This window comes from Saccharopolyspora spinosa NRRL 18395, from assembly GCF_000194155.1.
Taxonomy (GTDB): domain Bacteria; phylum Actinomycetota; class Actinomycetes; order Mycobacteriales; family Pseudonocardiaceae; genus Saccharopolyspora; species Saccharopolyspora spinosa.
Genome location: NZ_GL877883.1, coordinates 1 through 53,628, shown reverse-complemented (window position 1 = coordinate 53,628; position 53,628 = coordinate 1). Strand labels below are relative to the sequence as shown.

53 protein-coding genes are annotated in these 53,628 nt (G+C 68.0%); 46 read left to right on the top strand and 7 right to left on the bottom strand.

The features are described from left to right. Window positions 1–700: 700 nt before the first annotated feature. The 34 genes from SSPN_RS0138250 to map all read left to right on the top strand — a co-directional run bounded on the left by SSPN_RS0138250 (window position 701) and on the right by map (window position 32,428). Window positions 701–3,865, top strand: a complete 3,165-nt coding sequence (locus tag SSPN_RS0138250) for a GNAT family N-acetyltransferase (RefSeq protein ID WP_010315446.1) — start codon at window positions 701–703, stop codon at window positions 3,863–3,865. After that, window positions 3,862–5,250, top strand: coding sequence for an ADP-ribosylglycohydrolase family protein (locus SSPN_RS0138245; RefSeq protein ID WP_044577137.1), 1,389 nt, complete (start codon window positions 3,862–3,864; stop codon window positions 5,248–5,250). The genes SSPN_RS0138250 and SSPN_RS0138245 overlap by 4 nt, the downstream gene beginning before the upstream one ends. A 306-nt stretch (window positions 5,251–5,556) precedes the next feature. Then, window positions 5,557–7,659 carry an ADP-ribosylglycohydrolase family protein gene (locus SSPN_RS53190; RefSeq protein WP_010315442.1) on the top strand — a complete coding sequence of 701 codons (2,103 nt, stop codon included), beginning with the start codon at window positions 5,557–5,559 and terminating at the stop codon, window positions 7,657–7,659. Window positions 7,660–7,678: 19 nt separating this feature from the next. Further along, window positions 7,679–9,367 carry an ADP-ribosylglycohydrolase family protein gene (locus SSPN_RS61150; protein WP_029536139.1) on the top strand — a complete coding sequence of 563 codons (1,689 nt, stop codon included), beginning with the start codon at window positions 7,679–7,681 and terminating at the stop codon, window positions 9,365–9,367. Continuing rightward, on the top strand, window positions 9,303–11,765 hold the full coding sequence (locus SSPN_RS61145; protein WP_010315438.1) for an ADP-ribosylglycohydrolase family protein: 2,463 nt from the start codon (window positions 9,303–9,305) through the stop codon (window positions 11,763–11,765). Before SSPN_RS61150 ends, SSPN_RS61145 begins: the two co-directional genes overlap by 65 nt. Next, window positions 11,762–13,405, top strand: coding sequence for a TNT domain-containing protein (locus SSPN_RS0138225; RefSeq protein WP_010315436.1), 1,644 nt, complete (start codon window positions 11,762–11,764; stop codon window positions 13,403–13,405). The genes SSPN_RS61145 and SSPN_RS0138225 overlap by 4 nt, the downstream gene beginning before the upstream one ends. A gap of 690 nt (window positions 13,406–14,095) precedes the next feature. Then, the gene (gene rpsL / locus SSPN_RS0138220; protein ID WP_009948619.1) at window positions 14,096–14,470 is read left to right on the top strand and encodes a 30S ribosomal protein S12; all 375 of its coding nucleotides are present in this window, start codon (window positions 14,096–14,098) and stop codon (window positions 14,468–14,470) included. Beyond that, on the top strand, window positions 14,470–14,940 hold the full coding sequence (gene rpsG / locus SSPN_RS0138215; RefSeq protein WP_010315434.1) for a 30S ribosomal protein S7: 471 nt from the start codon (window positions 14,470–14,472) through the stop codon (window positions 14,938–14,940). The genes rpsL and rpsG overlap by 1 nt, the downstream gene beginning before the upstream one ends. A 77-nt stretch (window positions 14,941–15,017) precedes the next feature. Continuing rightward, entirely contained in the window at window positions 15,018–17,120 is a 2,103-nt protein-coding gene (gene fusA, locus SSPN_RS0138210; protein WP_010315432.1) for an elongation factor G, read from the top strand. A 220-nt stretch (window positions 17,121–17,340) separates the two neighbouring features. Beyond that, window positions 17,341–18,534 carry an elongation factor Tu gene (tuf, locus tag SSPN_RS0138205; RefSeq protein WP_010315430.1) on the top strand — a complete coding sequence of 398 codons (1,194 nt, stop codon included), beginning with the start codon at window positions 17,341–17,343 and terminating at the stop codon, window positions 18,532–18,534. Between the two features lie 592 nt (window positions 18,535–19,126). After that, window positions 19,127–19,432 (top strand): 30S ribosomal protein S10, encoded by a 306-nt coding sequence (rpsJ, locus tag SSPN_RS0138200; RefSeq protein ID WP_009948626.1) that lies wholly within the window; start codon window positions 19,127–19,129, stop codon window positions 19,430–19,432. A 35-nt stretch (window positions 19,433–19,467) separates the two neighbouring features. Beyond that, window positions 19,468–20,118, top strand: a complete 651-nt coding sequence (gene rplC, locus SSPN_RS0138195; protein WP_010315426.1) for a 50S ribosomal protein L3 — start codon at window positions 19,468–19,470, stop codon at window positions 20,116–20,118. Beyond that, window positions 20,118–20,801 (top strand): 50S ribosomal protein L4, encoded by a 684-nt coding sequence (gene rplD / locus SSPN_RS0138190; protein WP_010315424.1) that lies wholly within the window; start codon window positions 20,118–20,120, stop codon window positions 20,799–20,801. The genes rplC and rplD overlap by 1 nt, the downstream gene beginning before the upstream one ends. Beyond that, the gene (gene rplW, locus SSPN_RS0138185) at window positions 20,798–21,097 is read left to right on the top strand and encodes a 50S ribosomal protein L23 (RefSeq protein WP_010315423.1); all 300 of its coding nucleotides are present in this window, start codon (window positions 20,798–20,800) and stop codon (window positions 21,095–21,097) included. The genes rplD and rplW overlap by 4 nt, the downstream gene beginning before the upstream one ends. 32 nt (window positions 21,098–21,129) lie before the next feature. Further along, entirely contained in the window at window positions 21,130–21,963 is an 834-nt protein-coding gene (rplB, locus tag SSPN_RS0138180) for a 50S ribosomal protein L2 (protein ID WP_010315421.1), read from the top strand. An 18-nt stretch (window positions 21,964–21,981) separates the two neighbouring features. After that, window positions 21,982–22,263: a 30S ribosomal protein S19 gene (rpsS, locus tag SSPN_RS0138175; protein ID WP_010315419.1), complete on the top strand. Its 282-nt coding sequence runs from the start codon at window positions 21,982–21,984 to the stop codon at window positions 22,261–22,263. A gap of 43 nt (window positions 22,264–22,306) precedes the next feature. Beyond that, on the top strand, window positions 22,307–22,726 hold the full coding sequence (gene rplV, locus SSPN_RS0138170) for a 50S ribosomal protein L22 (protein ID WP_029536138.1): 420 nt from the start codon (window positions 22,307–22,309) through the stop codon (window positions 22,724–22,726). Beyond that, window positions 22,726–23,574, top strand: coding sequence for a 30S ribosomal protein S3 (gene rpsC, locus SSPN_RS0138165; RefSeq protein ID WP_010315413.1), 849 nt, complete (start codon window positions 22,726–22,728; stop codon window positions 23,572–23,574). The genes rplV and rpsC overlap by 1 nt, the downstream gene beginning before the upstream one ends. Window positions 23,575–23,577: 3 nt before the next feature. After that, complete coding sequence (rplP, locus tag SSPN_RS0138160; protein ID WP_010315411.1) at window positions 23,578–23,997, top strand: 50S ribosomal protein L16; 420 nt, start codon at window positions 23,578–23,580, stop codon at window positions 23,995–23,997. Further along, window positions 23,997–24,239 (top strand): 50S ribosomal protein L29, encoded by a 243-nt coding sequence (rpmC, locus tag SSPN_RS0138155; protein ID WP_010315409.1) that lies wholly within the window; start codon window positions 23,997–23,999, stop codon window positions 24,237–24,239. Before rplP ends, rpmC begins: the two co-directional genes overlap by 1 nt. Further along, entirely contained in the window at window positions 24,236–24,511 is a 276-nt protein-coding gene (gene rpsQ, locus SSPN_RS0138150) for a 30S ribosomal protein S17 (RefSeq protein ID WP_029536137.1), read from the top strand. The genes rpmC and rpsQ overlap by 4 nt, the downstream gene beginning before the upstream one ends. 179 nt (window positions 24,512–24,690) lie before the next feature. Further along, window positions 24,691–25,059, top strand: a complete 369-nt coding sequence (gene rplN / locus SSPN_RS0138145; RefSeq protein ID WP_010315405.1) for a 50S ribosomal protein L14 — start codon at window positions 24,691–24,693, stop codon at window positions 25,057–25,059. 76 nt (window positions 25,060–25,135) lie between these two features. Continuing rightward, complete coding sequence (rplX, locus tag SSPN_RS0138140) at window positions 25,136–25,450, top strand: 50S ribosomal protein L24 (RefSeq protein ID WP_010315402.1); 315 nt, start codon at window positions 25,136–25,138, stop codon at window positions 25,448–25,450. Between the two features lie 2 nt (window positions 25,451–25,452). Next, on the top strand, window positions 25,453–26,016 hold the full coding sequence (gene rplE, locus SSPN_RS0138135; RefSeq protein ID WP_010315400.1) for a 50S ribosomal protein L5: 564 nt from the start codon (window positions 25,453–25,455) through the stop codon (window positions 26,014–26,016). A 3-nt stretch (window positions 26,017–26,019) separates the two neighbouring features. Next, window positions 26,020–26,205 (top strand): type Z 30S ribosomal protein S14, encoded by a 186-nt coding sequence (locus SSPN_RS0138130; protein WP_010315398.1) that lies wholly within the window; start codon window positions 26,020–26,022, stop codon window positions 26,203–26,205. 232 nt (window positions 26,206–26,437) lie between these two features. Beyond that, a complete protein-coding gene (gene rpsH / locus SSPN_RS0138125) occupies window positions 26,438–26,836 on the top strand; it encodes a 30S ribosomal protein S8 (protein WP_010315396.1) in 399 nt (132 codons plus the stop codon). Window positions 26,837–26,852: 16 nt separating this feature from the next. Beyond that, a complete protein-coding gene (gene rplF / locus SSPN_RS0138120; protein WP_010315394.1) occupies window positions 26,853–27,392 on the top strand; it encodes a 50S ribosomal protein L6 in 540 nt (179 codons plus the stop codon). 2 nt (window positions 27,393–27,394) lie between these two features. Next, window positions 27,395–27,796 carry a 50S ribosomal protein L18 gene (rplR, locus tag SSPN_RS0138115; RefSeq protein WP_044577133.1) on the top strand — a complete coding sequence of 134 codons (402 nt, stop codon included), beginning with the start codon at window positions 27,395–27,397 and terminating at the stop codon, window positions 27,794–27,796. A 35-nt stretch (window positions 27,797–27,831) separates the two neighbouring features. Beyond that, window positions 27,832–28,443, top strand: a complete 612-nt coding sequence (rpsE, locus tag SSPN_RS0138110; protein WP_010315389.1) for a 30S ribosomal protein S5 — start codon at window positions 27,832–27,834, stop codon at window positions 28,441–28,443. Window positions 28,444–28,448: 5 nt separating this feature from the next. Continuing rightward, a complete protein-coding gene (rpmD, locus tag SSPN_RS0138105; protein WP_010315387.1) occupies window positions 28,449–28,631 on the top strand; it encodes a 50S ribosomal protein L30 in 183 nt (60 codons plus the stop codon). Window position 28,632: 1 nt separating this feature from the next. Continuing rightward, window positions 28,633–29,082, top strand: coding sequence for a 50S ribosomal protein L15 (gene rplO, locus SSPN_RS0138100; protein WP_010315384.1), 450 nt, complete (start codon window positions 28,633–28,635; stop codon window positions 29,080–29,082). 437 nt (window positions 29,083–29,519) lie between these two features. Next, complete coding sequence (gene secY, locus SSPN_RS0138095) at window positions 29,520–30,833, top strand: preprotein translocase subunit SecY (protein ID WP_010315381.1); 1,314 nt, start codon at window positions 29,520–29,522, stop codon at window positions 30,831–30,833. A gap of 178 nt (window positions 30,834–31,011) precedes the next feature. After that, window positions 31,012–31,566 carry an adenylate kinase gene (locus SSPN_RS0138090; protein ID WP_029536136.1) on the top strand — a complete coding sequence of 185 codons (555 nt, stop codon included), beginning with the start codon at window positions 31,012–31,014 and terminating at the stop codon, window positions 31,564–31,566. 70 nt (window positions 31,567–31,636) lie between these two features. After that, window positions 31,637–32,428 (top strand): type I methionyl aminopeptidase, encoded by a 792-nt coding sequence (gene map, locus SSPN_RS0138085; protein WP_029536135.1) that lies wholly within the window; start codon window positions 31,637–31,639, stop codon window positions 32,426–32,428. A 67-nt stretch (window positions 32,429–32,495) separates the two neighbouring features. On the opposite strand, the gene SSPN_RS0138080 is transcribed toward map, so the two are convergent. Continuing rightward, window positions 32,496–33,098 carry a class I SAM-dependent methyltransferase gene (locus tag SSPN_RS0138080; protein WP_010315377.1) on the bottom strand — a complete coding sequence of 201 codons (603 nt, stop codon included), beginning with the start codon at window positions 33,096–33,098 and terminating at the stop codon, window positions 32,496–32,498. A gap of 234 nt (window positions 33,099–33,332) precedes the next feature. After that, the gene (locus tag SSPN_RS0138075; protein WP_010315375.1) at window positions 33,333–34,004 is read right to left on the bottom strand and encodes a class I SAM-dependent methyltransferase; all 672 of its coding nucleotides are present in this window, start codon (window positions 34,002–34,004) and stop codon (window positions 33,333–33,335) included. A gap of 388 nt (window positions 34,005–34,392) precedes the next feature. Here SSPN_RS0138075 and infA point away from each other — a divergent pair, with 388 nt between their 5' ends. From infA to truA, 8 genes are all read left to right on the top strand, one after another. Further along, window positions 34,393–34,614: a translation initiation factor IF-1 gene (gene infA / locus SSPN_RS0138070; RefSeq protein ID WP_009948665.1), complete on the top strand. Its 222-nt coding sequence runs from the start codon at window positions 34,393–34,395 to the stop codon at window positions 34,612–34,614. A gap of 52 nt (window positions 34,615–34,666) precedes the next feature. Then, a complete protein-coding gene (gene rpmJ / locus SSPN_RS0138065; protein ID WP_010315372.1) occupies window positions 34,667–34,780 on the top strand; it encodes a 50S ribosomal protein L36 in 114 nt (37 codons plus the stop codon). Window positions 34,781–34,932: 152 nt separating this feature from the next. Continuing rightward, window positions 34,933–35,313 carry a 30S ribosomal protein S13 gene (gene rpsM / locus SSPN_RS0138060; protein WP_010315370.1) on the top strand — a complete coding sequence of 127 codons (381 nt, stop codon included), beginning with the start codon at window positions 34,933–34,935 and terminating at the stop codon, window positions 35,311–35,313. Between the two features lie 25 nt (window positions 35,314–35,338). Next, a complete protein-coding gene (gene rpsK / locus SSPN_RS0138055) occupies window positions 35,339–35,743 on the top strand; it encodes a 30S ribosomal protein S11 (protein ID WP_009948668.1) in 405 nt (134 codons plus the stop codon). A 23-nt stretch (window positions 35,744–35,766) separates the two neighbouring features. After that, entirely contained in the window at window positions 35,767–36,372 is a 606-nt protein-coding gene (gene rpsD, locus SSPN_RS0138050; RefSeq protein ID WP_010315357.1) for a 30S ribosomal protein S4, read from the top strand. Between the two features lie 151 nt (window positions 36,373–36,523). Further along, window positions 36,524–37,603, top strand: a complete 1,080-nt coding sequence (locus SSPN_RS0138045) for a DNA-directed RNA polymerase subunit alpha (RefSeq protein WP_010315355.1) — start codon at window positions 36,524–36,526, stop codon at window positions 37,601–37,603. A gap of 49 nt (window positions 37,604–37,652) precedes the next feature. Continuing rightward, on the top strand, window positions 37,653–38,201 hold the full coding sequence (gene rplQ, locus SSPN_RS0138040; RefSeq protein ID WP_010315353.1) for a 50S ribosomal protein L17: 549 nt from the start codon (window positions 37,653–37,655) through the stop codon (window positions 38,199–38,201). 20 nt (window positions 38,202–38,221) lie between these two features. Beyond that, window positions 38,222–39,103: a tRNA pseudouridine(38-40) synthase TruA gene (truA, locus tag SSPN_RS0138035; RefSeq protein ID WP_029536133.1), complete on the top strand. Its 882-nt coding sequence runs from the start codon at window positions 38,222–38,224 to the stop codon at window positions 39,101–39,103. A 175-nt stretch (window positions 39,104–39,278) separates the two neighbouring features. On the opposite strand, the gene SSPN_RS0138030 is transcribed toward truA, so the two are convergent. Both SSPN_RS0138030 and eccE read right to left on the bottom strand, forming a co-directional pair. After that, window positions 39,279–40,010, bottom strand: coding sequence for a hypothetical protein (locus SSPN_RS0138030; protein ID WP_010315349.1), 732 nt, complete (start codon window positions 40,008–40,010; stop codon window positions 39,279–39,281). Next, a complete protein-coding gene (eccE, locus tag SSPN_RS0138025; protein WP_083822356.1) occupies window positions 40,007–41,308 on the bottom strand; it encodes a type VII secretion protein EccE in 1,302 nt (433 codons plus the stop codon). The genes SSPN_RS0138030 and eccE overlap by 4 nt, the downstream gene beginning before the upstream one ends. A gap of 173 nt (window positions 41,309–41,481) precedes the next feature. Here eccE and eccB point away from each other — a divergent pair, with 173 nt between their 5' ends. The 3 genes from eccB (at window position 41,482) to SSPN_RS47990 (ending at window position 44,944) form a co-directional block, all read left to right on the top strand. Continuing rightward, entirely contained in the window at window positions 41,482–43,077 is a 1,596-nt protein-coding gene (gene eccB, locus SSPN_RS0138020; protein WP_083822355.1) for a type VII secretion protein EccB, read from the top strand. 152 nt (window positions 43,078–43,229) lie between these two features. After that, window positions 43,230–43,541, top strand: coding sequence for a hypothetical protein (locus tag SSPN_RS0138015; RefSeq protein ID WP_010315343.1), 312 nt, complete (start codon window positions 43,230–43,232; stop codon window positions 43,539–43,541). After that, window positions 43,538–44,944, top strand: coding sequence for a WXG100 family type VII secretion target (locus SSPN_RS47990; protein ID WP_010315341.1), 1,407 nt, complete (start codon window positions 43,538–43,540; stop codon window positions 44,942–44,944). Before SSPN_RS0138015 ends, SSPN_RS47990 begins: the two co-directional genes overlap by 4 nt. A gap of 500 nt (window positions 44,945–45,444) precedes the next feature. Here SSPN_RS47990 and mycP read toward each other — a convergent pair whose 3' ends face one another. Together mycP and eccD are read right to left on the bottom strand one after the other, a co-directional pair. Beyond that, window positions 45,445–46,857 (bottom strand): type VII secretion-associated serine protease mycosin, encoded by a 1,413-nt coding sequence (gene mycP, locus SSPN_RS0138005; RefSeq protein WP_010315339.1) that lies wholly within the window; start codon window positions 46,855–46,857, stop codon window positions 45,445–45,447. 11 nt (window positions 46,858–46,868) lie between these two features. Beyond that, the gene (gene eccD, locus SSPN_RS0138000; RefSeq protein WP_010315337.1) at window positions 46,869–48,308 is read right to left on the bottom strand and encodes a type VII secretion integral membrane protein EccD; all 1,440 of its coding nucleotides are present in this window, start codon (window positions 48,306–48,308) and stop codon (window positions 46,869–46,871) included. A 290-nt stretch (window positions 48,309–48,598) separates the two neighbouring features. On the opposite strand from eccD, the gene SSPN_RS0137995 reads away from it, so the two are divergent. Next, complete coding sequence (locus SSPN_RS0137995) at window positions 48,599–52,702, top strand: type VII secretion protein EccC (protein ID WP_029536131.1); 4,104 nt, start codon at window positions 48,599–48,601, stop codon at window positions 52,700–52,702. A gap of 266 nt (window positions 52,703–52,968) precedes the next feature. Here the strand turns inward: SSPN_RS0137995 and SSPN_RS56080 are convergent, their stop codons facing one another. Further along, a complete protein-coding gene (locus tag SSPN_RS56080; RefSeq protein WP_148272118.1) occupies window positions 52,969–53,274 on the bottom strand; it encodes a hypothetical protein in 306 nt (101 codons plus the stop codon). Window positions 53,275–53,628 lie beyond the last annotated feature (354 nt).

Below are 53,628 nucleotides of genomic sequence, written 5' to 3'. Positions count from 1 at the left end.
ACGCGGCCCGGAGGGCACCCCGGCGAGCCGCGGACCGGCGAAGCCGGACGCGCCGAGCCGCCCAGGCGGAGCACGGCCCGAAGGGCCGGCGAGGGCCGACGGCCCGGCAGGGCCGCAGGGGCCGGGACGTCCCGACGTCCCGGCGGGCCCGAACGGTCCCGCACGTCCCGACGCCCCGATGCGGCCGAACCCTCCGGCACACCCGAACGGCCCGAACGGGTCGATGAAGCCGGACTTCCCTAGCGCCTCGGTGCGTCCGGATGCCCCGGCACGGCCGAACGGTCCTGCTGGTCCCCACGGTTCTGCGCGCCCAGACGCTCCTGGGCCGGTGGGCCCAGACGCGCCGGCTCGCCCCAACAGCCCCGCTCACGCGGGCAGTTCCACTGGTTCGGCTCGTCCCGGCGGCCCGAACGGTTCGGCTCGACCCGGCGGGCCGGTGCGGCCGGACGTCCCGGCTCGCCCCAACGGCCCCGCACACCCGGATGGCCCCGGGCACCCAGGCGCTCCATCGCGCCCGACCAGCCCCCATGCTGCGGCACGCCCTGACGCCCCGTCCCGACCGAATGGTCCCGCGCGCCCCGATTCCCCGGCGCGGGCGGACGGCTCGATGCGTCCGGAAGCTCCGGCCCGGCCGAACGGTCCGGATCGCCCGGCCGGCCCCGACCGCCCTGTCCGAAATGGACGGACCGATGGGCCGGAGATGCCACGCCAGCGGCAGCCGGAAACGCCGTCCCGCCTCAACGATCCGGCCAATCCCCGCCAGCACACAACACCGCAAGTCCCCGATGCGCCCCGCGCCGACGCGCCGCACGGCCCGGACGCACCGCACGTGGCAGCGCCGCGCGTGAACCACCAGCAGGCGGCGGTCCGGCATCCCGACGCCGGCCGCTACAGGTGGGCCGGCGTCAAGCACGAGGACTTCGCGCACGTCAAGGGCGAAGGCTTCCGCCACTGGGGTCCGGGCTGGCAGCAGCGGGTTGCCGAGGACGCCAGGATTCGCGCGGAGTCGCTCGGCTACCACCAGCCGGACCGACCACGCACCCCGGAACCGGTCCCGGAAGCCCCGCCGCGCTCCACGCCGGAGTCGATGGCCGCCGAAAGGCCGCCGGAAAACCCGTTCGCGCACCGCTGGAACAACGGCGTCGGGGAGCACAAGAAGCTGGACATCTCCGACGAGCTGCGCACGAAGCTCGGCGGAACGGGCCTCGGGATCCGCAACTCGGACTCCGGCCTCTCGATGATCCGGCATTCGCGGCAGGGCTACTACGGCAGCGCGGACTTCGCCCAGCGCATGCCGCGGCCATCGGTGGACCCGAAGAGGTTCACCGTCGAAGTGCACGGCAGCCCGGACGGCGTGACGTTCAACGGCCAGCACCTCTCGGCCAAGGAACTCGCCGAGATCATCAAGGGCGCGCCGGGCTACAAGGAAGGCGCACCGGTGCGCCTGCTGTCCTGCCGAACGGGCGCCGACCTGCCGGACGGTTCCCCGAACTTCGCCCAACAGCTGTCGAAGGAACTGGGCGTAGAGGTCCTCGCGCCCAACAAGGACGCCTGGGTCGACAACTTCGGCAACATGTACGCGAGCGGCAGCCGAGCGGAGTTCCACCCGGACGCCTCCGGCACGCCGCAACCGCGTTTCGACGAGCCGGGCGAGTGGGTCAGCTTCAGTCCGGACGGCGCGAAGGCGGTCCACGAAAGCCCGTTCCCCCCGGGCCACGAACCGGAGTGGACCCGCTTCGGTCACCAAGCCGACGCAGCCCACCAACGCGGCTTCTTCAGCGACCTCTTCGGCCGAAAGCGCGAGGATTCGTTCGAGTTCGATCCGGTGACGGGCGAGAACCTGGAAGCGCGAAGGTTCGATCAAGCATTCCCACAGCCCGAGCAGGCACCGCACCCCGACTCGTACCAGCAGCCGCAAGCACCTCAACACCAGCAGCCGCAGCAGGGCTGGCAGCAACCGGCGCAGTCGCAGGGCGGACAGCAGCACTTCCAGGGCGGGCAACAGCAAACCCACTTGCCCCAGGGCTGGCAGCAGCCGCAGGCGCCGTCGCCTGCCGCGCCCCGGTCGGACTGGTCGCAGCCGCTCGGCCAGCAGGCCCCCGGTCACCACCCGCAACCACCGCAGAACCAACGACCCGGCTACCAGCCCGGTCACCCCCAACAGCCGGCAACCGCGCACCAGCAACCTGCGCCCCCGGCCCATCAGCATCCGGCGCAAGGCCAATGGGGCAGCCCGCACCAGGCCGCGCCGCAACAACCTGGCCGAGCGCACTCGCAACCGCATGCCGGGAGCGCGCCGCACGGTGCGCAGCAGCCGCACCCCGCGGATGCACCGCATCGTCCGCAACAACCACAAGCGATGCCCCAACAGCCCGGGTATCGCCCGGCGTCGCCAACCCCGCCTGCGCAGCACTTCCCCGGCCAGCACCACCAGCCAACGGCAGCGCCCCAACCGCCAGCTGGCCGGCAACCTCCCCATCAGCCGACGCCACCAGCACGGCAAGCGGGACATCCACCGGTGGATGTCCGGGGCCTACGCCAAAACCCGCCTGGCCCAAGCCGATCGGCGCCGCCGCCGGACGTCACCGGCCCGCGCATGCCCACCACAAGCGGCCAGCAGCCGCCGACGTTCGGTGCCCGAACCGACGGCGGTTTCGGTCCGATGGGTTCCCAAGCCGTCGACGACGGGTTCATCCCCCGGTCCGACGGCGGTTTCGGTCCGATGGGCACCCGGGCCGTCGACGAACCGGCATCGCCGCGTACGCCGGAAGCTCCGGAGCCCACGCCGACGCCACTCTCGCGAGGCCGCAACAGGTTTTTCGACGACGAGCCTTCCTACTTGGAAGATCCGGACTACTACGACGCGGTCGATGCTGACGACGATCCGTTCCAGGCACGCTCCAGGACCGCGCCGGAAACGGATTCGCTGAAGCCGTCGAGCAGCGGGGCGAAGGAAGATCTGCCATTCGCTGGTAATGGCGATGAGCGCTTTGGGCGGCAGGAGGTCGAGCATGGGGCGGACTCTCCGGAATTGGACGGACAGGACCCTGGCGGGATCGATGACCACCGCCGGATCTATGTCGACGACTCGAAACCGAGGCTTGACGAGCTAATCCCGGCAGAAGGCGACGTTATTGATGAGGCTGCGGTCCTAGCCGGGTTCCGGGAAGCCATGAATGGCGACTACGGGGGCCTGACTTTCGAGGTGACTTCGGTTGGTCCGGCACATGGATCGGTTAGTGTGCGCGGCGACATCAAGGATGCTTCTGGTAAAAAAGTTGGATACGCGACGAGGGATTACGGCCACACCTCGCAAGGAAAGCTCGTTGTGAATCACGCGATGCTGCATCTGGACAAGGACGTGCGTGGGCAAGGTTTCGGTCGTGAGTTCAGCAACCGCATAGAGGAATGGTATAAAAACTCGGGCGTTGATTCGGTCACCCTCCGGGCCAACAGTGATGTTGGTGGGTATACCTGGGCGAGGCAGGGTTACGAGTTCGCGAATCTAGATCATCCTCAGCAAAGGGTGCTTCCTCGTTTGGAGCGAGAGATCAGGAACACCGCCCGAGATGTCGAGGGTATGCGGGCGGAGTGTGCTGCGATGCAGCCAGGCGATGCGAAGTGGGCGCTGGAAAAGCGGATTTCCAGGCTGGATTTGGAGCTGCGCGAAGCCAGGAATATCGCTGACGATATCAGGTCAGCCACGGACGTGAGGCAGCTTCCCAAACCAATAAAGATCGCGGACCTCGGACGGCCACCAGAATTGCACGACCAGCCCTCGCCCGACGAGCTCTGGCTGGGCAAGCGGGCTCTGCTGGACCCGACCGGAAATTTCAGCTGGCAAGGTGTTAAGAGGTTTGGATGAGGGACGAACAAATTCGGCTCAAGGGCTGGCCAAAGCGCTTGCGTGATCGGCAGAGCAACAAGCTTGGTAACTGGCACAGCGACTGGTCCAAGCGGTATGAGGATCGTGCGGAGTTCCGGGAGGAAGAACGAGTTTCTCCGTCCGACTACAACCTGCACTACCTCGACGTGAACCCGCCGATGGACGCCGCGTTGAATTTTGACAGGCGCGCCAGGGAAATTGATGGGTGTGATCCGGACACCAAGCGTCAGTTGCCGGACCCAGATCCGCATGAGCGATTTCGAGGGGCGGTCTTGGCCGCCGCAGTCGGCGATGCTTTCGGCGCGGCTGTGGACGCAGGCGCTGTGCGAAAATTGCCTTGGAAGCCAAGCGTCATGCTGGGAAAGGAGAGCTTGGTCGAATACGTGGTTCAAGAGGCAAGTGCAAGTCCTACTGCGGTTACCCAGCTCCTTGCATTTACCATCGAAGGGTTGGTTCGTGCGCACACTGCCCGCCGGTTGAACCCTGTTGATCAGGACCCGGCTCCAGAGGTGCAGCATGCTTACCAGCGTTGGCTTTACACGCAGCGAATTCCGTGGGGGAGTCGTGGGCACTGGAGTTCCTGTGGTGGGACTTATGCCGCCCAGGGCGCTGATCCGGATGGATGGTTGATCCAGACCCAGGCTCTTTTCGCGGATCGCGTGCCTAATCCTGGAGTTGTGGCGTCTCTTGCTGGATTTGCGCGGACGGGTGCCCAGTCGACGCTCAAGAGTCCTCTTGGCCCGGCGCGAGGTGGAGACGTCGTGCCGCGAGCTGCTATGGCGTCTATCTGGTCGAATGAGTTGTCGGAAGCATTCGCGGCGGCGGTTGATATCGCGGTGCTGACCCACAGCCATCCCGATGACTACCTAGCCGCCGGAACTCTTGCCGCGATTCTCCACCAACAGCTCCGCGGGTTCCCGTTCTCGGAATGCCTGCTCCATGCGCGCCGTGAATTGGACCGCTGGCCAGGACGCGAGAAGACCTCCCGATTGCTCGACAAGGCGATGGACGTCATCCAGAACGTGTGGACGCCTGCCCCGCAGCCAAGTGCGCAACGAGCCTTCGGAGTCGGCGGTGACGGAGCCGAAGCGCTGGGGATAGCGGTCTACATCGGAATGGCCAGTGACTACGTGCGTGAAGCGCTTCTGCTGGCCATGAACTACACGGAGCACCGATCCGTGGTCGGGGCGATCAGCGGGATACTCATCGGTGCCGAGTTCGGTGTGCAGGCGATTCCATCGGACCTGCGTGCTCCATTGGTACTCAGCGATGCGATCGAGACGCTGGCCAAGGATGCGCTCGTGGAGTTCAGCCCGGGCCCGCCGGCCGACGAGGCCTGGTTGCGCCGGTATCCGGCGTGGTGAGGTACGGCAGAGCCGACGGGCGGAGGGGAGACGACAGCAGATCCGTGAAGTGCCGATCTTCGACTGCCGCTGCTGCGCCGTGGCGGAGTTGCGGAAAGGCCCGCCCGCGAGAAAACCATCCGCCTGGTGACCGCGCGGAATGCATTGCGGTGACTGAAGAAACAGGCTGGGGCTGACATGGCGGACGGCGCTGCGGAGCGCAGCGCCGCGTCCTGCGGTGACTCTCGGCGTGGGAGTTCAGGAGAGGGCGGCGAACTGACAGACTCGGGTGGACGTGGTGAGTCGGGCTCTGCTGGGGAGGGGAAGATGGGGCGACCGGAGTTGTCCGCGCTGGAGCAAGCGATCGAGCGGTATGCGGGGCAGCAGGCGCCGATCGAGGACGTCTACCGGGAGTTCCTGGTCGCGCGGCTGTTGCTGATCAGCTCGCCGGATTCGCCGGATCCCGTGATGTTCAACATCAAGGACCAGCCCAAGCAGCAGATCTGGGTTTGCACCGGCAAGGACGCCGTGCCGGACTTCGCGCCCGGCACTGCGCCCGTCAACGGGTATCAGATCTTGCCGTTGCTCGAGGAGCGGAACGTGCACATCGTCACCAGCGGTGACGTGCACGACCTGATGTTGATCGGCGAGCGCGCCATTCAGCATTCCGCGCCCGGGATCACCGATGCGTTGCGGACCGAGGGGACGCAGCAGCCAAGCACCTGGCTGGCCGTCCCCGATCGCATGTACCGCGAGCAATCCCGGGAGAAAACCCCCGAGTACGGCTTTGTCGGCGAGTACTGGGTGGACGAGAGCGGCACGGTCACCAGCAAGTACCGGCCGAATCCGGGGTATCGGCCGTCGCCGGTGACCTTGGGCTTCCCACAGCCCGAGAGCAGGCTTGAGAAGTTCCTGCACCTGCATGCGACTGGCCAGGTCGCGGACGAGCTTCTGGTGTCGGTGGTCAATCAGTCCGAGTTCGCCCTGGTAGTGGAGGAAGGCGGTGCCGCGCCGCTGTTCCCGCTCGGCGAGAAGCGGGTGATCGTCGCGGCCTCCGGCGTCAAGTACTTGCCGGACTTCGCGAAGGGCGCCGCCAAGGCCAACACCGCAGCGATCAAGCTGTTGCTCGCCGAAGCGGACCTCGTCATCGACCTGGGCGCGCGCCACCAAGCGCACATCTCCGGGACACGCCTGCTGGCCGCGCTCGAATCGCAGGCGGAGCAGCCAGGCGCGGAGCAGGTGCAGCCCGAAGCACAGCCGCAAGCAGCTCCGGCCCCGCCGCGGCAGCCCGCGCCGGTGAAACCACCCGACCCGCACGAGCGGTTCATCGGGTCGAAACCACCCGACCCGCACGAGCGGTTCATCGGGTCGATGCTCGCTGGCGCGATGGGGGATGCGCTCGGGTATGCCGTCGAGTTCCACGACATCGGGATGATTCGGCAGAACCACGGGGATGCTGGGCTCACCGCTCCGGTGCTTCGGGATGGCGTTGCGCAGATCTCCGATGACACGCAGATGATGCTCTTCACCCTGGAAGGGCTCATCCGGGCTCACGTCGCTCGGCGGATCAATCCGACCGACAACGATCCCGTTCCCGAGGTTCAGCACGCTTATCAACGCTGGTTCCACACCCAGAACCAGCCGTGGGCGCAGGCAGGTGGCCCCTATGCGCGGCATCTGCAGCAGCCCGACGGGTGGTTGATCACGCACCCCGAGCTGTTCAGCCTGAGGGCTCCGGGGAACACCTGCATGTCCGCCCTCGCCAAGTTCGCGCAGACGCATCAGCACGCCAACCCGCAGTTCAAGATCAACGACTCCAAGGGCTGCGGCGGTGTCATGCGCGCCGCCCCGGCCGCAGTGTGGTCCAACGATCCTGCCGAGGTCTTCTACGCCGCGGTCGGCACCGCTGCACTGACGCACAGCCACCCCAGCGGCTACCTCTCCGCCGGAGTGCTCGCGGTGATCGTTCACCAGCTCATCCGAGACGTGCCGGTGCGGGAAAGCGTTCGGATGGCGCGGGATCTGCTGCTCCGGTGGCGGGGGCACGAGGAGCAGTTGCAGTTCCTCGACGCCGCCGTCGAGCTCGCCAAGCAGGGCGCCGTCACTCCAGAGGAGATCAAGGACACACTCGGTCAGGGCTGGGTCGGGGAAGAAGCTCTCGCGATCGGGCTCTACGCCGTGCTGGCCACGGATAACCTTCGGGACGCCTTGTTGCTGTCCGTGAACCACTCGGGGGACTCCGATTCCACGGGGATCGTGTGCGGCAACATTGCTGGGGCGCTGCACGGGGCACGGGCCGTTCCGCAGGAGTGGCTCGCGTCCCTGGAGTTGCGCGAGCTCGTCGAGACGCTGGCCAAGGATGCGCTGGTCGAGTTCAGCCCCGGGCCGCCGACCGATCCGGGGTGGACCCGGCGGTACCCCGCCTGGTGACCACGAGGGAGACATCGCGATGACCGACGCCCAACCGCCGCAGCTGTCGTGGGCGCAACGTTTCCGCGGCGCCATGCTCGGCGGGGCCGTCGGCGACGCGCTCGGGGCTGGCGTGCGGGGCACGAGCACCGCCGAGATCCAGCAGTGGTTCGGGCCGCAGGGCGTCGTCGACTACCTGCCCGTGTACGGGCGGCGCGGCGGGGTCACCGATCTGACCCAGCTCACCGTGTTCACCCTGGAAGCCCTGCTGCGCGCGAAGGCCGCCAACCCGGGCGGCAACGGGTGGTTGCCCACGGAGTTCGTCTTCACCAACTACCTGCGTTGGCTGCACACCCAGGGCGTTCCGTGGGACTACGCGATGTCGGCGTACCTGTCGGCGGAACCCGCGCCCACCAGCTGGTTGCTCGACCGGCCGGAGCTGTACTCGACCCGCAACCCGGACGGCGCGGCGATCGCCCTGCTCGGGCGGATGGCCCGGCGGTCCCCGCTGGGCGCCGACGGACTGCTCCGGCCCCCGACCGGTGCGGACGGTTTAGCAGACTGCGTGGCCTGGGCGGCGCCGGCGATGGTGTGGTCGAACGTGCCGGAGGCCGTGTACGCGACCGGCGCTTCGACCGCGAACCTGTTCACCTCCGCCCCGAACACGATCAGCGCGGCCGGCATGCACGGCGACGTGCTGGCGCAGCTGATCCGCGGGGTGCCGTTGTGGGACGCCGTGACCGCATCCGACCGCAACCGGCTCGGCAGCGCATACCAGGTCCGCGAGGTTCCCGCCGACGTCCGGCGGACCGTGCACGCGGCGATGTTCGTCGGGCAGCGGGGCATTCGTCCCTCCCCATCGGACATCGACATCGAATTCGACACCGAGGAAAAGCCCGGCGAACTCGGCATCGCGCTGGCCGCCGTGGGCAGCACCCGGAACTTCGCCGACGCGGTGCGGGTCGCCGTGAACCAGTCCAGCGACAGCGCCGTCACCGGTGCGCTGGCCGGGCAGCTCGCCGGAGCGATCTACGGGCCGAGCGGGATTCCCGCGCAGTGGGTGGGCGAACTCGAACTGCGCGAGATCATCGAGATCCTTTGCGCGGACGCCACCGAAGCCTTCGCGCCGCCACCGCCGCCGCAGTGGGCGCAGCGGTACTCCGGGGGGGTTCGCCGATCCCCGGGAACTCGCTGGCGGCTCGCCGAACACCGTCGAAGGCTCCGCCGAGCAGACCATGATCATGCCGGCGATCACGGCGTCGTCGGATGCCGCCGACACGCCCCCGCAGGGCATCCCGCCGCAGAGCACGCGCACGGCGAACATCGGGGCGCCGACTTTCCCGGCGGCCCGCGCCGAAACCCCGGCGAAGCCGGTGGAATTCGCGGCGACCGACCCGTCGAGCACCGGGCCGATCCCGGTGCCGCACCTGCGGTCGGCCGAAGCACCGGTCGAAACCACCGCGGTATTCACGGCGATCAACGCTCCTGCGGATGCGGTCGCCCCGGAGCAGTTCGAACGGGAGCCGCAGATCGGGGCCTTCCCACCGCGTGCCACCCCCCGCGCGGCGGCCGAGGTCGCGGCGCGGGCCGAGGGATTCACGGCGCCGGTCAAGCCCCGGGACGAAGCCCGGCCGACGCCGGTTCGGGACGAGGCCCGCTCGGCATTGGTCGAAGAGCGGGAGCAGTTGGTTTCCGAGGAGTGGCCGCAGGACGTTTCCGCAGCGGCTGAGCCGGATTTCACGCCGATCGTCGTACCGGAGGCCGACGACATCGCCGCCGCTACGGCATTCGCGTCGCGACCTGCCGACGACGAAGCCGAAACAGCGCATAGGGTGCCCGAGGACGCAGCCGCCGAACCGGAGTCCGCAGAGCGCGCCGCCGGCGAGGCCGGGCTCGCGGCGTCCGAGGAGTTCGCGGCGCGTGACGCAGCGATCGCAGAACCCGCGGAGTCGGTGGAGATCGCGGCCGGTGGCGCTGCGGCCGGAGCTGCTGAACCGGAGCGCGTCGTCGGCGAGACAGGAATCGCCGAGTCCGAGGAGTTCGCGGAGGTCGCTGGCATTGCGGTCGAAGCGGCGGTCGCCGGGCCGGAGATGTCCGCGCCGCCGGGACTTGTTGCGGAGGACGTCCTCCCGGCTCCCTCCGCCGAAGATCCGCTCGACGCCGAGCCGCCCGCCCCTCCGCAGCCGACGGCGGAGCGAGAGCCGGTCGACATGGAGCCGCCCGTGCGCGCACCGATCGACCTCGGACCAACCAAGTTCGAGACGGCCCCCGACGAGTTCGAAGCCGCGGTCGACCAGGTCGAATCCGATGCATCGGCAGGCATCACCGCCGAGGAGTACCGGCCGGAAGCTGCCGGATCGGTCCTGCCGGAAGCAGACGTGCTCGCCGCGTTGCCGAAGGTGAACGGAGCGGTCCTGCCGGTCGCGGAGACCACGCCGGAGGACATCGATGACGACGTCGTCGCGGACCGCGTCGCGCCGGGGAGTGCTGACGTCGACTCGTCAGAGTCGGCCACCGTCGAAGCCGAGCCGGGGCGGGCAACCCGGAGTGCAGAGCCGTCGAGCGTCGATCACATCGCTAGCCGCGTCGAGCCGACGCACGTCGATCCGGTGGAGGCAGCAGAGGCCGTCGAGTCCGAACCCACGGGCCCTGCTGACGTCGGTGACGACATCCCGTCGAGGGCTAATGCCTCGTCGAAGGCGGCCGAGCCGACTGGAGCCGGCGAGGTCGAGCCGGCCGAGGTCGCCGGATCCGTGCAGTCGGACGCCGAGTTCCAGCAGGAGGAATCCGCCGACGCAGAACCTAAGTTTCCGGAAGCGGTGCCGGCGGTGCCGCCGATAGTTCGCGGCGAGCACGCCAAGGCCGACCGCCCCGACGACAGCGCTCCGTCCCTCACCGAGCGGGTGCTGGGCTGCTTCCTAGGCGGAGCGCTCGGCGACGCACTCGGCTCCGACCTGGAGTTCCTCAGCGCCGAGGAGATCTCCAAGCGCTTCGGGCCCGACGGCCCGAGCGGGTTGCGCGAGGCGTACGGGGTGCACGGCGCGATCACCGACGACACCCAGATGACGCTGTTCACCGCCGAAGGCGTGATCCGCGGCAGCGTCGCCAACCGGATGCTCGGCTCCGAAGACCCGCTGCCCGAGGTGCAGCTCGCCTACCAGCGCTGGCTGCACACCCAGGGCGTCGACTGGGAAGCCGCCGCCGGGCGGTTCCTCGGCGACTACCCCGCGCCGGACGGCTGGCTGATCGAGGTGCCCGGCCTGTTCAAGACCCGCGCCCCCGGCAAGACGGTGTGGCGTGCGCTGGCCCGGTTCGGCGACGGCCACCCGGCTGGCTCGTTCACCGAGAAGATCAACGACTCCAAGGGCTGCGGCGGCGTGATGCGCGCCGCCCCGGTCGCGCTGTGCTCCACCGACCCGGCCGAGGTTTTCCGGCTGGCGGCCCGCACCGCCGCGCTGACCCACAGCCACCCCGCCGGCTACCAGTCCGCCGGCGCGCTCGCGGTGATCGTCCAGCAGGCGCTGCTCGGCCGCGGCCTCGACGACGGGGTTTGGCTGGCCCTGCAGGTCCTGGAGACCTGGGAGGACCACGAGGAGACCAGCGCGATGTTGAAGGCCGCCGTCGCCGTGGCCGAGGCGGGCGTGCCGACGCCGCAGCAGGTCGCCGAAACCCTCGGCGGCGGCTGGGTCGGCGAGGAGGCGCTGGCCATCGCCGTGTGCGCGGCGCTGGTCGGCGGCGAGGACGTCGAGCTCGCGCTGCGGATCGCCGTGCACCACGACGGGGACAGCGACTCCACCGGCGCGATCTGCGGGAACATCGTCGGCGCGCTGCTCGGTGTCAGTGCGCTCCCGGTCGACTGGCTGGCCGAGCTGGAACTGCGCGACGTCGTCGAGCAGATGGCGCTGGACTGCGTCGCCGAGTTCGGCCGGGGTGCGTTCCGGCCGGGCCCGGCCGCCATCGAGCCGCCGTCCGACGAGGACTGGAACGAGCGCTACCCGATCCGTCCGCAGTGGTCGGCCGTGCCGGAACCCGCGCTGCCCGTCGCCGAGTTCCCGGCGCCCAAGCCCGCGCCCCGGCGAATCAGCGGTCGCGTCCACACCGAAACGTTCGAAGGGGAGGACAAGTGATCCTCGGGACCCACCTCTGGGGCACGCACTGCGCGGTCGATGGCGAGCTGCGGTTGATGACCGAGTTACTGGACGGCGCGGTGCGGGTCGACGGCAGCCCGGATCCGATCCCGGTCGAGCAGGTGACCGCGGTGTTTTTCGACCAGGAGGACGACGCCCGTCCGGTGCGCCCGCAGTTCCCGACGCCCGCGGCCTTCGGCCAGGTGCCGGACCGGTCCGCGCTGCAGCGGGACCTGGTCGGTGCGCTGCGGGACGCGGTCGCCGCCGCGCTGCCGGAAGGCTGGCGAGAGGCCCAGGTGAACTGCACGGCCCTGGGCACCCGGATCGAGATCACCGCGTCGGTGACCACCGACGAAGAGCACCAGTGGATCCCCGCGCCGGAGGTCGTAGACGCCCTGCGCCGGTTGCGCAACGCCGAGTACGGCCCGGAGACCGGCGCGTGGACCTCCGCGCGCCTCGCCATCAGCGGCGACGGCTCCGACTACCGGACCGGGCACGACGCACCACAATGGACTCGCCGAGGCGAGGACCTCCGCGCGTACTACGACGAGCTGCGCTTCTTCCCTTGCACGACCGCACCGGACTGGCTGCTCGAAGCCGCGTGGCAGCACCACGCGAACAATCGCGGCAACTCCGATCAGCCCGGCCCGGTGCGAATGGTCCAGGTCTTCGACGGCCGCGACGCCTACGACCGCCCGGTGGCGCACCGGCCCGCGCTGCCGTGGGCGGAGAAGCAGATGGTCCTCGATTACCTCTTCGGCGGCGAGATCCTCCTGTCGGCCCCTGGCACCTCGCCGGACGAGGTGGACCCGCAGCGCCCGCCGGAGGTGCCGAAGCAGTTCCACACCGACGGCGCCTGGGTGTGGCCGCTGGCGATGGCCTACTACCTGGAGGCCCACGACATCGCGCCGCCACGCGACTTCCTCGAACACATCCGGCGCAACGGCCACCGGCCGCCGGAAGCCGTGGCCGAGCGCGCCGCGGCGGAGGCGAAGGCGCTGGTGCTGGGCGCCGACGCCGACACCCTGGAGAACGTCCCGCCGGCCGAGGCGATCGAGCTGGCCGGGGCGATCATCGGCGCGATGGGCATGAGCCGCCGGTTCTACAGCGTCGAGCAGCCCGTCGAGGGCGGCTGGGCCATGCTCCGGGAGCTCGACGGCTGGTGGTCGGTGTTCTGCGTCGAAAACGGCGCGGTCAAGAACAAGTCCCGGTTCCCGGAGCCGTTCGGGGCCGCCGCGTACCTGGTCGGCGCGATGGCGCTGACCCGCGACCTTTTCCTCCGCGCGCCCGACGAGCCGCTGGCCGACTTCGAGTGCCCGATCCGGCCGCTGCCCGGCGAGCCGCCGCTGGACGCTTACGACGACAAGTTCCTCGTCGACCTGCGCGCGGACGATGAGGTCGACCGGTTCGGTGACCCGGCGGGCAACACGGTCTTCGTAGCGGGCACGACGCTGCCGCAGCGGTCCGTCCCGCCGCAGCAACCGGCCGGGGAGTACCGCCGGTACCGGGTTGTCACCGCGCTCCGGGCGGTCTCCGGGGTGGCCAAGCCGGACTTCGGGCAGGTCGGCGGCGGTACCGCCTTCGTCCTCCCGGCCGACGTCCAGTCGCTGGTCGCGGAGGGCGTGCTCGCGGAGGTCTGAGCCAGCCAGCTCGCGGCCGGCTCAGACCTCGCGCGGAGGACGCCCGCGGAGGCGCTGGCGGTGGCCAGCGCCGCAGGGGTGGAAGTCGTCGTCGACGGGCCGGACGGTGGTCCGCGACCGCTGCGCCAGGACCACGGCCGCATCCGGTGGCGGCACCCGCCGCCCGGCCGGCCGGGCGCCGGGTCGTGGTGCGGCCCACCAGAGGCCACCCGATGTGATCCATCTCGCCGGGCGGGAAGGTCTTGTCGCCGTGGGTAGAGTGTCTGGACGAGGAAGACGTGAGCTCGCACCCAGGAGATGGGCGCCACCGCAGCGCCGGGTGATCGAGCAGGTCAAGGGGACCCCGTTTTGACCCTCTGAGAACGGGGCAGGTATCTTTGTTTATCGGACCCGACACCCATCGGGTCGATCCGCATGCCCGTGCATGACGTGGTCGCCAGCCGCTGGTTGAGACCGCGCCAGCGCTGAGGACGTGTGGAACTCCTCTCAACAACCCTCTGGGGTCGTTCCCATTGGGGCGCATCGGCGCCGAAAGGCCGAGGAGTGGGCGACACGCCCGACCTCGTGGTGCGGGAGGAGTCCGGAAACACAGTGCCTGACAGGTGCTCGACGCCAGGGCACGCCGAAGCTCGAACGAGCGGCCGCTTGGTCGAGTACCAGAAGACGCGAACGCTGACAGAAAGCCGGTCCATGCCCACCATCCAGCAGCTGGTCCGTAAGGGCCGCCAGGACAAGGTCGCGAAGACCAAGACCGCGGCGCTCAAGGGGAGCCCGCAGCGGCGTGGCGTGTGCACCCGCGTGTACACGACCACCCCGAAGAAGCCCAACTCGGCACTGCGCAAGGTCGCTCGTGTCAAGCTGACCAGCGGCATCGAGGTCACGGCCTACATCCCGGGCGAGGGCCACAACCTGCAGGAGCACTCGATCGTGCTCGTTCGTGGCGGCCGTGTGAAGGACCTCCCCGGCGTGCGCTACAAGATCATCCGCGGTTCCGCTGACACCCAGGGTGTGAAGAACCGCAAGCAGGCTCGCAGCCGGTACGGCGCGAAGAAGGAGAAGAGCTGATGCCCCGCAAGGGTCCGGCCCCGAAGCGGCCGCTGCACGCCGATCCCGTGTACGGTGCGCCGCTGGTCACGCAGCTGGTGAACAAGGTCCTCGTGGACGGCAAGCGCTCGCTGGCCGAGCGGATCGTTTACGCGGCGCTGGAAGGCTGCCGGGAGAAGACCGGCACCGACCCGGTCGTCACGCTCAAGCGTGCCCTCGACAACGTGAAGCCGACCCTGGAGGTCCGCAGCCGCCGCGTTGGTGGCGCGACCTACCAGGTCCCGATCGAGGTGCGCGCCGGCCGCTCCACGACCCTCGCGCTGCGCTGGCTCGTCGGTTACTCCCGGCAGCGCCGCGAGAAGACGATGGTCGAGCGCCTGATGAACGAGCTGCTGGACGCGAGCAACGGTCTCGGCGCGAGCGTCAAGAAGCGTGAAGACACGCACAAGATGGCGGAGTCCAACAAGGCCTTCGCGCACTACCGCTGGTGACGTCGGGTCGGCTCTTGCCCGCCTCGGCGCACCGATTCGACAGCTTGCACCTGCTGTAGGGAACGGGGAAGAAACTCGTGGCACGCGACGTGCTGACAGACCTGACCAAGGTCCGCAACATCGGCATCATGGCCCACATCGACGCGGGCAAGACCACCACGACCGAGCGGATCCTCTACTACACGGGGATCACGTACAAGATCGGCGAGGTGCACGACGGCGCCGCGACGATGGACTGGATGGAAGAGGAGCAGAAGCGGGGTATCACCATTACCTCGGCTGCTACCACGACCTTCTGGGGCGACACCCAGATCAACATCATCGACACCCCGGGCCACGTCGACTTCACGGTCGAGGTGGAGCGGTCGCTGCGCGTCCTGGACGGCGCGGTCGCGGTGTTCGACGGTAAGGAAGGTGTCGAACCGCAGTCCGAGCAGGTCTGGCGTCAGGCGGACAAGTACGACGTCCCGCGCATCTGCTTCGTCAACAAGATGGACAAGCTGGGCGCGGACTTCTACTTCACGGTTCGGACGATCGAGGAACGCCTCCACGCCCGGCCGCTGGTGCTGCAGCTGCCGATCGGTGCCGAGTCCGACTTCCAGGGCGTCGTCGACCTGGTCCGGATGAAGGCTCTGACCTGGCGCGGCGAGGTCAAGAAGGGTGAGGACTACGAGGTCGAGGACATCCCGGCCAACCTCGCCGAGAAGGCTGCGGAATACCGCGAGAAGCTGATCGAGGCCGTCGCGGAGTCCGACGAGGCTCTGATGGAGGCCTACTTCGGTGGCGAGGAGCTGACCGAAGAGCAGATCAAGAGCGGCATCCGCAATCTGACCAACAGCCGCGAGGCGTTCCCGGTGCTCTGCGGTACCGCGTTCAAGAACAAGGGTGTCCAGCCGATGCTGGACGCGGTGGTGGACTACCTGCCCGCGCCGCTGGACGTCCCGCCGGTGCAGGGCCTGCTGCCCGACGGTGTGACCCCGGCCGAGCGTAAGCCCAGCATCGACGAGCCGTTCGCCGCGCTGGTGTCCAAGATCGCCGTGCACCCGTTCTTCGGCAAGCTCACCTACGTCCGGGTCTACTCGGGCAAGGTCTCCGCGGGCACCCAGGTCATCAACTCGACCAAGGAGCGCAAGGAGCGCATCGGGAAGATGTTCCAGATGCACTCCAACAAGGAGAACCCGGTCGACGAGATCCAGGCGGGTCACATCTACGCGGTGATCGGCCTGAAGGACACCACCACCGGTGACACCCTCTGCGACCCGGCGAACCCGATCGTGCTGGAGTCGATGACCTTCCCGGCGCCGGTCATCGAGGTGGCCATCGAGCCCAAGACGAAGGCCGACCAGGAGAAGCTGTCCACGGCGATCCAGAAGCTCGCCGAGGAAGACCCCACGTTCCAGGTCAAGCTGGACGATGAAACCGGTCAGACCATCATCAAGGGCATGGGCGAGCTGCACCTCGAGGTGCTCGTCAACCGGATGAGGACCGACTTCAAGGTCGAGGCCAACATCGGCAAGCCGCAGGTGGCCTACCGCGAGACGATCCGCAAGTCGATCGACAAGTACGAGTACACGCACAAGAAGCAGACCGGTGGTTCCGGTCAGTTCGCGCGCGTGATCATCGGCCTGTCGCCGATCGAGCAGACGTCCGAGAGCGCGACCTACGAGTTCGCGAACAAGGTCACCGGTGGGCGCATCCCGCGGGAGTACATCCCGTCGGTGGACCAGGGCGCGCAGGACGCGATGCAGTACGGCGTGCTGGCCGGCTACCCGCTGGTCGGCGTGAAGGTGACCTTGCTCGACGGCCAGTACCACGAGGTCGACTCGTCGGAAATGGCGTTCAAGGTCGCGGGTTCGATGGCGCTGAAGGAAGCCGCTGCGAAGGCCTCCCCGGCGCTGCTCGAACCGATGATGGCGGTCGAGGTGACCACGCCCGAGGACTACATGGGCGATGTCATCGGCGACCTGAACTCCCGCCGTGGCCAGATCCAGGCTATGGAGGAGCGCAGCGGTACCCGCGTCGTCAAGGCTCTCGTGCCGCTGTCGGAGATGTTCGGGTATGTCGGCGACCTGCGGTCCAAGACCCAGGGTCGTGCCAACTACTCGATGGTGTTCGACTCCTACGCCGAGGTTCCGGCGAACGTGGCTAAGGAGATCATCGCCAAGGCAACGGGCGAGTGACCCGCTGCTCGGTCCCGGCCAGCCGGGACCGAGCGGGAGGCAACGCCTCGCGAAGGCGACCGGGGAGCAATCCCCTCCAGTTCGGCGGCGGACGGGCCGCCACCCCGCAAGGACAGTGTTCTTCCGGGATCGGCGGCCCGCTCGTCACCTACCCGACAGGACTCCGCCTGGCACAACAAGTCGTACGGCGGAAAGTTAACAAGTCCAGGAGGACAATCCAGTGGCTAAGGCGAAGTTCGAGAGGGACAAGCCGCACGTCAACATCGGGACCATCGGTCACGTTGACCACGGCAAGACCACGCTCACCGCGGCCATCACCAAGGTTCTGCACGACAAGTACCCGTCGCTGAACCCCTTCACGCCGTTCGACGAGATCGACAAGGCGCCGGAGGAGCGTGAGCGCGGCATCACGATCCAGATCGCGCACGTCGAGTACCAGACCGAGAAGCGCCACTACGCCCACGTGGACGCCCCCGGTCACGCCGACTACGTGAAGAACATGATCACCGGTGCCGCGCAGATGGACGGCGCGATCCTGGTGGTCGCGGCGACCGACGGCCCGATGCCGCAGACCCGCGAGCACGTACTGCTGGCCCGCCAGGTCGGTGTGCCCTACATCCTGGTCGCGCTGAACAAGGCCGACATGGTCGACGACGAGGAAATCCTCGAGCTCGTCGAGATGGAGGTCCGCGAGCTGCTGTCGGCCCAGGAGTTCCCGGGTGACGACGTGCCGGTGGTCCGCGTTTCCGCGCTGAAGGCGCTGGAGGGCGACGCCGAGTGGGGCGCCAAGATCGTCGAGCTGATGGACGCGGTGGACGAGAACGTCCCGGACCCGGTCCGCGAGATCGAGAAGCCGTTCCTGATGCCGATCGAGGACGTCTTCTCCATCACCGGCCGCGGCACCGTGGTCACCGGCCGCATCGAGCGCGGTGTCGTCAAGGTGAACGAGGAGGTGGAGATGGTCGGCATCAAGGAGAAGCCGATCAAGACCACCGTCACCGGTGTCGAGATGTTCCGCAAGCTGCTCGACGAGGGCCAGGCGGGTGACAACGTCGGTCTGCTGATTCGCGGTGTCAAGCGCGAAGAGGTCGAGCGCGGCATGGTCGTCGTGAAGCCCGGCACCACCACCCCGCACACCGACTTCGAGGCTCAGGTGTACATCCTGTCCAAGGACGAGGGTGGCCGGCACACGCCGTTCTTCAACAACTACCGGCCGCAGTTCTACTTCCGCACCACCGACGTGACCGGTGTGGTGACCCTCCCCGAGGGCACCGAGATGGTCATGCCGGGCGACAACACCGAGATGACGGTCGCCCTGATCCAGCCGATCGCGATGGACGAAGGTCTGCGCTTCGCGATCCGCGAGGGTGGCCGCACCGTCGGCGCCGGTCGCGTCACCAAGATCGTCAAGTGACGTGGCGAGGGCCCGCCCCCGAACCTTCGGGGGCGGGCCCTCTTGCTTTTCAATGACAACCTGCCGAGGGTTTCGTCCGCCGGTACCGACTCAGCGATGTGCGCCCGGCGACAATTCTCCCCGTAACCCCACCCCGGTTTGGGCTGGATAAACGGGTATGTCATGCTGTATGGGTTGCTCGTTCAGGGCGGCCGGGTTTTGAACTGACCGAATTCGAGAAGGTTCGAAGCTCCGGCCGCCTTGCTGCGAGGGCCTCGCGCCCTTGTTCCGGTTCAGGGCTGTTCTCAGACGGTGCTGATGCCGCCGGATTCCCGGTGGCGGGCCGAACAGGGCACAAGAAGGTGTACGGGCCGCAAGGCTCACCCCGTCGGCGACGTTCGCGGGGACCGGTATGCGGTAGCTGGGCGACACGCCCGACCGCGGGTACCGGGCACCAGATACCTGAACAGGGGCGGACTGAGAGCTGTGGCGCCTCCCGGCATCGGGACGACACAAGGCTGAGGCCGCGTGGGGCACCACCGCCCACGAGGGTGCGGTGCACCCGCACCCAAGACGAAACCGCGGCACGAGACTAGAGGAACGGCAAGCCACTATGGCGGGACAGAAGATCCGCATCCGGCTCAAGGCCTACGACCACGAGGCGATCGACGCGTCCGCACGCAAGATCGTCGAGACCGTGACGCGCACCGGCGCTCGGGTCGTTGGGCCGGTGCCGCTGCCCACGGAGAAGAACGTCTACTGCGTCATCCGCTCCCCGCACAAGTACAAGGACTCGCGGGAGCACTTCGAGATGCGAACGCACAAGCGGCTCATCGACATCCTCGAACCGACGCCGAAGACGGTTGACGCGCTGATGCGCATCGACCTGCCGGCCAGCGTCGACGTGAACATCCAGTAAGCGCGGCGACGAGGTAGCTGGAGAGAACGAGACCTATGTCTGACAGGCAGATCAAGGGGATTCTGGGCACCAAGCTCGGCATGACCCAGGTCTTCGACGACCAGAACCGGATTGTCCCGGTGACGGTCGTGCAGGCCGGGCCGAACGTGGTCACCCAGATTCGGACCCCCGAGAAAGACGGCTACTCGGCCGTGCAGCTGGCGTTCGGCGCCATCGACCCGCGCAAGGTGAACAAGCCGCGGAGCGGCCACTTCACCAAGGCCGGCGTCACCCCGCGTCGCCACGTCGTCGAGCTGCGCACCGCGGACGCCGGTGAGTACGAGCTGGGCCAGGAGATCGGCGCGGACGTCTTCGAGGCGGGCGCGGTGGTCGACGTGGTCGGCACCAGCAAGGGCAAGGGCTTCGCGGGCACCATCAAGCGGCACGGTTTCCGCAGCCAGGGTGCCAGCCACGGTACCCAGGCGGTCCACCGCAAGCCGGGCTCCATCGGTGGCTGCGCCACCCCGGGCCGCGTGTTCAAGGGCATGCGGATGGCCGGGCGGATGGGCTCGGACCGCGTCACCACCCAGAACCTGAAGGTTCACAAGGTGGAGTCGGAGACCGGCCTGCTGCTGATCAAGGGCGCCGTCCCCGGTCCCAAGGGCGGCCTGGTCCTGGTTAAGAGTCCTGCGAAGGGTGGTGCGTGATGAGCCTGACGCTCGACGTCCGTACCCCGGACGGTAAGACCGACGGCACCGTCGACCTGCCCGCCGAGATTTTCGACGTGCAGGCGAACGTGGCGCTGATGCACCAGGTCGTGGTGGCCCAGCTGGCCGCCGCGCGCCAGGGCACCCACGCCACCAAGACTCGCGGCATGGTGTCCGGCGGTGGCAAGAAGCCGTACCGCCAGAAGGGCACCGGCAACGCCCGGCAAGGCTCCATCCGGGCCCCGCAGTTCACCGGCGGTGGCGTCGTCCACGGGCCGCAGCCGCGGGACTACTCCCAGCGGACCCCGAAGAAGATGAAGGTCGCCGCCCTGCGCGGTGCCCTCTCCGACCGGGTTCGCGCCGGCCAGCTGCACGTGGTCACCGGCGTGGTCGGCGGCGAGACGCCGTCCACCAAGTCGGCGAAGACCGCGCTGCGCAACTGGACCGAGGCCAAGAAGGTTCTGGTCGTGCTCAACCGCCACGACGAGGAGAACTCGTGGCTGAGCCTGCGGAACCTGCAGAACGTGCACCTGATCGACCCGGGCCAGCTGAACACCTACGACGTCCTCAACAGCGATGACGTGGTGTTCACCAAGGCCGCGCTCGAGCGTTTCGTCGCGGGCCCCGTCAAGGGCCGGTCGGTCAAGGCCGCCGCGTCTTCCGCAGAGGAGGCACAGCAGTGAGCGCCGACCCGCGAGACATCATCCTTGCGCCGGTGATCTCCGAGAAGAGCTACGGACTGCTCGAACAGGGGCAGTACACCTTCCTGGTGGACCCGCGCTCGAACAAGACCGAGATCAAGATCGCGGTCGAGAAGATCTTCGACGTCAAGGTGACCAGCGTCAACACGATCAACCGCAATGGCAAGCGCAAGCGTTCCCGGACCGGGTTCGGCAAGCGCAAGGACACCAAGCGGGCGATCGTCACCCTGTCGCCGGAGAGCAAGCCGATCGAGATCTTCGGCGGACCGGCCGCCTGACCGGTGCTGATTAGGACGAGGTTGCGTTAACAATGGGCATTCGCAAGTACAAGCCGACGACGCCGGGCCGTCGTGGCGCGAGCGTGTCCGACTTCGCCGAGATCACCCGGTCGGAGCCGGAGAAGTCGTTGGTGCGTCCGCTGAACAAGAAGGCGGGCCGCAACGCTCAGGGCAAGATCACCACGCGGCACAAGGGTGGCGGTCACAAGCGGGCTTACCGCGTGATCGACTTCCGCCGCAACGACAAGGACGGTGTGCCGGCCAAGGTCGCGCACATCGAGTACGACCCGAACCGCAGTGCTCGGATCGCGCTCCTGCACTACGCCGATGGCGAGAAGCGCTACATCATCGCGCCGAACAACATCAAGCAGGGCGACGCCATCGAGAGCGGTGCGCGTGCGGACATCAAGCCGGGTAACAACCTGCCGCTGCGCAACATCCCGACCGGCACCGTGATCCACGCGATCGAGCTCCGCCCCGGTGGCGGCGCCAAGATCGCGCGGTCTGCCGGTGCCCGGGTGCAGCTGGTGGCCAAGGACGGCCCGTACGCCCAGCTGCGGATGCCCTCGGGCGAAATCCGCAACGTGGACGCGCGGTGCCGGGCCACCGTCGGCGAGGTCGGCAACTCCGAGCACGCCAACATCAACTGGGGCAAGGCGGGCCGCATGCGGTGGAAGGGCAAGCGCCCGACCGTCCGCGGTGTCGTGATGAACCCGGTGGACCACCCGCACGGTGGTGGTGAGGGCAAGACCTCCGGTGGTCGTCACCCGGTCAACCCGAAGGGCAAGCCGGAGGGTCGCACCCGCCGCCGCAAGCCCAGTGACAAGCTCATCGTCCGCCGTCGCCGTACTGGCAAGAAGCGCTGAGCAGGGAGGTAAGCAAACATGCCACGCAGCCTGAAGAAGGGCCCGTTCGTGGACGACCACCTGCTCAAGAAGGTGGACGTGCTTAACGAGTCGGGCAAGAAGACCGTGATCAAGACCTGGTCCCGCCGGTCGACGATCATCCCGGACATGCTGGGCCACACCTTCGCGGTGCACGACGGTCGCAAGCACGTCCCGGTGTTCGTCACCGAGTCGATGGTCGGGCACAAGCTGGGCGAATTCGCCCCGACCCGCACCTTCAAGGGCCACGTCAAGGAAGACCGGAAGTCGCGCCGCCGCTGAGGCGGGGCTGTGACACGAACGAGTAAGAGCAAGGGGTAGCAGGATGACAGCCCGTACCGACTCCACTGCTGCGGAGGAATTCCCGCACGCAGTGGCGCGGGCCCGGTTCGTCCGCGTGTCGCCGATGAAGGCGCGCCGCGTGGTCGAGCTCATCAAGGGCCGGAGTGCCGCCGATGCCCTGGCCGTGCTCCAGTTCGCGCCGCAGACCGCCAGCGGTCCGGTGTCGAAGGTGCTCGCCAGCGCGATCGCCAACGCTGAGAACAACCTCTCCCTCGACCCCGAGACGCTGGTCGTGCGCCACGCGTACGTGGACGAGGGGCCGACGTTGAAGCGGTTCCGGCCGCGCGCGCAGGGCCGTGCGTACCGGATCCGTAAGCGCACCAGCCACATCACGGTCGAGGTCGAGTCCCGGCCGAAGGCGGCGACCAAGTCCCGAAAGAGCCAGAAGGGGAGTGCCCGGTAGTGGGTCAGAAGATCAACCCGCACGGCTTCCGACTCGGCATCACCACGGACTGGAAGTCTCGCTGGTACGCCGACAAGCAGTACTCGGAGTACGTCGCGGAGGACGTCAAGATCCGCCGGCAGCTGTCTCGCGGTATGGAGCGCGCTGGGATCTCGAAGGTTGAGATCGAGCGCACCCGCGAGCGCGTGCGGGTGGACATTCACACCGCCCGGCCGGGCATCGTCATCGGCCGTCGCGGTGCCGAGGCGGACCGCATCCGCGGTTCGCTGGAGAAGCTGACCGGCAAGCAGGTCCAGCTCAACATCCTCGAGGTCAAGAACCCCGAGGCGGACGCCCAGCTGGTCGCGCAGGGCGTGGCCGAGCAGCTGTCCAACCGCGTGTCCTTCCGGCGCGCGATGCGCAAGGCCATCCAGTCGGCCATGCGCTCGCCGCAGGTCAAGGGCATCCGGGTGCAGTGCTCGGGTCGCCTGGGCGGCGCGGAGATGTCCCGCTCGGAGTTCTACCGCGAGGGTCGGGTTCCGCTGCACACGCTGCGCGCGGACATCGACTACGGCTTCTTCGAGGCCCGCACCACCTTCGGCCGCATCGGCGTCAAGGTGTGGATCTACAAGGGCGAGCTGGTCGGTGGCCTGAAGCAGAAGCAAGAGCAGTCCGAGGTCCGTCCGCCGCGCGGCGGTGGCGACCGCGGCGAGCGCGGCGAGCGCGGTGGCCGTTCCGACCGCGGTGGTCGTCGCCGGGGTGCCGGTGGCGCAGACCGCGCTGCAGCTGACAAGTCCGCCAAGGCCGAGAAGGCCGCGGAGGGCGAGCAGCCGCAGGCTGCTGCGGCTGAAGAGAAGACGGAGGGCTGAGACGTGCTCGTCCCACGCAGGGTGAAGTGGCGCAAGAGCCACGCGCCGAAGCGTACGGGCTTCGCCAAGGGTGGCACCCGGATCAACTTCGGCGAGTACGGCATTCAGGCGATCGAGCACGGCTACGTGACCAACCGGCAGATCGAGTCGGCCCGTATCGCGATCACCCGGCACGTCAAGCGTGGCGGCAAGGTGTGGATCAACATCTTCCCGGACCGTCCGCTGACCAAGAAGCCGGCGGAAACCCGTCAGGGTTCCGGTAAGGGCTCGCCGGAGTCCTGGGTCGCCAACGTCAAGCCCGGACGCATCATGTTCGAGCTGACCTTCCCGAACGAGAAGACGGCGATTGAGGCGCTGACCCGTGCGGCGCACAAGCTCCCGATGAAGTGCAAGATCGTGTCCCGCGAGGGTGGTGACTTCTGATGGCAGCGGGTGTCACCGCATCCGAGCTCCGCGAACTCAACGAGGAGGAGCTCGTCCAGCGGCTGAAGGAGGCGAAGGAGGAGCTGTTCAACCTTCGCTTCCAGATGGCCACGGGTCAGCTGCAGAACAACCGGCGGCTGCGCGTCGTCCGCCAGGACATCGCCCGGATCTACACCATCATGCGCGAGCGCGAATTGGGCCTGACGGTTTCCCCCGAAGGCGCTGAGGAGGGCGCGGCATGAGTGAGAAAGGACAGGGCGTGGAGCGCAACCGTCGCAAGGTGCGCGAGGGCTACGTCGTCTCGGACAAGATGGACAAGACGATCGTGGTCGCCCTCGAAGACCGTAAGAAGCACGCCCTCTACGGCAAGGTCATGCGGCAGACCAGCAAGGTCAAGGCGCACGACGAGGCCAACGCGGCCGGGATCGGTGACCGCGTGTTGCTGATGGAGACCCGGCCGCTGTCGGCCACCAAGCGCTGGCGGCTCGTCGAGGTCGTCGAGAAGGCCAAGTAAAACAAACGGTTGCGGCCGGCTGACCGCTGTGGGGCACCCACACCCGAGCAACGCCGGGAATCCTCCCAGCGGTCGGCCGGTTCGCGTGCCGGAAGTTGACCGCGCGCGTCAGGTCGGAAATTTGGCGCGCCAGAGTGTGCTCGGGCCAGGTCCGAGTACTTAGGGTCAGGAGTCAAGACGTGATCCAGCAGGAGTCGCGACTGCGTGTCGCCGACAACACCGGGGCCAAGGAGATCCTTACGATCCGTGTCCTCGGTGGGTCGGGTCGGCGGTACGCGGGCCTCGGGGACATCATCGTGGCGACCGTCAAGGAAGCCATCCCCGGTGCCGGAGTCAAGAAGGGCGATGTGGTCAAGGCCGTCATCGTCCGCCAGAAGAAGGAAAAGCGTCGGGCGGATGGTTCCTACATCCGGTTCGACGAGAACGCCGCGGTGCTGGTCAAGCCCGGTGGTGAGCCGCGGGGCACCCGTATCTTCGGGCCGGTCGCCCGCGAGCTGCGCGACAAGAAGTTCATGAAGATCATCTCGCTCGCGCCGGAGGTTTTGTGATGAAGATGCATGGAACACGGCGCGACACGGGGTTTGCCAACTTGACCACAGCATTGTCCCCGGAGGTGTCGATCTGATGAAGATCAAGAAGGGCGACACGGTCGTCGTCATCTCCGGCAAGGACAAGGGCGCCAAGGGCAAGGTCATCAAGGCCATGCCGCAGGAGCAGCGCGTGCTGGTAGAGGGTGTCAACCGGATCAAGAAGCACACCAAGGTCTCCAGGACCGAGCGTGGCGCGCAGTCCGGCGGCATCGTCACCCAGGAAGCGTCGATCCACGTGAGCAACGTGATGGTCGTGGACTCCGATGGCAAGCCCACCCGGGTCGGCTACCGCATCGGTGAGGACGGCAAGAAGGTTCGCATCTCTCGTCGTAACGGTAAGGACATCTGATCATGACTACCGCTGAGAAGATCGTCCCGCGGCTGAAGACCCGTTACCGCGAGGAGATCCGCCAGGCGCTCAACGAGGAGTTCAACTACTCCAACGTGATGCAGACGCCCGGCGTGGTCAAGGTCGTGGTCAACATGGGTGTTGGCGACGCCGCTCGGGACAGCAAGCTGATCGAGGGCGCGGTCCGCGACCTGTCGATCATCACCGGTCAGAAGCCGGAGATCCGCAAGGCCCGCAAGTCCATCGCGCAGTTCAAGCTCCGCGAAGGCATGCCGATCGGCGCGCGGGTCACCCTGCGCGGCGACCGGATGTGGGAGTTCCTGGACCGCCTGGTCACCATCGCGCTGCCGCGAATCCGCGACTTCCGCGGGTTGTCGCCGAAGCAGTTCGACGGCAAGGGCAACTACACGTTCGGCCTCAACGAGCAGTCGATGTTCCACGAGATCAACCCGGACAACATCGACCGCCCGCGTGGCATGGACATCACCGTCGTTACCACGGCCACCAACAATGAGGAGGGCCGGGCGCTGCTGAAGCACCTGGGCTTCCCGTTCAAGGAGAACTGAGCGATGGCCAAGAAGGCGCTGGTTATCAAGGCGGCGCGCAAGCCGAAGTTCAACGTCCGCGGCTACACCCGCTGCCAGCGCTGCGGTCGGCCGCGTGCGGTGTTCCGCAAGTTCGGGCTGTGCCGGGTGTGCTTCCGCGAGATGGCGCACGCGGGCGAGCTGCCCGGCGTGAGCAAGTCCTCCTGGTGACTGCCCGCCTGCTGGGGTAATGCCGGCTCCCGGTACCCTCAGCAGGCGCTACCAGGGCTGATGCCCACGCTCCGCGGCGAACGCCGTGCTTGCACGCGAAATGACAAGGGACCCGGCTGCTCGGCCGGGAAACCCCGAACTTCGTCCAGGCCAGGGCCCAGACGGCCACCCGTATCCCGGGTGGTGCGCGGTCGGGGCCCATCGGAACCAGACGAGAAAGGTTGAGCAGGTCATGACGATGACCGATCCGATCGCAGACATGCTGACGCGTCTGCGCAACGGAAACTCGGCATACCACGACGAGGTCGTGATGCCGCACTCCAAGCTGAAGGCGAACATCGCCGAGATCCTCAAGCGGGAGGGCTACGTGTCCGGCTCCCGCGTCGAAGAGGGCGAGAACTGCAAGCAGCTCGTCGTCGAGCTCAAGTACGGCCCGAACCGCGAGCGGAGCATCGCGGGCCTGCGCCGGGTCTCGAAGCCCGGCCTGCGGGTCTACGCCAAGTCCACCAACCTTCCCAAGGTGCTGGGTGGCCTGGGCGTCGCGATCATCTCGACCTCCGGCGGTCTGCTGACCGACCGGCAGGCCATGAAGAAGGGCGTGGGCGGGGAAGTCCTCGCCTACGTCTGGTAAGGGAGGAGGAGCGGCAATGTCGCGCATCGGAAAGCTGCCGATCACCGTCCCCTCCGGCGTCGAGGTGACCATCGACGGCCCGGCGGTGAACGTGAAGGGCCCCAAGGGCAGCCTGCAGCACCAGGTCGCCGAGCCGATCGTCGTCGAGCGGGACGAGGACGGTTCGATCCTGGTGAAGCGCCCCAACGACGAGCGGGAAAGCCGTTCGCTGCACGGGCTCACCCGGACGCTGGTCAACAACATGGTGATCGGGGTCAGCCAGGGCTACCAGAAGGACCTGGAGATCCACGGCGTCGGTTACCGCGTGCTGCAGAAGGGGTCGAACCTGGAGTTCGCCCTCGGCTACAGCCACCCCATCGTGATCGAGCCGCCGGAAGGCATCCAGTTCGCCGTCGACGGTCCGACCAAGCTGTCGGTCAAGGGCATCGACAAGCAGTTGGTCGGCGAGATCGCGGCCAGGATTCGCAAGCTGCGCAAGCCCGACCCGTACAAGGGCAAGGGTGTCCGCTACGCAGGTGAGATCATCCGCCGCAAGGTCGGGAAGACGGGTAAGTGACCATGAGCGAGACGACAGCTACCAAGCGCAAGCCGGTGGGCAAGGACATCTCGACCAAGCGTCGGCTTGCCCGTGCCAAGCGGCACACGCGCATCCGCAAGAAGATCGTCGGCACCGCCGAGCGCCCGCGCCTTGTCGTGACCCGGTCGCTGCGCAACATCGTCGCGCAGGTCATCGACGACACCAAGGGCCACACCCTGGTCTCGGCTACCAGCCTGGAAACCGATGTCCGGACCGTCGAGGGCGACAAGAAGGCCAAGGCCAGCAAGGTCGGCGAGCTCGTTGCGGCCCGTGCCAAGGACGCCGGCATCGACAAGGTCGTGTTCGACCGCGGCGGTAACGCCTACCACGGTCGGGTGGCTGCGCTGGCCGACGCCGCCCGTGACGGTGGACTGGAGTTCTGACAAGTGGGTAAGAACGAGAACGGAAGGGACGCCTGATGCCTGGACGCACTCGGCGTGAGGGCGGGGAGTCCGGCGGCAAGGACCGCCGGGACCGCCGCGACGGCGGCCGTGGCGGGGCGGCCCAAGAGAAGACCCCGCAGTTCGAACGCGTCGTGACCATCAACCGCGTCGCGAAGGTCGTCAAGGGTGGCCGGCGGTTCAGCTTCACCGCGCTGGTCGTCGTCGGCGACGGGGACGGCATGGTCGGTGTCGGTTACGGCAAGGCCAAGGAAGTTCCGGCGGCGATCGCCAAGGGCGTCGAGGAGGCGAAGAAGAACTTCTTCCGCGTCCCGCGCCTGGGCGGCACCATCACCCACCCGGTGCAGGGCGAGGACGCCGCGGGCGTCGTGCTGCTGCGTCCGGCCAGCGCCGGTACCGGTGTCATCGCCGGTGGCCCGGTTCGCGCGGTGCTGGAGTGCGCCGGTGTCCACGACGTGCTGAGCAAGTCGCTGGGCAGCGACAACCCGATCAACATCGTGCACGCCACGGTCGCCGCGCTGAAGCAGCTGCAGCGTCCGGAGGAGGTCGCGGCTCGTCGCGGCCTGCCCCTGGAGGACGTCGCCCCGGCGTTCATCCTGCGTGCCCGTGCGGCGCAGCAGGGGGCCTGATCGACATGGCACAGCTGAAGATCACCCAGGTGCGCGGGCTGGTCGGCACCAAGCAGAACCAGCGCGACACCATGCGTTCCCTCGGGCTGCGCAAGATCCGTCAGTCCGTGGTGCGTCCGGACGACTCCAACGTGCGCGGCATGATCAACGCCGTCCGTCACCTGGTGACGGTCGAGGAGGTCGACTGACATGGTCATCAAACTGCACGACCTGCGTCCGGCCCCTGGTGCCAAGCGTGACAAGGTCCGCGTCGGCCGCGGTGAGGGCTCCAAGGGCAAGACCGCTGGTCGCGGTACCAAGGGCACCAAGGCCCGCAAGAACGTCTCCCCCCGCTTCGAGGGTGGGCAGATGCCGATCCACATGCGGCTCCCGAAGCTGAAGGGCTTCAAGAACCGCTTCCGCACCGAGTACCAGGGTGTGAACATCGGTCGGCTGGCCCTGGCGTTCCCGGAGGGTGGCACCGTCGGCATCGACGAGTTGGTCGCCAAGGGCCTGGTCAAGAAGAAAGAGCTGGTCAAGATCCTCGGCGACGGGGATCTGGAGGGCATCAAGCTGGAGGTGACCGCGCACGCGTTCACCGGCAGCGCCCAGGAGAAGATCACCGCTGCGGGTGGTTCGGTCACCAAACTGGACCGCTGACAACGGTTTTCCAACCGAGGGCCGGGCGACGGGAAGTCGCCCGGCCCTCGGCCTTTTCCCGATCAGGTGAAGACTGGAGGGCGTCTTCGGCCGGTGCAGTCGGTCTAAGACGCCGTCCACCCGCAACCCCATCGTTTCGGTGTACTCGGGAATTGGTGGTTCCCGGTCGGCCCCGTGATCGAATTGCCTTGGGGGACAATCTGTTTCGTTCACCCTGGGGGCGGAAGTATTTCGGTGTTCACGTTTTTCGGGGGACCTTTGAAAAATCTTGTTCGCCGATGATGGCCGCTGTGTTCGGCTGTGCGGCTTCGGTCGCCGTCCGTGGCTTCGTTCGGGCCTGCTAGAGTCGCCCCGGCAGTGCCGTAATGAACGGGTGCTGCGGAAATTGCCGCATCTTTCCCGGCCGGTTCCGACCGGCTCGCGTACAGGAGGTTCGCGTGCTCGGCGCCTTCCGCTCGGCTCTGGCGACGCCGGACCTGCGCCGCAAGATCCTGTTCACCCTGGGCATGGTCGTGCTCTACCGGCTCGGCGCCACGATCCCCTCTCCTGGGGTGTCGTACCCGAACATCCAGAAGTGCATCGCGCAGATCCAGGGCAGCGGTTCGCAGAGCGTGTACTCGCTGCTCAACCTCTTCAGCGGCGGTGCGCTGCTGCAGCTGTCGGTGTTGTCGCTGGGCATCATGCCCTACATCACCGCGAGTATCATCATCCAGCTGCTGCAGGTGGTCATCCCGCGCTTCGAGCAGCTGAAGAAAGAAGGCCAGTCCGGCCAGGCGAAGCTGATCCAGTACACCCGGTACCTGACCATCGCGCTGGCGATCCTGCAGGGCACCGGCATCGTGGCGCTCGCGGTCCGCGGCCAGCTCTTCCAGGGCTGCTCGGTGTCGGTCATCCCGGACGACTCGGTGCTGAACCTGATCACCATCGTTGTCGTGATGACCGCCGGTGCCGCGGTGCTGATGTGGATGGGCGAGCTGATCACCGAGCGCGGCATCGGTAACGGCATGTCGCTGCTGATCTTCGTCTCGATCGCCTCGCGGATCCCGGCCGAGGGCGGCGCGATCCTCACCTCGCACGGCGGGCTGGTGTTCACCGTGGTGTGCGCCTTCGCTGTCGTGATCATCGCGACGGTGGTCTTCATCGAGCAGGCGCAGCGCCGGATCCCGGTGCAGTACGCCAAGCGCATGATCGGCCGCCGGATGTACGGCGGGACCTCCACCTACCTGCCGCTGAAGGTGAACCAGGCGGGCGTCATCCCGGTCATCTTCGGCTCCTCATTGCTGTACCTGCCGCAGCTGCTCGGCCAGCTGGCCGGCAACCAGGACACCTGGTGGGCGCGGTTCATCCAGACCTACATCGTGTCGCCGTCCAGCTGGGTGCACATCCTGCTGTACATGTCGTTGATCATCTTCTTCGCGTACTTCTACGTGTCGATCACGTTCAACCCGGAAGAGCGCGCCGACGACATGAAGAAGTTCGGCGGGTTCATCCCGGGCATCCGGCCCGGTCGGCCGACCGCGGAGTACCTGAGCTTCGTGCTCTCCCGGATCACCCTGCCCGGCTCGTTGTACCTGGGCATCATCGCGATCCTGCCGAACTTCTTCCTCGGCATCACCGGCGGTCAGGGCCAGAACCAGAACTTCCCGTTCGGCGGCACCGCGGTGCTGATCATGGTCAACGTCGGCCTGGACACCGTGAAGCAAATCGAGAGCCAACTCACGCAACGCAGGTACGAGGGTTTCCTCCGGTAAGCTGGACGGTCCGGGCGTCGTGCGGTGGCGCACGCCCGGGGACCGCCGTTGCGGGTGGGCTGGCCTGGTGAGCATGGCCCATGCGTAGGGTTGGAGCGTGGCTGCCCGGATGCAGGTAGGGCGCCCGTGCAGCTCGTCAGCAGTTGGCGCGCGATCAGATTGATTCGGAGGCAGACCCTTGGTGCGATTGGTTCTCGTCGGCCCGCCCGGTGCGGGCAAGGGCACCCAGGCGGCCGTGCTCAGCGAGCAGTTGGACGTCCCGCACATCTCCACGGGTGATCTGTTCCGCGCGAACATCGGCAACTCCACCCCGCTCGGCCAGAAGGCCAAGAGCTACATGGACGCCGGCGAGCTGGTCCCCGACGAGGTCACCAATGAGATGGTGCGCGACCGCCTCTCCGACGAGGACGCCGCCAAGGGCTTCCTGCTGGACGGCTACCCCCGCAACACGGCGCAGGCCGAGGTGTTGCGCGAGATGCTGAGCGAGCACGACGCGGAGCTGACTGCGGTGCTGCAGTTCGACGTGCCGGAGGAAGAGCTGGTCAAGCGGATGCTGGCCCGTGGTCGCTCGGACGACACCGAGGACGTCATTCGCCGCCGACTGGCGGTGTACAGGTCGGAGACTGAGCCGCTGCTGGAGTACTACCGGGACCGGATCATCAAGATCGACGCCGTTGGCTCGATCGAGGAGATCACCGCCCGCGCGCTGGAAGCGCTGCGCAACCGCGCGTGAACCGGTCGGCCGGTCGTAGCGGTGACCGGCGGGGAACGCAGTCCGAGAAAGAATCCTGAAGGTGAGTGCCTTGTTGCGTCGGGGGAAGGGCATCGAGCTCAAGTCGCGGGGCGAGATCGAGGCGATGCGCGCCGCCGGTCTGGTCGTGGCCCGCGCGCTGGCGGCGGTGACCGAGCATGCGAAGCCGGGGGCGAGCACCGGTGAGCTGGACGCGGTCGCGGAGCAGGTGATCCGGGACGCCGGCGCGGTGCCTTCCTTCAAGGGCTACCACGGTTTCCCGGCGTCGATCTGCGCTTCGTTGAACGAGAAGGTGGTGCACGGGATCCCGTCCCGCACCGAGGTCCTAGCCGAAGGTGACCTGCTGTCGGTGGACTGCGGTGCGATCCTGGAGGGCTGGCACGGCGACTCCGCCGTGACGTTGGCGATCGGCGAGGTGAGCGCGAAGGACCGCGCCCTGTCGGCGGCGACCGAGGCCAGCATGTGGGCGGGCATCGAGCAGGTCCGGGCCGGGAACCGGCTGACCGACATCTCGCACGCGGTGGAGACCGCGGCGCGCTCGGCGGCGCAGGCCGATGGCGCGGAGTACGGGATCATCGCGGAGTACGGCGGTCACGGCATCGGCACCCAGATGCACATGGAGCCGTTCCTGCCGAACCTCGGCAAGCCGGGGAAGGGCCCCCGGCTGCGGGTCGGCATGGCAATCGCGGTGGAGCCGATGCTGACGCTCGGTTCGGCGGAGACCGAGGAGCTCGACGACGCCTGGACCGTGGTGACGGAGGACGGCTCCCGCGCCGCGCACTGGGAGCACACGGTCGCGATCACCGAAGACGGCCCCTGGGTCCTCACCGCCGCCGAGGACTGACCAGTCCCCGATGCAATTCCGATGGAAATCGAAGGTCTGATTTCAATGGAAATTGCGCCGGGTGGCGTCACTTGGGGCGGCGGCAGGCGTAGATGCGGGCCGGGGGGACGTTGCGCCAGATCGCGGTCCGTGGGAGCACCTCCTCGAAGGTGTCGTGCAGCGCCTCGACGAACTGGCGGGTGGGCGGACGCCAAAGCGTGGTCAGGTACGTGACCGTGGTGAACACCCCGTTCGGCGCCATCACCGAGGCAGCCTGCAGGAGCAGCTCCCGCTGCTTGTCCGGCGGCAGCAGGGTCCACGGGATGCTGCTGATCACCGCGTCGACCTGGTCGACCCCGGCGTCGTCCAGCAGCTTGCGCAGGTGGGTGGCGTCGCCCTCGATGACTTCCAGCCAGGGCTTGGTGCTGCGCAGGTAGCGCACCATCTCCTGATCGATCTCCACGGCCAGGTGCCGCGCGCCCTCGGACAGCCGACGCTGGATGGGGCGGCTGAGCGCGCCGGTACCCGGGCCGAGCTCCAGCACGGTCGGGGAGCCGTAGCTGGGCACCACGGTGGCCACCGCGGCCGCGACGTGCTGGGAGGTCGGCAGCACGGCACCCACCCTCGACGGTCGGCGGGCCGCGCGGTTGAGGAACGTCCAGTACTCGCGCAGCTTCTTTCGCTTGCTCACGGCCACTCCTGCCAAATCGGCGAACGCGGCGACGGTAGCTGGTGCTTCCATCGCAGCGTGCAGCGGATCTGTGCAGGTCGCAGCACGTGGCGATGTGTTTTCACGAGTTTGCGGCGCGTCCACCTGGACTGGTGTGGGATTGGTCATGTGTTAAGCCTGGTGCGCATGTGACGGAGCGTGATTCGGGGTTCACCCGGGCAGTGCCCCTGTTTCACCCCTTGCGGGATGCGCGGCCTACCGCAGCGGGCGGCGGCAGATGTAGTGCAGGATCGGCGGGAGGTTGCGCCACGTGGTGTGGGTGAGGACCTCGTCGAACGTCAGCCCCAGCCGGTTGCGGAAGCGGCGGCCGCCCGGCGTCTGGTCGGCGGGCAGGTAGGTCAGCGCGGTGAACGCGCCCTGCGGGGCGAGCGCCTCGACGGCCTGCCGCAGGATGTGGTTCTGCGCGCCGGCCGCCAGCAGCGACCACGGGATGCTGCTGATGACCGCGTCCACCCGGTCGATGTTGTGCTTGTCCAGGAGCGCGAGCAGGTCGCCGGCGTCGCCGTGCACGATCTCCATCCACGGCTTGTGGGTGCGCAGGTGCTTGACCATGCCCTCGCCGAGCTCGATGCCGATGTGCCGGGAGCCCTCGGGCAGCCTGCGGTGGATGCCGTTGCTCAACGAACCGGTGCCGGGGCCGAGCTCGACCACCACCGGGGCGCCGGTCGTCGGCACCACCTGGGCCACCGTGGCGGCTACCGCGGCGGAGGTCGGGGTCGCCGCGCCGACCATCTTCGGGTTGCGCACCGCGGCCTGGATGAAGGTCCGGTACTCCTTCAGCTTGCTCGCCGCGTGCTGCCCGACGCTGCCGAACTTGCGGATCTGCGGCGCTGCGCTCCAGCCCCGTTGCTCCTGCTGAGGTGTCACGCTTCTCCTCGGTTCTCCCACGGTCCGGGCCCTCGACCCCGATGTCGAGCGTGTGATCGAAAGTAGTGAGATCCGAAGTGACCGCGCAAGCCGCCGCGAGGCGCGGTCGGGTACCGTCGTGAGCGTCACCCCCACGTTGCACAGCGTGTCCGCAGCGCCGTTGAGCTGCCCCGATGTGGAGTGCCCAAACGGCGGCGCGTACAGTGGAACCTCGGCGCACTCGTAGCGCCGGTTCGTTGTGCCTGGTAATCCGCTCCGAATTCCCGGACCGGGTCGTCATCGGTGTTCCGGACCGGGCTGCAGTGTGCCCGTCGCGGGTGCCGGGGCCTCCGGTGCAAGCGGCGGGACTTAGGTCCGCAAACCGTCACCGTCACGAAACGCGGAGGACATGGGCAAGAAAGACGGGGCCATTGAGGTCGAGGGTCGGGTGATCGAACCGCTCCCCAACGCGATGTTCCGTGTCGAGTTGGAGAACGGCCACAAGGTTCTCGCACACATCAGTGGCAAGATGCGTCAGCACTACATCCGCATCCTGCCCGAGGACCGGGTCGTGGTGGAGCTCTCGCCGTACGACCTTTCCCGTGGGCGCATCGTCTACCGCTACAAGTGACCTCCACGGTGTCCGGGAGACCGGACACGCGTCCGAGCAGGAGAGCACGACCGTGAAGGTCCAGCCGAGTGTGAAGCGAATCTGCGACAAGTGCCAGGTCATCCGCCGTCACGGGCGGGTGCTGGTGATCTGCGACAACGCCCGTCACAAGCAGCGTCAGGGCTGAGCGCAGCACAGCGTCGCAAGGATTGAGAAGGAACTCCCTTGACCTGTCGGTCCTAACGCGGGCCGACTGACCCCCGGACCAGGCCGGGGCTCCGCACCAGTTGCGGGGGCGGCGAGGGAGCAGACCTGGAAGAACGAAGGAGAACCGGCCAGATGGCACGGGTCGTCGGCGTCGATCTCCCGCGCGAAAAGCGCATGGAGATCGCGCTCACCTACATCTACGGGATCGGCAAGACCCGGTCGAAGGAGATCCTCTCCGCGACCGGAATCTCGCCCGATGCCCGGCCGCGCGACCTCGATGACGAGCAGCTCACCAAGCTGCGCGACTTCATCGAGAGCAGCTACCGGGTCGAGGGTGACCTCCGCCGCGAGGTCCAGGCCGACATCCGCCGGAAGATCGAGATCGGCTGCTATGCGGGGCTTCGGCACCGCCGGCACCTGCCGGTTCACGGGCAGCGGACGAAGACCAACGCCCGTACCCGCAAGGGGCCGAAGAAGACGGTCGCCGGCAAGAAGAAGGCCGGGAAGAAGTAAGCCTCGCTAGGAGTCAGCTAAAGCCATGCCACCCAAGTCTCGCGCTGGTGCCGTCAAGAAGGTGCGGCGCAAGGAAAAGAAGAACGTCGCTCACGGCCAGGCGCACATCAAGAGCACGTTCAACAACACCATCGTTTCGATCACCGACCCGACCGGTGCGGTGATCAGCTGGGCCTCCGCCGGCCACGTCGGGTTCAAGGGCTCCCGCAAGTCCACCCCGTTCGCCGCGCAGATGGCCGCCGAGAACGCGGCCCGCAAGGCCGCCGAGCACGGCATGAAGAAGGTCGACGTCTTCGTCAAGGGTCCGGGTTCGGGCCGGGAGACGGCGATCCGCTCGCTGCAGGCCGCCGGTCTAGAGGTCGGCACCATCCAGGACGTCACCCCGCAGCCGCACAACGGCTGCCGCCCGCCGAAGCGTCGTCGGGTCTGAGCCGCGGGAAGGAGTAAACAGAGATGGCACGTTACACCGGTCCCGCGACCCGCAAGTCCCGCCGTCTGAAGGTTGACCTCGTCGGTGGTGACCAGGCGTTCGAGCGCCGTCCGTACCCCCCGGGGCAGCACGGCCGCGCGCGCATCAAGGAAACCGAGTACCTGCTGCAGCTCCAGGAGAAGCAGAAGGCGAAGTTCACCTACGGTGTGCTGGAGCGCCAGTTCCGCTCGTACTACGAGCACGCCAACCGGCGCCCCGGCAAGACGGGTGACAACCTGTTGCAGCTGCTGGAGTCCCGGCTCGACAACGTCGTGTACCGGGCTGGCCTGGCCCGGACCCGCCGCATGGCGCGGCAGCTGGTCAGCCACGGCCACTTCACGGTCAACGGCAAGAAGGTGAACGTCCCCAGCTTCCAGGTTTCGAAGTGGGACATCATCGACGTCAAGCCGAAGTCGGTGCCCACCACGCCGTTCATCATCGCCAAGGAAACCCTCGGCGATCGGCCGGTGCCAGCCTGGCTGCAGGTCGTTCCCTCGAACCTGCGGATCCTGGTGCACCAGCGCCCGGAGCGCGCGCAGATCGACACTCCGGTCACCGAGCAGCTCATCGTCGAGCTCTACTCGAAGTGACGCGTCCCGCCGGCGGCCCCCCTCGGAGGCCGGCCGCCGGCGGCTCGCAGCCAGCGGTGGCGGTGCAGGAATCCGCCACCGGCCCGCGCTTCGCGGGCAGCGCCATTCCATCGGCGTCAAATAGCGGGCGTCGTGAGGAAAGGAAAACGAAGTGCTCATCTCCCAGCGACCCACACTGTCCGAAGAGGCGGTGTCGGAGACGCGCTCCCGGTTCGTCATCGAGCCGCTGGAGCCGGGCTTCGGCTACACCCTCGGCAACTCGCTGCGTCGTACCCTGCTCTCCTCGATCCCGGGTGCGGCGGTCACCAGCCTGCGCATCGACGGTGTGCTGCACGAGTTCACCACGATTCCGGGTGTGAAGGAAGACGTCACCGACGTCATCCTGAACATCAAGGAGCTGGTCGTCAGCTCCGAGGAAGACGAGCCGGTGACGATGTACCTGCGCAAGCAGGGTCCGGGTGAGGTAACCGCAGCCGACATCGTGCCGCCGGCGGGTGTCACGGTGCACAACCCCGACCTGCACATCGCCACCCTCAACGCGAAGGGCAAGCTGGAGATCGAGCTCGTCGTCGAGCGTGGTCGTGGCTATGTCCCCGCGATGCAGAACAAGCAGACCGGTGCCGAGATCGGCCGCATCCCGGTGGACTCGATCTACTCGCCGGTGCTGAAGGTGACCTACAAGGTCGAGGCGACCCGTGTCGAGCAGCGCACGGACTTCGACAAGCTGATCCTCGACGTGGAGAGCAAGCCGTCGATCACCCCGCGCGACGCGGTGGCTTCGGCGGGACGCACCCTCGTCGAACTGTTCGGGCTCGCCCGCGAGCTCAACATCGACGCCGAAGGCATCGAGATCGGCCCGTCGCCGGCGGAAGCCGACACCATCGCGGCCTACGCGATGCCGATCGAGGACCTCGACCTGACGGTGCGTTCCTACAACTGCCTCAAGCGGGAGGGCATCCACACCGTCGGCGAGCTGGTCTCGCGCAGCGAGGCCGACCTGCTGGACATCCGCAACTTCGGTGCGAAGTCCATCGACGAGGTCAAGATGAAGCTGGCCGGCCTTGGGCTCGCGCTCAAGGACAGCCCGCCCGGATTCGACCCGTCGGCCGCAGCGGCCGAGTACCCGTCCGAAGGCTGGTCCTCCGAGGAGACCACCGTCGGAGCGATCGGGCCCGTCGAGGACAACGGCTACGACGACGGTCAGGACTACGCGGAGACAGAGCAGCTGTAGCTGTGTTGCGCGTCCGGGGTACACCGGCGCGCCCTGAGAGGAGCAACCGATGCCCACCCCGACCAAGGGTCCGCGTCTCGGCGGGTCGCCGGCGCACGAGCGGCTCATCATGGCCAACCTGGCCACCTCGCTGTTCGAGCACGGCCGGATCACCACGACCGAGGCGAAGGCGAAGCGGCTGCGGCCGATCGCCGAGCGGCTCATCACCAAGGCCAAGAAGGGTGACCTGCACAACCGTCGCGAGGTCATGAAGACCATCCGCGACAAGGACGTCGTGCACAAGCTCTTCGCCGAGATCGGCCCGCACTTCGCGGAACGCAACGGCGGTTACACCCGCATCGTCAAGACGATGCCGCGCAAGGGTGACAACGCGAAGATGGCCGTCATCGCGCTGGTGACCGAGAGGCTCGTCACCACCGAGGCGGAGGCCGCTCGCGGCACGAAGTTCGCCAAGGACGAGCCGAAGACCGAGGAGGCCCCGAAGGCCGAGGCGACCGAGGCTCCGGAGGCGACCGAGGCGACCGAGGCCACCGAGGCTCCGGAGGCCACCGAGGCCAAGGCCGAGGACACCGCTGCCGAGAAGAAGGACGAGTCCTGATTCCGGCACGTAGTGCTGCCGTGAACGAGCCCGCCGCTCCTGCTAGGGACGGCGGGCTCGTTCGTGTGCGCCTCGACGTCTCCTACGACGGCACGGATTTCTGCGGCTGGGCGAAGCAGCCGGGTCAGCGCACCGTGCAGGGCCTGGTGGAGGACGCGCTGGCGAAGCAGCCGCCGGGGCGGTCGGTGCCGCGACCGGTGGTGGTCGCCGGGCGGACGGATTCCGGGGTGCACGCCTCGGGGCAGGTCATGCACTTCGACGTGGTGCCCCACGACCCGGTCGGCGGTGGGCGGATTTCCGTTGACGCGCAGGGGATCCCGGACCTGGGGCGGATGGTGCACCGGTGGAACCGGATCCTCCCGCCGGACCTGCGGGTGCTGGGGGCGCGGGTGGTGCCTTCGGCGTTCGACGCGCGCTTCTCGGCGCTGCGTCGGCACTACCGGTACCAGGTGTCGGACGCGCCGTGGGGCGTGGATCCGCTGCGGCGCCGGGACACGCTCGCCTGGAACCGCCCGCTGGACGTGGCGGCGCTCAACGCCGCGGCGCAGGAGTTGTTGGGGCTCAACGACTTCGCGGCGTACTGCAAGCCGCGGGAGGGCGCCACGACGGTGCGTGAACTCCAGCGCTTCGAGTGGGAGCGGGTGGCGGCGCACCTGATCGTCGCGCACGTCAGCGCGGACGCGTTTTGCCACTCGATGGTCCGGAGCCTGGTGGGCACGCTCCTGATGGTCGGTGACGGCAGGAAAGCCCGGCCCTGGCCGGCGGAACTCCTCGAATCCACCAGCCGGACGACGGCGGTCGCCCCGGCCCACGGCCTGACCCTGACAGCCATCGACTACCCGTCGGACGAAGACCTCGAAGCCCGGGCCGCGCAAACCCGGGCGATGCGCACCCTCCCCTGACCGCTCGGAGCCGGGTTTCCCGGAAATCGCAGTGTTTTCCGGGTTGATCGCTGCGCGCCGTCCAGAGTTCTCACCGAGTCGTTGTCGCGAATGTTAATGGCCGCAACAACGACAATTGCCGATAACAGCGCAGAAAAGCCCCGACCGGGGTCGGGGCTTTTCGCTGTGCGAGGAGTCAGTCGCCGCGGCGGATCGGGCCGAGGATCTCCTTCTCCTTCTGGTTCGTCACCAGTCGGATCATCGTCCAGGTCATGTTGCCGAGGGCGATCACCTGGTCGTCCTTGAGCTGGGTCAGCTGCTGGACCTGGTGGCCGCGGAGGCTCCAGATGCGCTGGGCGAGCTGCGCCTGGTTCAGCGGAAGGCGCTGCAACAGCACCAGGTCCGCCGTGTTCGCCGCCGTGCCGCTGCTGACCTGCGGGTGCAGGTAAGGCAGCACGTACATGGTGGTCTGCCACGGCGCGCGCGGCGGGAACAGCTCCTGCGGCACCGCGCCACCGTCGTGGATCACCAGCAGCGGGGTGTCCTCAGTGGACCTCGGGAGGTCGAACGGCGCCAACCGCCGGATCTGCGCCAGCGGCACCGGCTTCCCGTCCGGGGTCTGCCCGGCCGCGCGCTCCAGCATCTTCCACGCCGCCGGCCGACCGGTGGCGACGATCACCCAGGCGCCGGTTGCCATCGCGCGCAGTGCGAGCTGCCGGGCGAGGTACAGGCCGCCGACGGTGACCATGCGGGTCGGGTGCGGCCGCAGCATCGACGCGGCCTGCGCCTCACCCTGCGGGTCCGAGCCGATGATCACGCCGCCGCGGTCGCCGGACGGGCTGATGGCGTCCAGGGTTTCCGCGGTGACCAGGAATTCCGGGGCCGCGCCGCGGCTGCCCGGCACATCGATCGTTCTGCTTCGGCTCATGCCGCACCTCCGAGCGGCAGCGTCGCCGCGTAGCCGGCCAGTTGCGAGCCGCGCAGCGGGGTCAGGGTCAACCCGAGACGGTTGCTGATCGCCTTCAGCCGCTCGTCGGCGGCGTCCAGCTCGGTGGGCGTGCGGGCGCTGACCCGGACCAGGCCGCGCAGCCCGACCTCGCCTTCCTCGCCGACCGGCGAGATGGACAGCGCGATGCTGGTGGACAGCGCGCGGATCCCGGTGAGCGCGTTGAGGCTGTCGTTCATCTGGTTCGGCCAACCGGTGATGGCGTAGCTGGAGTGCCCGACGCCACCGGCAGTCACGCCGTCCCACCGCTCCTTGAGGCCCACCGGCCGTTGCGAACCGAGCACGCTGTGCAATTCCGCCGAGGAGATCCCGGCCTGCAGCAGCTCGTCGGGGTCCAGCGGACGGGTCGGCACGCCCTGCCGCTCCAGCGCATTGCGGACTCGGGACAACGCCCCGATGAGCGCCCGCTGCGCGCCGATGATGCCACCGCCGCGCTCGCCGACGGCCTTGGCGCAGCGCTGCGGGTCGAGGCGGACCGCGATCCAGGTGGTGCGCCGGGCGGCCGCGGGCAGTCGGCCCAGGACTTCCAGGTAGGAGTTCAACGCGGGCGAATTCGACGGCAGCGCCGCGCTTCCCGGGTAGCAGTGCCAGATGACCTGCACCGCGTCGAGCACCACGCCGCGGTCTTCCAGGCACGGAACCAGCACGCCCAACGGCAGGTTCGGCGCGCTGTCGACCTTCAGCAGTGACGGGGCCGGCTCGACCATCAGCACCGCGGTCCACTTGCCGTTGTGCCACGACATTCCGACCGGGTTGCGGTCGTGGTCCTGGGTGCGGGCGATCACCAGGTCCTCGACGACCAGCCGCAGCAGCGCGACGCGGTGGTTCTCGTCCGGGCCGATGATGCCGTCGCCGTCCTTGTCCTCAGCCGGCTCCATCGCATCGACGTTGGCCGGGTGCGAAGCCCGGTTGTGGTTGCGGCCGCGGTATTCGAGCACCAGCCCGAACCACTGGGTGAACCACCGGCCGCGCCGCCGCAGCAGGGCGATGATGATCGCCAGCACCGCCACGCCGGCACCGACCGGCAGCAGCATGTTGTTGATCAGGGTGAGGATCAGGCCGATGGCGAGGCCGACCTCGATGAGCACGATGTTGGCCGCAGGGATGCCGCCGAGCGTCACGCCGTTGATCCGCCGCCGACGCGCGCGAATTCGGGCGCGGGGCGGGTTGGCGGGCCCGGGAGCTTTCGGCTGGGCCGGATGTTGTGTGGTCACGGACATCCGTTCGGTCTCTCCCCCTCGCAGGTAAGTGCGTCACACGGCGCGCTGGGACGCGTTCTGGAGTCGCCGCGTTTAGAGAATACTGACGGACTCGGTCGAACCGCACCCATTCGGTATATCTCTAGGACTATCCTGCGAAACCGTACCTCGGACGGGAGAGCTGTAGGCGAAGAATGGCATCAACACCCACAACGAAGTCACAGGTTCAGGCGTATCGGTTCGTGCTGCGCCGCATGGAGTCGGCGCTGGTGCGGAAAGACGCGGTGATGCTCCACGATCCGATGGGTTCGCACAAGCGGGCCACGGTCGCGGGTGCGGTACTCGCCGCTGTCGGCATGATCGGGTTCCTTGTTTGGGGCCTTTTCGGTGGTAAGGGCAACGTCCCGGAGCCGGGTTCGATCGTCATCGCCCAGGAAACCGGCAACGTTTTCGTCGTAACTTCAGACCAGCAGGCCCAGAAGCGGCTCATTCCGATGCTGAACATGGCCTCGGCGAAGTTGCTGGTCATGGCGCAGGGCGGCGGCCAGGGCGGCGGCCCGGTGGAGCCGACCAGGGTGAAGCAGGCCGCTCTGGCGGACTTCCCGCGCGGTGCGCTCACCGGCATGGTCAACGCGCCAACCTTCCTGCCGGACGCCAAGAATCCCGCTGAGGCGTCCTGGGCGATCTGCGATGTCGGCCAGGTCCGGGACACCCTCAGCGATGCCAAGGTCGAGGCCGCGACGAAGGTGGAGACGACGGTCATCGGCGGTGACGGCAACCACGGCACCGAGATCGAGCCGAACCAGTCGCTCTACGTCAAGGACCAGACCTCCAAGGAGGAGTACCTCATCTACCGCGTGAAGGACCTGCCGGGTCGGCAGCACACACACGCGGTGAAGTCGAAGATCAGCATGACGGAAACCACCATCATGGACATCTTCCGGCTGCGGGGTGCCACGCCGCGGACGATCAGCACCAACATGCTGAACTCGATCCCGGAGGTCCCGGCGCTGCAGGCGCCCACCATCCCGGGTGATGGCCAGCAGCTGCAGAGCTACATGACCCGCTACAAGGTCGGCGATGTGGTCAAGCGCACCGTGCCGGGCCAGCCGGACCAGTTCTTCCTGTTGCTGCAGAACGGGAAGCAGGAGATCAACGAGGGCGCGGCGGCGGTGTTGCACGCGTCGAAGACCAACAGCCAGGACGTCCCGAACGCGACGGGTGCGGTCACCGACGCTCCGCAGGCCGACCCCAGCGAGCAGATCAACCTCTCCAACTTCCCGATGGCGGTGCCCACGCCGGTCACCTTCCAGCAGTCCGACACTTCGTGCCTGAGCTGGAAGAACCTCAACGGTGACCAGAACATCACGGTGACCCTGCACAAGGGCTCGCCGACGGCCAAGGCACCGGTAAAGCTGGCCCAGTTCGACGCTGCAGGCCCGAACGTGGACTACTTCTACATGCCGCCGGGCAAGGCGGCCGTGGTGCGCGGTGCCTCGAACGAGGCCGGTGCGGACAGCGGCCCGATCTTCCTGGTTTCCGACCAGGGCGTGCAGTACGGCATCAAGGACGTCGCGACCGCGCAGGGACTCGGCGTGATCGGTGGTGCCGGCGACATCAAGGCGGGGCCGTCGTGGCTGATGCGGACGTTGCCGAAGGGCGACTTCCTCGACCCGGCGAACGCGAGCCTGACCTACGACTCGGTCCCGGTCGGTCCGGGCGGAGTGAACCGCCCGCCGCAGAACCCGCAACAGCAGCAGCAAGCCGGAGCCGCCCAATCAGGTAGCTGACGTTTCCGGTTCCGCGAGCAGCCGAGACCGCTCGCGGAACCGGGGAACCGAACTGGTCGGCTCGAACGTCCGAGGAACAAGCGATCCGCCCGCAGCCCACGGTGAGCTGCGGGCGGATCGTCTTAAGAGCGACCGAACGCGGGAGGTACCGGATGTCGGGGATCCGGATCGACATCGAATGGCTGACGAGCTGCGCGGGCGAGGTGCGCGCCGCGGGCGAGGAGATCACGGCCGCGCAACCGGCGCTGACGGCCGCGGAACTCGCGCCGGAAGCCTTCGGCGCGCTCGGTCGCGAGGCCGGTGCAGCCGAGGCCTACCAGCGCCTGTGCGCCCTGCTGCTGGACCAGAACCGCCGTGCCGGGGAGACCTTGACCCGAGCCGGGGACGAGCTGCGCGAGGTCGTGGAATTCCACACCGGGGGCGACGACGGCAGCGCCGTCGAAATGCGGAAGCAGGAGGCATGAGCATGGCGCGCAACAGCTCCGAGGTGGCCGAGCACCTCAACTACCTGTCCCGCATCGCCGACGAGCTGGAGGTCGTGAACTCGATCCCCGCGGATCTCGCTGACCTGGTCGGCCGCCACGAGGAACTGCGCGAGGCAGCCCGGGTTTGGCGCGAGGGCGCGGAGAAGGTGGAGAACGCTGCGGAGCACGTGCAGGGCAGGCTCGGCGGGATCGATTCGGCCTGGCAGGGCCAGGACGCCGACGCGTTCCTCGCGCACGTTCAGGAGGTCGGCCTGGCAGGCAACGACCTGGTCGACACGATGCGCGCGCTGGCGGATGTGCTGGACCACACGGTGGAAGCCCTGCAGGCGCAACTGGAGGACCTGGACGGGCTGGTCGCGGAAGCGGCGGATTCGGTGTCCGCGGCGCTGCTGACCCCCGAAGAAGGAGCGAAGCGGGCGCGCAAACACCTGGCGGAACTGGCGCAGCCCGCGACCGAGCTGGCCGAGTCCATTTCGGACACTTATCGCGCGTTCGCGCGGTTCTGCGACGACGTGGAGGCGGGCCGGTCGGCGGGCGCGGTGCGGTTCGACAACCGGATGCCCGCCCCGGCATGGGACTTCAACGCCCCGACCCCCGCACAACCCGCAGCACCCGCTGAACCGGCGGAGGCTGAACCGGCGGAGGCTGCTGCTGGCGGCGGTGCGGGCAATCCTGCCGGTGTCGGCGGTGGAGGTGTTGGCGGCGGAGGTGTTGGCGGCGGAGACACCGCTGCGGCGGGGGTTTCCGGCGCGCCCGGCGGAGGGGCGGAACAGGACCTTTCCCCGGGCGACACCACGCGGGCCGGGGAGCCTTCGGCATTGCCACCCGCTGCCGCTGCTGCTGGTGGCGCGGTCGCCGGTGCGGCGGGCGGTGTTGCCGCCGGCGGCATGATGGGCGGCATGATGCCGATGGGCATGATGGGCGGCGCGCAGGGTGCCAGCCAGGAGCGGAAGAACCAGTCCCGGCTGAGGAGCAAGCCGGAGGAGCTGTTCGGCACGCCGCCAGACGCGGCCCCTGCGGTCCTCGGCGAGTCGTCGCGAGACCGCGACCAGAACCAGGAACGACCGGCCGCAACGACCCCGCAGTCGCCGCGGAGGCTAGGCGTCCCGTCGATCATCGAGCCACCCATCCCACGCCCCTCGATCGCAGACGCCCTCCAACCCAAGCAGAAGGCGGAAGACACCCCAAAGCCCAAGCCCACCAAAGCATCGGTGGACAACGCCCCGCCGCCAAAGCCGAAAACTGGCAATGCATCGGTGGGCGAAGCGCCACCCCCGAAGCCCAAGACGGGCACGGCATCGGTGGGCGACGCGCCACCCCCGAAGCCCAAGACCGGCAGTGCATCCGTCGGCGACGCGCCACCCCCGAAGCGCCGGAACTAGGCCTCACGCCAACAAGATCCGCACATGAACACAATCCACCCTGAGCCGGCACCGTTGAGCCCGTTCGACTGTTGGGGACCGTGAGTGCTATCGGGTGCGATAGAGGCTACTTGGGGATGTGCTGGTTGAAGCGAACGGACCGTTCGTGCCATCTATGGTGGTGGGCAGGCCGTTCGCTCCATACCAGCAGCCCGGGACTTGTGTTCGGTCGGTGAGGTGAACGGACCGTTCGTGCCATCTATGGTGGTGGGCAGGCCGTTCGCTTCACACCGGTTGGCGAAGCCGCACCGCATCCCTCCCGCTAGGGCAGCCCCGGAACCTCCAGGCAGAACGGGTGCCCAACAAGCCTCTGCAGCGCCAAAGCACTAACGGCACCTGGCTTGCTGCTGAGAAGTCCGGTGCATCCACCGGACTTCTTCTCTTCCGACTGCTCAACTTTGATGGTGCGCACAACGGCCCGGTGTCCACCTTGGACATCGGGCCGTTCTGCTCGAACTTTTTCAGCGGCTGTCGTTCTCGCGCGCTCGCGCTCGGACGTTGCGGACTGCGTTGATCAGAAACGCCGTGAAGATGATCGCCGCGATTCCCGCCCCCGCACCGCCGAGGGCGATGATCAGGGACGGGAAGTCCTTCTGCGGGATGACATCCGAGTCCAGCTTCGTCGGCTTCGGCGGCGGCGCCGCCACGCCCCACTCGGCGGGCACCACGTCGTCCAGCGCCGCCGCCGGGTCGACCACGCCGTAGCCGACGATGTCGTTGCGCCCGTTGATACCGCCCGGGTGCAGTGCCGTCTGCTTGATCCGGTCCATGATCTGCGCGGCGGTCAGCGGCCGGTTCTCGCGCTCGTACTTCTCCTTGATCAGCACGGCCAGGCCGGACACGTACGGCGCGGCGAAGCTGGTGCCCTGGATCGGACCCAGCTGGCCGTTGTCGCCGGTGGCGATCTGACTGGCCAGCCCGGTGCCGCCGACACCCGGGTCGAGGGCGATCAGGTTCTCGCCCGGCGCGGCCACGTCGACCCACGGGCCCGGCACGGTGAACTCCGACGGCGCACCCGCTTGGTTCACCGAGGCGACGGTGAGCACGTAGTCGTCGAACCAGGCTGGCAGCACCGCGGTCGTCGGGCTTCCGGCCGCGTTCTTCTGGCAGGACTCGCCGACGTTCCCGGCCGCGACGACCACCACGACCCCGGCGTTGTAGGCGTCCTTGACTGCATTGTGCAGTTCTTGGTTGCCGTAGTCGTTGTAGTTGCTGGCCTGCGCGATCGGCTGGCACGACGACTGCGAGATGTTGATGACGCTGGCACCGCGGTCCACCGCGATGTTGATCGCCTGCGCCATCGTCTGGGTGTTGCCGATCGTGGCGTTGTTGCCGTCGCTGACGAACAGCTTCGAGGACTGGCGGACGGACAGGATCCGGGCATCCGGTGCGACACCGACATAACCGGTCTGGCCTGTCTGGTCCTGGCCTGCCGCGATGATTCCCGCAACGATCGTGCCGTGTCCGTCGCAGTCCTTGTCCCCGCCGCCGTCCGGGACGCTGCTCCCGCCGTCCTGGACCTTGCCCTGCAGCCTCGGATGCGCGGCGTTCACGCCAGTGTCGATGACGGCCACCGTCTGCCCGGCACCGCGCAGACCCTGGTCGTGGGCCTGCTCGAAGCCGAGCACCAACTGGCTCCACGGCTTCTCCTCGATCATGGAGTTGCCGGAGTTTCCCCGCATGCAGCCCTGCTTCTGCGGGTAGGTGAACCGGTCCAGCGAGTGACTGGCCTTTTTGGACGGATCTAGCTGCGGCGGACCAACGGTCTGCGCGACTGCGGGTGCCGTGGGGCCGCCCAGCGCGAACGTGCCCACCGCAGCGAGCAGCGCGAATCCGCGCAGCCCGCCGCGGGAGCGGGAGATCCTAGAGCGCATCAGGCCGCCCCTCAGAAGAAGTTCAGGTTGAGGTCGCGGATGTACATGTAGAGGTCCATAGCGGCCAGCGCAAGCGGCAGCACCAGCGCGATCAGGACCGCTTCCAGGATGTCCACCGTGCGGCGCTGCACCGGCGAGAACCGGCGGTTCGGGAACACCACGCCGAAGATGATCGCCAGGATGCCCAGCAGCAGCAGCGGCGGGAACACCCAGGCCACCGCCAGCGACCACTGCGCGACCTGCACCAGCAGGCCGATGGTGACGCCCAGGGACGACAGCAGACCGCTCAGCAGCAGCGCGATGGCCTGGCTGCCGTTCGCGTAGTTGCGGCCGCGCAGCAGCAGGACCGCCGAGACGACGATCGCGAACACCGCGCCCCAGATGCTGGCCGAGGCCGCGAGGATCGAGCCGAGCGCCGCTACCACGCCGCAGCCGATGATCAGGCCCGTCATGTACTGGTGCGCCAGGCCGGTCTGCCGCTCGATCATGCGGTAATCCGGGAAGCCGGTGTCTTCCTTGAGGTCCTCGGCGCTGCCCGGCACGTGCGGCAGCGGCAGCTTCGCGAGCTGGATGGTGATGCGCGGCAGCAGCGAGATGCCGGCTAGGCCGACGGCCGCGGCGCCCGCGGCGATGCCCGCGGTGCTGGCGTCGGGCACCAGCGTCGCGACGAGGAAGCCGATGGTGCCGAACGCCGCCGCCGTGGCGGCCGCGATGAACGTCACGATGCCCGCGCCGATCACCATGATCGACACCGACGCGAAGATCAGCGTCAACGCGCAGGCCAGCAACAGCCTCGGTTCGAGGGCGTTGCCCGGCACGATGTTGAAGCCCGCGACGAACGCCATCGGCAGCCCGCCCGCGGCGGCGATCACCGTGCCGGTGGTGGGCGCCGCGTAGGCGCGCGTCACGATCGAGCCGACGCCGGTCGCGAAGATCGCCACCACGACCGCCGTTACGGCGGCCACGATCTGGTAGACGATCGGCGCCGTGCCCTCCAGTTCGGGGTGCAGCAGCCCGGCCGGGCCCGCCAACCCTAATGCGACGGCCGCACCGACCAGCGCCAGCGCGCCGGCCGCGTGCCCGATCTTGGCCGCGGTTTCCTTCGTCCACGGCCGGTAGCTGCCCGGTTCCGCTTCCGCGAGCGCGTCGACGACGTCGTCGTACAGCGGCGGCGGCGGGTCGTCCGACCGGCGCCGCAGCTGCAACATGTCGCCATCGACGATTCCCTGCGAGGACAGCGTCTGGCTCGGGTCGAGGGGCTGGCTCTCCCCGAGCTTGGCCAGGCACCAGCCGCCGTGCCGCGAACCGCCATCCGGGGTGATCCCGCGGGCCATGTCCAGCACCATCGGCAAAAGGTCTGCTACCGCCACGTCTGCGGGAAGCGCCAGGTCGATACGAGTTGTAGGCGCCACCACCGTCACGCGGCTGAACACCGTGGTCCCGGTCGCCACTTGGGCCCCCTACTCCCTGAGGTTGATTGCCTTGCATTCATTTGTGTCGTTGGGCTCGATCCAACCAAGGCCGGTTTTTCTCGTGAAACCGGCCCGCCCGGTCGAAGAGCGCCCCTAGTATGGCCACACCGACCGTCGGCGGGGGCAGCTTTGGTGCAACTCGTGCCAACTACTTCATATCTGGTTGGTCACGCCCGAGTCCCACCCCGCCGCAGGCGGTGCCGCGCCGGTACAGAATGCTGGCTGCGACATTCGAGAGCACGTTTGACACGGAAAGGTTGTTGCGTCCGGTGAGCACGCTGCAGTTCAAGCGAACGCCACGCCTGGCCGCTCCCAGGCCACCGGGCGGGGAGGTGCACCTCGAACCACCGCCGGAGATTCCGCGGACCATTCCGGGCAACATCGTCCAGAAGGTCCTGCCGGGCATCATGATCGTCGCCTCGCTGGGAATGATGGTCTTCATGCTCCAGCGGGCCAAGGACAACCCGATGATGATGATGATGCCGATGATGATGCTCATCTCAACTTTCGGGATGATGGCCGGCGGCGGCAAGGAAGGCAGCCAGAAGAAGGCTGAGATGAACGAGGACCGCAAGGACTACCTGCGGTACCTCGGGCAGATGCGCGACCGCGCGCGGGAGGCCGCCGACGAGCAGCGGCTGGCCCGGGAGTGGGTGCACCCCGACCCGCAGACCCTGTGGTCCCTGGCCGCCGGCAGCCGGCGCATGTGGGAGCGACGTCCCAACGACAACGACTTCTGCCAGGTCCGGGTGGGTCGTGGTTCGCAGCGGCTGGAAACCCGCCTGGTGCCACCGCAAACCGGCCCGGTCGACGAGCTGGAGCCGATCACCACGCTGGCGCTGCGCCGTTTCGTGCGCGCGCACTCGCTGGTGCCGGACCTGCCGATCGCCACCTCGCTGCGCGGTTTCGCCGCGGTCGGCCTGCAAGGCGACCGAGACCTGGTGCGCGGCTTGGCTCGCGCGATCGTGTGCCAGCTGGCCACCTTCCACACCCCCGACGACGTGATGATCGCGGTCGCCAGCAGCGGCCGCGCGCGCACCGAGTGGGACTGGGTGAAGTGGCTTCCGCACGCCCAGCACCCGACCGAGACCGACGGCATCGGCCAGATGCGGCTGATGGCCGGTTCGCTCGGGGCCCTGGAGCAGATGCTCGCCGAGCAGATGGCGGAGCGGCCTCGGTTCCAGCGCAACGCGGCGCCGCCGGACGGCCAGCCGCACATTGTGATCATCCTCGATGACGCCGAGATCACCCGCGAAGAGGCGCTCTACGTCGAAGGCGGGCTGGCCGGCGTCACCATGATCGACCTGTCCGACCTGCTCGGGCAGCTCACCGCGCGCCGCGGCATGCGGATGGTCGTGGAGGAGGACCGCATCGGTGCCCGCGGCGGGTCCGGTGTGGAGTGGTTCGGCAAGCCGGACACGCTCAGCACGGAGGAGGCCACCTCGCTGGCCCGTCAGCTGGCGCCGTACCGGGTGGCTGGCGGCGGTTCGGCGTCCGACGCCGACAGCGGCGGCTACGAGCCGTTGACCACGCCGCTGAACTACATCGAGCAGCTGGGGTTGGCCGGTGACGTGGTCACCTTCGATCTCAACGAGGCCTGGCGGCCGCGGTCTCGCGACGACCTGTACCGCGTCGCGATCGGCCCCGGCGAGCAGGGCGAGATCGTCCACCTGGACATCAAGGAAACCGCCTCCGGCGGGATGGGCCCGCACGGGCTTTGCATCGGTTCGACCGGTTCCGGTAAGTCCGAGTTCCTGCGCACCATCGTGCTGGGCCTGATGGCCACCCACTCGTCGTCGATGCTCAACTTCGTGGTCGTCGACTTCAAGGGTGGTGCGACGTTCAACGGGTTCGAGCCGGCGCCGCACGTTTCGGCGAGCATCTCGAACCTGGAGGGCGACGGCTCGCTGATCGACCGCATGCAGGACGCGCTGGCCGGTGAGATGAACCGCCGCCAGGAGGTCCTGAACAAGGCGGGCGCGAAGAATGTCTGGGACTACCGGAAGATGGGCGAGGCTGGCGACGAACGTTGCCAGGAGCCGCTGCCCGCGTTGTTCGTGGTCATCGACGAGTTCTCCGAGCTGCTGTCGCAGCAGCCGGACTTCGCCGAGCTGTTCGTGATGATCGGTCGACTGGGTCGTTCGCTGCAGGTCCACCTGCTGCTGGCTTCCCAGCGGCTGGAAGAGGGCAAGCTGCGCGGTCTGGACACGCACTTGTCGTACCGGATCGGTCTCAAGACCTTCAACGCGGCGGACTCCCGCGCGGCGATCGGTGTTCCGGACGCCGCCGACCTGCCCGCCACCGGTGGTCACGGATACCTGAAGCACCCCAACGGCATGGAGCGGTTCCGCGCCGCGTTCGTGTCCGGCCACATGCACCAGACCAGTGGCCGCCGCCCGACGCTGAAGGGTGGCGCGTCGCCGGTCACCGGCGACAAGATGCCGCAGAAATTCATCCCGGACTACATCGAGAAGCCGCCGGAACCGGAGAAGCCGGTCGTCGAGGAGGTCAAGGAGCAGAAGAGCGACCTCGACCCGACGGACTTCCAGATCATCATCGACAAGATTCGCGGGCAGGGCCCGCCGGCGCACGCGGTGTGGCTGCCGCCGCTGGACACACCGCCTACTTTGGACACCCTGCTGCCGCCGCTGCAGCAGACAGACGATCGTGGTTACACGGCGGCGGGTTTCGCGGGTAGCGGTCGGCTGCAGTTTCCGGTGGGTCTGATCGATGTGCCGTATCACCAGCGGCAGGACCCGATGACGCTGGATCTCAGTGGTCAGGGCGGTCATGGCGCGATCGTCGGTGGTGTCGGCGCGGGTAAGTCGAACACGGTCCGTGCGATGATCGCTTCGATGGCGTTGACCCACACGCCGCGGGAGGTGCAGTTCTACTGCATCGACCTTGGTGGTGGTTCGATCTCCGCGTTGCGGGGCCTGCCGCATATGGGCGGTTACGGTACCCGGCGTGACCAGGACACGGTTCGGCGGACGATCGCGGAGCTCAAGACGATGCTGGCCGAGCGGGAAGGGCGTTTCCAGCAGCACGGCGTCGAGGGTATGAACGATTACCGCAACCGCAAGCGGCGCGGTGAGTTCGAGGACGACCCGTTCGGTGACGCGTTCCTGATCATTGACGGCTGGCGGACGTTCCGTGAGGAGTTCGAGTCGCTGGAGCAGGACGTGCTGAACCTGGCGGCCAACGGCCTGGCCTACGGTGTGCACGTGTTCGTCACCGCCGCGCGTTGGGCGGAGATCCGCCCGGCGATGAAGGACCTGATGCAGACCCGCATCGAGCTGCGGCTCGGTGACCCGAGTGAGTCGGAGATCGACCGGAAGTTCGCGGTGAAGGTCCCGCAGGGTCGCCCGGGTCGTGGTATGCACGGCAGCAAGCTGCATTTCCTGACCGCGCTGCCCCGGGTGGACAGCGAGACCATCGGTGATCGTGTCGAGGCTGAGCACGAGCAGGTCAAGCGGGAGATCGACGAGGGTAAGCCGGTCCGCGCGCCTCGCCTGGGCTGGGAGCTGTATAACGACGATGTCTCCGATGGTGTCGCCGATTTCGTCAACCGGGTCAAGAGTTCGTGGAAGGGGCGTCCGGCGCCGCAGGTCCGTTTGCTGCCGGAGATGCTGCCGTATCAGCAGTTGCCGCGTCCGGAGCAGCAGCCGAAGCCGAAGCTGGTGCCGGTCGGCATCAACGAGGATGGTCTGCATCCGGTGTATCTGGACTTCAATTCCGAGCCGAACTTCTATGCCTTCGGTGAGCGGGAGTCGGGCAAGACGGCGCTGTTGCGCACGATCGTCCGTGGCATCACGGAGCGGTATACGCCGAAGGAGGCGCTGATCCTGCTGGTCGACTACCGGCGCACGATGCTCGGGTTCCTCAACACCGGGCATCTGCTGGAGTATGCGGTCGGTGCGGATCAGTTGAAGGGCAATGTCAAGGACATCGCGGCGTCGTTGAAGAAGCGGTTGCCCGGGCCGGATGTGACGCAGGAGCAGTTGAAGGACCGCTCCTGGTGGAAGGGCCCGGAGTTGTTCGTCATCGTTGATGATTACGAACTGGTCGCGCCGCAGGGCAACAACCCGCTGGCGCCGCTGGCGGAGTTCGTGCCGGTGTCCAACGATGTGGGTCTGCACATTGTGCTGGCGCGTAACTCCGGTGGTGGCAGTAAGTCCTTGTACGAGCCGATCATCGGCAAGATGCGTGAGACGTCGGCGCCTGGTCTGGCGATGAGTGCGAACAAGGACGACGGTCAGCTGGTCGCCAACATCAAGTCGCGGCCGCTGCCGCCTGGTCGGGGCACGTTGGTCAGCCGCAGCCTGCGGGCCGGGCCGCAGATGATCCAGACGGCGTTCATCCAGCCGGAGTGATCCGACGGGACGACGCGAAAAGCCTCCCCTGCTTCGGTGGGGGAGGCTTTTCGTTTTGTGGGTGGTGTTGTTGCGCCCGGGGCCGTGAGTCTTCTGGGCTGCTGTGGCAACCCAAAGCGATCACGGGTGTCGTTCTGCGAAACCTGCGAGGGCGGCGTCGAGCAGACCCGGGAAATCGGGCCTGTATGTCGTCTCGGCGGATTTCCATCTAGCGGGTGTGCCCGTTGACGAGGGTCGTGGTCAGGCCGCGCTTCGCGGAGCACGCGTCAGTGGTGGGACGGTGTCGGGGCGCTGACCTCGATGTCGTAGGCGTCCAGCGGGCAGGTCTTCGGGTTGCAGTCCTTGCTGGCGGGGGCTGGACCGACGGATTCGGCGCGCGGGGGGTCCTGGAGTTGTCGCTCGGCGGCGGCGCGCTGGTGTTCGTCTTGCTCAACTGGGCTGTGCTGACCCTGCCGATGACGTCTCGGCGCTCGGCGCTCGGCGCTCGGCGCTCGGCGTTCGGCGTTCGGTGCTCGGCGCAACGGTGCTTGCGACGGCAGGAGGAACCTGGCTAGCGCCAGCAGCGGCGGCAATCGCAGCTCCGTGCCTCCTGCTGGCCCTAACGACCACGACCCGAGCGAGAACCGCCGAACCAGCAATCCCGGCGACCCCATGACCGACCTGGGTCGGGTGATTTTTCGAGGTGAGGGGCACCCTTGAGCGGCCTAGTCGCCTAAGGGTGCCCCTCACCTCTCACCTGGTGGTGTGGTTTGGGTGAACGCGCTGGGCTGACTAGAAGTGCGTGTTCGGGCTGGCGCAAGACGCGCCAACGGTGGCCCTCGGCCTCAACGGATCGGCGATCTACGGCAGGAGCGGGCCTAGGCTCCTCGGCGTTCGGTGCTCGGCGCAACGGTGCTTGCGACGGCAGGAGGAACCTGGCTAGCGCC

Bases quoted from the DNA above. Each gene is read 5' to 3' on its own strand.
- SSPN_RS0138250 (WP_010315446.1), top strand. From the start codon at position 701: ATGCCACGCCAGCGGCAGCCGGAAACGCCGTCCCGCCTCAACGATCCG.
- SSPN_RS0138245 (WP_044577137.1), top strand. From the start codon at position 3,862: ATGAGGGACGAACAAATTCGGCTCAAGGGCTGGCCAAAGCGCTTGCGT.
- SSPN_RS53190 (WP_010315442.1), top strand. From the start codon at position 5,557: ATGGGGCGACCGGAGTTGTCCGCGCTGGAGCAAGCGATCGAGCGGTAT.
- SSPN_RS61150 (WP_029536139.1), top strand. From the start codon at position 7,679: ATGACCGACGCCCAACCGCCGCAGCTGTCGTGGGCGCAACGTTTCCGC.
- rpsL (WP_009948619.1), top strand. From the start codon at position 14,096: ATGCCCACCATCCAGCAGCTGGTCCGTAAGGGCCGCCAGGACAAGGTC.
- rpsG (WP_010315434.1), top strand. From the start codon at position 14,470: ATGCCCCGCAAGGGTCCGGCCCCGAAGCGGCCGCTGCACGCCGATCCC.
- rpsJ (WP_009948626.1), top strand. From the start codon at position 19,127: ATGGCGGGACAGAAGATCCGCATCCGGCTCAAGGCCTACGACCACGAG.
- rplC (WP_010315426.1), top strand. From the start codon at position 19,468: ATGTCTGACAGGCAGATCAAGGGGATTCTGGGCACCAAGCTCGGCATG.
- rplD (WP_010315424.1), top strand. From the start codon at position 20,118: ATGAGCCTGACGCTCGACGTCCGTACCCCGGACGGTAAGACCGACGGC.
- rplB (WP_010315421.1), top strand. From the start codon at position 21,130: ATGGGCATTCGCAAGTACAAGCCGACGACGCCGGGCCGTCGTGGCGCG.
- rpsS (WP_010315419.1), top strand. From the start codon at position 21,982: ATGCCACGCAGCCTGAAGAAGGGCCCGTTCGTGGACGACCACCTGCTC.
- rplV (WP_029536138.1), top strand. From the start codon at position 22,307: ATGACAGCCCGTACCGACTCCACTGCTGCGGAGGAATTCCCGCACGCA.
- rpmC (WP_010315409.1), top strand. From the start codon at position 23,997: ATGGCAGCGGGTGTCACCGCATCCGAGCTCCGCGAACTCAACGAGGAG.
- rpsQ (WP_029536137.1), top strand. From the start codon at position 24,236: ATGAGTGAGAAAGGACAGGGCGTGGAGCGCAACCGTCGCAAGGTGCGC.
- rplX (WP_010315402.1), top strand. From the start codon at position 25,136: ATGAAGATCAAGAAGGGCGACACGGTCGTCGTCATCTCCGGCAAGGAC.
- rplE (WP_010315400.1), top strand. From the start codon at position 25,453: ATGACTACCGCTGAGAAGATCGTCCCGCGGCTGAAGACCCGTTACCGC.
- SSPN_RS0138130 (WP_010315398.1), top strand. From the start codon at position 26,020: ATGGCCAAGAAGGCGCTGGTTATCAAGGCGGCGCGCAAGCCGAAGTTC.
- rpsH (WP_010315396.1), top strand. From the start codon at position 26,438: ATGACGATGACCGATCCGATCGCAGACATGCTGACGCGTCTGCGCAAC.
- rplF (WP_010315394.1), top strand. From the start codon at position 26,853: ATGTCGCGCATCGGAAAGCTGCCGATCACCGTCCCCTCCGGCGTCGAG.
- rplR (WP_044577133.1), top strand. From the start codon at position 27,395: ATGAGCGAGACGACAGCTACCAAGCGCAAGCCGGTGGGCAAGGACATC.
- rpsE (WP_010315389.1), top strand. From the start codon at position 27,832: ATGCCTGGACGCACTCGGCGTGAGGGCGGGGAGTCCGGCGGCAAGGAC.
- rpmD (WP_010315387.1), top strand. From the start codon at position 28,449: ATGGCACAGCTGAAGATCACCCAGGTGCGCGGGCTGGTCGGCACCAAG.
- rplO (WP_010315384.1), top strand. From the start codon at position 28,633: ATGGTCATCAAACTGCACGACCTGCGTCCGGCCCCTGGTGCCAAGCGT.
- infA (WP_009948665.1), top strand. From the start codon at position 34,393: ATGGGCAAGAAAGACGGGGCCATTGAGGTCGAGGGTCGGGTGATCGAA.
- rpsM (WP_010315370.1), top strand. From the start codon at position 34,933: ATGGCACGGGTCGTCGGCGTCGATCTCCCGCGCGAAAAGCGCATGGAG.
- rpsK (WP_009948668.1), top strand. From the start codon at position 35,339: ATGCCACCCAAGTCTCGCGCTGGTGCCGTCAAGAAGGTGCGGCGCAAG.
- rpsD (WP_010315357.1), top strand. From the start codon at position 35,767: ATGGCACGTTACACCGGTCCCGCGACCCGCAAGTCCCGCCGTCTGAAG.
- rplQ (WP_010315353.1), top strand. From the start codon at position 37,653: ATGCCCACCCCGACCAAGGGTCCGCGTCTCGGCGGGTCGCCGGCGCAC.
- SSPN_RS0138030 (WP_010315349.1), bottom strand. From the start codon at position 40,010: ATGAGCCGAAGCAGAACGATCGATGTGCCGGGCAGCCGCGGCGCGGCC.
- eccE (WP_083822356.1), bottom strand. From the start codon at position 41,308: ATGTCCGTGACCACACAACATCCGGCCCAGCCGAAAGCTCCCGGGCCC.
- eccB (WP_083822355.1), top strand. From the start codon at position 41,482: ATGGCATCAACACCCACAACGAAGTCACAGGTTCAGGCGTATCGGTTC.
- SSPN_RS0138015 (WP_010315343.1), top strand. From the start codon at position 43,230: ATGTCGGGGATCCGGATCGACATCGAATGGCTGACGAGCTGCGCGGGC.
- SSPN_RS47990 (WP_010315341.1), top strand. From the start codon at position 43,538: ATGAGCATGGCGCGCAACAGCTCCGAGGTGGCCGAGCACCTCAACTAC.
- mycP (WP_010315339.1), bottom strand. From the start codon at position 46,857: ATGCGCTCTAGGATCTCCCGCTCCCGCGGCGGGCTGCGCGGATTCGCG.